Genomic DNA, 41,213 nt, shown 5'->3' with positions numbered 1-41,213 from the left:
TTCCGGAAACCCTGGCTGGACTCCACTTCGTCGTCTTCTCCATCCTCATGCTTGGAAATGCCACGTCTCTAATCCAAAGTTCATAACACGCTCTAACCGCTTCCAGTTGCAACGCCACCAGTCCAAGGTCGTTGTCGCGGTCGACCATCGGATCGCCAACGCCAGTGGGCCGCACCGGCTCGCCATACAGCGACGTGCCGAACAACACATCCCGAAACCCTGGCTGGACTCCACTTCGTCGTCTTCTCCATCCTCATGCTTGGAAATGCCACGTCTCTAATCCAAAGTTCATAACACGCTCTAACCGCTTCCAGTTGCAACGCCACCAGTCCAAGGTCGTTGTCGCGGTCGACCATCGGATCGCCAACGCCAGTGGGCCGCACCGGCTCGCCATACAGCGACGTGCCGAACAACACATCCCAAAACGCGAACACCTGGCCGAAGTTGCAGTTGTGCAGGTTCGGTCGCTGCGGATCCACGCGCATGTGGTGCAGGCGGTGGAACGGCGGATCGACCAGAATCTTGTTCATGACCGGACCGAAGCCGAAACGCACGTTGGCATGCGAATAATTCTGCACCAGTTCCCCGAGCAGCATCAACCAGGCAAATTCATCGGCCTGGATGCCGAACACAATGCCCACCGCAGCCAGCACGAACGACTGCAACATCCCATCCAGATAATTACTGCGATCATTGCTCCAGCAACTGAGCTGACGCTGGCTGTGGTGCATGCTGTGCATCGCCCACCACCATGGAATCCAGTGCTGGACCCGATGCATCCAGTAATAAGTGAAGTCGTAGGCCAGGTAGTACAGCGCAAACAACGCCAGCGGATGCCGGTCCAGCCACGGCCAGGCGTAACGCAGACCCCATTGCGGTGCGGACTCGGCACTGGCATCGGCACCGCCCAGCGCATTGAACAGTGGGGTCAGGATCAGGAACGAGAACAACGGAAACACTCCGACCAACATCACCCAGGTGTAGTGGAAGTCGATGCGCGCCAGGCGCCGGTGTTCCCAACGCTCGGCCGGCCACAGGCTCTCCAACGGCCGGAACAACACGCCGATGATGCTCAGTTGCAAGAAGGCGATCAGCAGCGACGCGGCGATATCGCGCGGATTATCGCTCAGGCCGGTGAGGTGCAGCGCGGCCAGTAACGGCGCCACCCCACGGTCGGCAAGCACATCGACCAACGTGGACCAGACATGGACAACGGACGCAACCATAGCGAAAGGAAACATGCAGACAACACCATGGCCGAACTGTGGCCTGACAACGTCTCAGCTTGTAAGTACGATCTTTCGCAAAGCTTTCCGCTCCCAACCGCGGCGCATCTCCCCGCCATCGGCGTGCATGCGGCGGTGCTTTTACAAAGCGCAGCGCCGTGTCGAACGCAGCGATGATTGGAAAGGCCGCGACAAACCATCTGCATCGCGCCTGCACGGCCATGCAGGCAGCGAGATCACCCAGAGCACGCTGCGCGACAGCCACCGCAAACAACGCAAAACAGCCATCCGCAACGGGCGAACATGCGCTGTCGGCATGGTGACGAGTTCATCTACTTGGATGATCGTTACTGGCAAGCACTTAGCGCGCAGCGCCATCGCGTTGGCCTGCGCAATCCGCGCAAGCCCTGCCGCGGCGTACTGGCTGGACAATGCGACATCCAGCGGGTCGAAGCCACGCGCCTGCAGCCCCTGCCCTTGCATCACCGCCAACCAACTGGTTTTGCTGAAAAGCGCATCGGCCTCACGCAAGACTCGGCCCGAGTGTGCGAAGAAGCATAAGGGTTCGGCCAGGGTTTCCGGTATCGGCATCGCTCGCGTCTGGTACGCGCCAGGCCGCGCATTTACGTCCTGGCTTTTCGAAACTCCACAAAGAGATGAATAATTAAACCTGCCAATATGGACAAAGCAGCGAATGCAATTATCAAACCAAGAACAAGATGCACGCCACCACCACGACTAATCGTAAGCCAAGCAATGATCACAAACATTGCAGGAATGGCCAACATATAGAAAAATATTCGCAGATCCCTTGACTTATTCATAATATTAACTCGCGATTTATTTAAATAATAAAGCAAAGGCGGAATGACACCCGCCTTTGCTTTGTTTTTGCTTATTGATGCACCAACTCGTATAAGCCGTGACCAATCAATCCAACTCCGGCAACCGCGACCACTACGCCGCCCCCAATAATAAGGCCATCAGCGAGAGCCGATTCTACAAGCAAACCACCTCCCGCCGCTGTAACACCACCGCGAGTCAGGCCAATTCCGTTCAAAACATCCAGGATACCACCCCCACCAGAGACAGCATTTACTTCTGCCATCGTCAATACTTGCATCTCAATTTCCTTATCCCTAGATGGTCCATGAGTTATTTTGACTGCACTGGAATCGGCAACTGCCAATTTTCATATCAACAGCATTTTCTGGAAAATCCGACCGACTTTTCTGTTTTAACACAAGCATTTGAAAAATTGATTGCACCCGCAAGAGCGAACGTAGAGAACCGCCCTCGCTCATGCCGCCGCCAGCCTCGCCACACGCCGCCGCGCACCGCCCATGCCGACATCGGCCACACATCTCCCGCAGCAGAAACACAGACACGCACGCATCATGTCGATCAGTATGTGACCCGGATCGAAGCCCCGAAACGGCGGTCGTTGAGCTGGTACTGCAACGGCGCCGCTGGCGTGCCGATGTAGGTTTGATTCATGCGATCGGTCAGATTCACCGCATCGAACGACAACGCCACATGCTTGTTCACGTCGAAACTGAGCGAGGCGTCCAACGAAGCATACGGTTTCTGGAACTGCGGAATGCCGTTTGCGCCGCTGCCATACGTGGTATCCAGATACGCACCGCGCCAACTCCAGGCCAGGCGTGCGGTCAAGCGGCCTTTTTCGTAGAGCGCCACCGCGTTGTAACTGTGTTTGGACAATTTCTCCAACGGCACCCGAGTCGGGATGTTGGAGCCAGGCGTGGCGAAGGGATTGGAAACGCTGCTGTCCACGTAGGTGTAATTGAACTGGAAGCCTAAACCACTCAGCCAGCCGGGCAGAAAATCGTAGAACTGCTGGTAACCGAATTCGGCACCACGGATCGCGCCGTCGCCGGTGTTGAGCGTCGTGCCGATGTCGTAATCCAGGCCATTGTAGTTGCGCACCACCGTGCCGCTAGCCAGAAAACCATCCACGCGCTTGTAGAACACGCCGGCGGTGAGCGAGCCGGTGGGAGCGAAATACCACTCCAGCGTCGCATCGTAGTTATCCGAGTGGATCGGATTGAGAAACGGGTTACCAGAAGAACCACTGGGCCGACCGGTCACTGGATTCACCTGCCCCGGCGCACCCAGCGACACATTGGTCGACATCTGGTCGAAATTAGGCCGCGCGATCGCTTGCGAATACGCCAGCCGTGCTTGCAGCGTATCGCTCAGGTGCGCGCGCACGTTGAAGCTGGGCAGCACATCGTGATAACTGCGGCGCACCGAGAGCGGCGTCATCGTGCCATCGTCCATGAACAGCGCGCCATCGGAACCGGTCGTCGTCTTGACCAGACGCACGCCGGCATTACCGTCCACACGTAGACCGGCGATCTCGGCCTCGTAGTCGGCATTGACATAGCCGGCCCAGGTCTTTTCGGTCTGATGGTTGAGATTGTCTGGCCGGAACACCGTCTGCGGTGCGAAGCCGAACAATGCCTCGGTCCGCGCCGTGCGATCGAACAAGCCGTTACCGTTGGCGAATTCCGGGTACAAAACACCGCCGGTCAGCGTGTTGCCATCGAAGAAGTGCGACGACGGGCCGCGCCGCACCAACTCCGGATGCAGTGCGACGTTCGGGTAAACCAGATTCGCCGCACAATCGCGATCAGCCCCGCTGACGCCCAGGCAGGCCGCATTCCAGGTGCCGCGTAGATCGATGCCGGTATCGGCGTAGCGCACGCCAGCGGTGAGCTTGGTGAAGAAGCCACCTTCGGTGAAATATTCCAGATCCGATTGCAGCGCGAGCTGATCGGCGTCGTTACGCTGCAGCGCGTCGGCGATATAGCTGAAACCGTAATTGCGTGGATCGCTGAGCATGGCCGGATTGCGCACATTGAAGCGCGGCCTGGGGCCATTGAGATTGAAATCGACAATCGACTGATGCGGGCCGGTGGTGCCGTCCTCGTCGCCACGGTCGTACAGGGAGACGACGAAGCCATTGCGATCGGCATCGTAGAACGTATCCAGATACTGCGCATCGAAGGTCATCGCCAGCTTTTCGCTGGCATTCCAGCGCAGATTGAGGCTGTAGTTGGTGTTTGCCGAGGTCAGGTCCTGATCGAAACGCGCCGACTCGAAGACCTGATTCTCCAGCGCACCGGAGGTGGCATAACCTTGGTTGTTGAAGGTGAATGCGGCTCCGGGCAAAGGCGAGGTCGCGTTGCGTCGGTTACTCGCATAAAAATACTTGCCTTGTCGAAAAAAATCGTACTGCGTGTGCAGAAACTGCCCTGTCACCAGCACACTATCAGAGGGTTTCCATTGCAACGCCGCCGCCGCGCCCAAGCGTTTGCGATCCCCCCCATCGTCGTATATCTGGAACCCGTAAGGAATCTGCGCATTATCCGGCGCGCCGGCGATGGCGCCCGGCTGCACCGGGCCGAACGGACCGGACAAAATGCCGTCCTGGCGGTAGCTGGATCGCCCCGCACCGACATTGAACAGCACTCCGACTTCGCCAAGGTCGGTCTGGAAGCGGTCGCTGTACAGACCGGAAGCCGACGCTCCAGTCTTGTCCGCGCGATCATAATAGTTGCCCTTGAGTGTCGCGCTCAGCACGCGACCCGGGGCATCGAACGGCAGCCGTGTGCGCAGATTCACCACGCCGCCCACGCCCCCTTCGATGATGTTGGCAGGCGGGCTTTTGTAGACGTCGATACCGGACAGCAACTCCGGCGGAATGGCTTCCAGATCCAGGGTGCGCCCGCCGCTGGCGGAGAACGTATCGCGGCCATCTAGAAAGTTACGCACCTGGGTCAAGCCACGCACGGTGACGGCCGGCTGCGTGCGATGGTCGAAGTCGGTCGCGCCTTCGCCGTAACGGCGCTGGATCTGCACACCGGTGATGCGCTGCAAGGCTTCCACCGTGTTCGCATCCGGTAGCTTGCCGATATCCTGCGCCTGCACCGAATCGACAATCTGTGTGGCGTCCTGCTTGATCGCCTGCGCCGAACGCAGGCTTTCGCGCACGCCGGTCACGACCAGACCATCGAGGGTTTTGACATCCGCCGTCGGCGCGGTCGCCGCAGCCTGCTCCGGATGCTCGGCCACAGTTGGCGGCGCGGCCTGCGCCCACGCCAACATCGGGGTCAACAAGGCCAGACCCAGGGCGCTGGCAAGCGGATGCCTGCGGCTGGTCAGTGGACGATTCGGCATTCGCACGCTCTCCGGAACTAGCGGAATTGATCTTCGAATCGATGCTGACACGACAAGCGCAGAACGGCACACGAAAAAAGCAGCCATGCATCGGCCTTCATGGCATTCGCAACGGCCATCGTTGCAACAGCAGCACTGACTCCCTGCCGCCGATCTTTATATGATCGTTAAAAGAACGCACGTCGCATCGCAACAATGCCAACGACAGCACAGTACGTGGCGCACGTGCAGGATCGCGCTATCGGACCGTCCACGCTCGCCGCCGTGGCGCGCACAGGTGCCATCGGCAAGCCACGACCCGCTCCGGCAACGCGGTCGATGCCGGAGCGGTTGGCCTCACGCTTTAGCGAATAGCAGGTGCCCACCTTCGGCATCGACCTTGATGGTGTCACCACTGAGAAACTGACCGGACAGGATCTGCTGCGCCAGTGGGTTCTCCAGTTGCGCCTGAATCGCACGCTTGAGCGGACGCGCGCCGTACACCGGGTCGAAGCCGACGTTGCCGAGCAGTTCCAATGCGCGCTCGCCGAGTTCGATCTTCAAGCCACGCTCGGCCAGGCGCTTTTCAAGGCCATGCAGCTGGATGCGCGCGATCGCCTTGATCTGCGCTTTGTCCAACGGATGGAACACCACGATATCGTCCAGCCGATTGATGAACTCGGGACGGAAATGCGCCTGCACCACGCCCATCACCGCCGCCTTCATTTGCGTATAGGCCTCGGCGCTATCGTCGCTGCTGAGTTCTTGAATCTGATGCGAGCCCAGGTTGGAGGTCATCACGATGACGGTGTTGCGGAAGTCCACGGTGCGCCCTTGCCCATCGGTGAGGCGGCCATCGTCGAGCACCTGCAACAGGATGTTGAACACATCGCTGTGCGCCTTCTCCACCTCATCGAGCAGAATGAGCGAATACGGCCGGCGCCGTACCGATTCGGTGAGATAACCCCCTTCCTCGTAGCCGACGTAGCCCGGAGGCGCGCCGATCAGCCGCGCCACCGAATGTTTCTCCATGAACTCGCTCATGTCGATGCGGATCATCGCGTCACTGCTATCGAACAGAAACTCGGCCAGCGCCTTGCACAATTCGGTCTTGCCGACGCCGGTCGGCCCCAGAAACAGGAACGAGCCACTCGGGCGATTCGGATCGGACAAGCCGGCACGCGAGCGGCGCACCGCATCGGATACCACCTTGATCGCTTCATGCTGACCAACCACGCGTTGATGCAGTTCGTCTTCCATGCGCAACAATTTGTCGCGCTCGCCCTCCAGCATCTTGTTGACCGGAATGCCGGTCCAACGCGACACCACTTCGGCGATTTCCTCGGCGGTGACGCGATCCTGCACCAGCTTGAATTCATGCTGCTCGGCCTCGTTGGCCGCCGCGAGCTGCTTCTCCAGGTTCGGCAGCAGGCCGTACTGGATCTCGCTCATCTTGGCGTAATCCTGACGCCGCTGCGCCGCTTCCAGTTCCACCCGCGCCTGCTCGATCTGCTCCTTGATTTTGGTCGCGCCCTGCAAAGCAGCCTTCTCCGATTTCCACACCTCGTCCAGGTCGTAGAACTCGCGCTCAAGCTTGTCGATGTCGGTTTCCAGATCGGACAGACGCTGCCGCGAGGCATCATCCTTCTCTTTCTTCAGCATCTCGCGCTGGATTTTCAACTGGATCAAACGCCGCTCCAGGCGATCCAGCTCCTCCGGCTTGGAGTCGATCTCCATGCGAATGCGGCTGGCCGCCTCGTCCATCAAATCGATGGCCTTGTCCGGCAACTGACGGTCGGTGATGTAGCGGTTGGACAACGTGGCCGCGGCGACGATGGCCGGGTCGGTGATCTCCACGCCGTGATGTAGCGCATAGCGCTCCTTGAGCCCGCGCAGGATGGCGATGGTGTCCTCCACCGTGGGCTCGCCGACGAACACCTTCTGGAAGCGCCGTTCCAGCGCGGCATCCTTCTCGATGTACTTGCGGTACTCGTCCAGCGTGGTGGCGCCGATGCAGTGCAGTTCGCCGCGCGCCAGCGCCGGCTTGAGCATATTGCCCGCGTCCATCGCGCCATCGGCCTTGCCGGCGCCGACCATTGTGTGCAACTCGTCGATAAACAGGATGATCTGGCCTTCGTTTTTGGACAGATCGTTGAGCACGCCCTTGAGCCGCTCCTCGAACTCGCCACGGAATTTGGCACCAGCAATCAGCGCGCCCATGTCCAGCGACAGCACGCGCTTGCCGCGCAATCCCTCCGGCACTTCACCGTTGACGATGCGCTGCGCCAGGCCCTCGACAATGGCGGTCTTGCCGACGCCCGGTTCACCGATCAACACGGGATTATTCTTGGTGCGCCGCTGCAGCACCTGCACGGTGCGGCGGATTTCCTCATCGCGGCCGATCACCGGATCGAGCTTGCCGCTCTCGGCGCGCGCGGTGAGGTCGATGGTGTATTTCTCCAGCGCCTGACGTTGGTCTTCGGCGTTTTCCGATTGCACGGTCTCCCCGCCACGCAAGGTGTCGATGGCCGCTTCAAGTTTCTTCTTGTCGGCACCAGCGGCGCGCAACGCCAGACCCAATGCACCGGCATCGTCGACGGCGGCGAGCACGAACCATTCGCTGGCGATGAACTGATCGTTGTGCTGCTGTGCCAGTTTGTCGGTTTGGTTGAGCAAGCGACTGAGGTCGTTGCCCATCGACAGATTCCCGGGCTGGCCGCTGACCTTGGGCAGCTTTTCCAGCGCCTCGCCCAAGCGCTCGCGTAGCGCGGGTACATTGACGCCGGCCTGCGCCAGCAGCGGTCGGGTGCTGCCGCCGGTCTGATCGAGCAACGCCGTGAACACATGCACCGGCTCGATGATGGTGTGGTCGCGGCCGACGGCCAGCGATTGCGCGTCGGCCAGCGCCTGCTGGAAACGCGAGGTGAGCTTGTCCATCCGCATGGGGAAATCCTCTGACTAGGGCCGGCCATGCCGGCATGCCTCATCAGATGCGGTTGACTACACCGGTTTCAAGCCCAGGTCTGTCCACCTGTACAAAGCACGCAACGGCGGGCATCCCCTCTGACATGCGCCGTTCAGTCCAGCGGCACGAGGCCCGCTGATGCCTGCCGCGACAGCAGCATCTCGAACTGCAATTCGGACACATGCGCCTTGCCATCCAGTCGTAACCACCCCTTAGCGGGATCCGGAAGCACTTCGGTAACCGATAGCCAAGCCGATTGGCTCGCGAGTCGCTCCATCAGGCTCAGGCAGAACGGATTAGCGACATCGACCCACAGCGGCTTGCGGCTGGCATCAAGCAGATTGCGATCAAGTCCCGCAGCGGAAATCATGCAACGACGCACGAAAAAGCGCTGTGGCAATCCGTGCACCTCGCACTGCGTCAGTACCTGGACCAGGCGCTTGCGCCCTGACACGGCAAACCATGCGCGACGCAGGTAATCGGCGCGTACCCACCAGCATGCGCGGCGGACGACAACATGGCCAACCGACATGCGCGGAATGCAATGGATCTCGACCGTGTCGGGCCACTGCGTGGGCTGGGACGCTGGACGCATCAGGCAATAGGGCTGGCTCAGCACGCTGAAAGCATAGGCGCCCCCCCAGGTTGGGCTGGGCAAAGTGCCCCCCAGGTAGAACGGCTGCAGTTCGCGTCCTTCCCGGTCGCAGAGCACCAGTTCGCCGCGCTGCGGATCGTCGTGCAGGCGTAGATCCTGTAGCTCCAACACACCCGCTCCCATCACGGGTTCTCCCGGAAGACGCAGTACACGCTGGGTCAGCCGTGGGTGCGACTGCAGATCGTTACAGTCACCAGCCACCGGAAAATCCACCGGCTCGCGCGTGCCAGCCACGCATTGCAACCATTGCGCCAGCGATCGACGCAGCCGCGCCTGCTCGGGCGCCGCCCCCTCGGCGAACCGCGCCGCCAGCCAACCCGCGTTCTCGAAGACCTTGTTGACCACCAATCCGGGCTGCGCACCATGACTGCCAGGGATCACCTGGGCTTGCAGTGTGACGGCCAGACGCGCCCCCGGCGCTGCCGCCTCCATCCTGTCCTGGACCTGCCTGGCACCATACTCCGGTCGCGGGATCAGTTGCTCGCTGGCATCGAGCATGAAATCCAGCAACGCATCCAGGCGGCCACCTTCGCCATGGCGCGCGATGAATAGCTGCCGCAGCTTCCGGTACGCGGGCGACACGCCAATCTGCCCGGCAAGAAAGGCAGCGACATCCTGTAGTGCCCGGTGGCCACCAGAGGCAGACGAATCGGACGCAGGTCGCGACCAGGCATCCTCAACCACGAGATTGTGCAAAGCATCGGACTTGCCCGCGCCCAACAAGGTCAGCAGCTGCTGCTCCAACGCAGCGACCGCATCTGCACGCACCTGCCCTGCCTGTCCCGGCACATGCTGCACGTTGACAATCAGCTGCGACAACAGATCGGCCGCTTGGGTGAGCAACGGATCGTCGCTGGAACGTAGCAAGGCCAGAAGCGTATGCTCGGGCGCTGGATCGAATGCATCAAAGAGCGGGCCGGCGATCAGCAGCCCGCGCGCGAGCAACTGGCTCAGCAACTCAACGGCGCGGGATGTCTGCACCCCCGCAGTCTCCAGGTGCGCCAGCCAATCGCGCGCCGGTAAGCATCGGGCTTGGAAGAGCGCCTCGCGCAACGACGGATGTAGGTGAAAATGCAAGCGTTGCTGTTGTCGCCATGGACGCCCAAGCAACACGATGAAGCGACCGCATATGGCCTGGTAGCGCGCCTGTCCTGCTTGCCGCAGAGTCGGGTTGGGATATATCTCACATGGCAATCGCCCAGTCGCCACCGCCAGTGCGTACAGTCGGGCCACCACGCCACGATTGAGGCGGGTGCGTGCCTGCAACGGCAACGCCGGCACATGTAGCGTCGGCGCAATACCATTGGAGATATCCAGCGTCGTGGTTGCCATGAAGGTCGAAAACGGACTGGTCTTGACCGTCGCACGCATTGCGTAGCCCAACAACGAGCGCTCGAAATTATCCGGCTCAGGTTTTTCCGGAATAACCTTCTCCCGTGCGGCATGAGCACTGACGCCAGGCGCGGCCATGTCGATGCCGTGCAACAAGCAGGGAAACGCGAGCAGTTGGCGTAAGTCGATGCGCATACGCTGCATCGCCTCCATGAATTCGGCGTCGGCCTGACGCTGTCGTACTGCATATGCATCCTGCGCATGGCACCAATGCCGTAAGCGCTCCACTGCCCCAGCCTGCAAATCGGCATAGACACGCTGCAGCAGGTCTTCGCGCATACTGAGCGAACGTTGCCCATGGATATCCCGCCGCAACTGCAAAACACTGCGGCGATACGCCTTGTCCTCCGGTGCAATACGCGACACCAGCGCATGCAGATCGTCGAGCAATCGTGTGGCGACAGGCAACAACCTACGCGCGTCGGCGTCCAGTTGCTTCTGGACATCCAAGCAATCGGACAATCGCAATCGATCCAGATGCGCGAACGGCAGCGTTGCCCAACGCAACAGCGCACAAGGAAAGACCGCCGTGGTCGGCGCCACCGACCACGGCGGTTCCCGCTCCGCAGTTGAGAGTTCGCCGGCAATCGGTGCCGCGGGTTCAATCCTGTCCAACTCCATGCATCCCCCATCGCCCGTTGTCGTATGTGCCGCACCGCAACAGGCACCGTTAGAAAATCCACCAGGCGAACAACACCGTCGATACCGCCAGGTGCAAGGCCGCACAGAGACGGTAACGACGAGCGGCATCCAGGCCATCGGCCATGGTCATTGCCAACGGACGCAAGGCGTTGCGCCGCGCCCATTCGTCGTCGAACAACGCCTCCGCACAGTGGCTGCCATCACTGGACGTCAGCAGGCAGGTATCAAAAAATACAAACAGCAGGCAGGCCATTAGCAAGGTATGCAGGACCGGCACCCAGACCGAATCGCGCAAGGGTAATATCAACAAACCGGCCACGACACCAGCGGCGACCAGGTTGACGAACGGCCCGGCCGCCGGAACGACGAAGCGCTTCCAGCGGCTGACCAACAGATAGGTCTGGTGAGTCTCGACATACGGCCCTGGAATCGCGCCGGCATGCAGCATGATGCCGGCCTTACCAGGACTGATGCCCACGATGCGGCATGCCACGGCATGACTCAGTTCGTGCAGTGGCACCACACACAGGACGAACAGCGCCACCCCGGCCCAATGCAGGTGCTCGATCATCGCGCGCAAGCGCGGGAGTTCGCCACTACAGGCCAGAACGCCGATGGCGGCAATCGCCGCCAGCGCCATCGTCAGCGCCAGTGCAATTCGCGTCCACGACGGAAGCAGCGCGATCAACGGCCAGGCGATCCAGCGGGCGACAGGGTCGGTCGGCAGCAGGGGAAATCGCAGGCGCCTGCGTGGTCGCGGCGGCAACACGGTCGCATCCTGCAGGACACCCGACTGGCTCAGCGATTGCAAAAAATCGTGCAGCTTGCGATCCACATCGGGGGCGACCGGGTATCCCTGCGCCAGGATGGCCCGCAACTGCGTGAAAGATACCCCGCTCTGCAACGAGGGGATCAACGCGACCGCAGCGGGACTGACCCGGACCGTCCTCCCGCTCCGCCCCGCCACCAACAACAGGCTTTCGCGACGACGCACCACCTGTACGTCTGCGGCCAACACGTACGTCCCCAAAAGCGACGGCTCAGACATCGGCGGCATATCCCAGCGACGCGGCGAACAGCGGGCAATCACGGTAGCGATCGATGCCGAGCAACTGGCCGACGCCCTCCTCTGCCACACCGCCCCACAGACTCCCGACGAGACTCCAACTCTGCGCACAGAGTTGCGCTTTACCGAGGACCGAGCCGGCGCGCGCAACCGCCTCGCGGTAACCGCGTGGACCATGATCGAGAAGCGCCCTTTCCAAATCGCAAGTCACGAACAGGGTCAACGGTGCCTCGGCATAACCATGCTGCTGCATCGTGCTCAGTATCCGTGCACGGTCGACCGCTGCACCGACCTGCACCAACATGCCGTCCTTCGCGCAATAGATGCCACGCGGGAAATCCGGCCCGTCCATCATGCAGATCACCCAAAGCGACAACGATATCGGCAATGCATTGGCTGCTTCGCGGCATACGTTGGCGGCCATCGCCACCGCCGCGATCGAGCGCGCTGCGCTGAAAGCCACAGCGCGCACGGCGAACGTACGATGCGAGCGTCGCGCACGCACCAAGGTGTCCAGTGGCTGCGCCACATGCGGCGCCACTTCTGGTTCGCTGGGGACTGCGGCGGAAAGACGCGCAGGTCCAAGACGTGCGCACAGTTCGATTAGGAGATCCGGCGACTGGTAGTGATGCGCAAGTGGATCGACCGGCTCACCTGAGCACCTGATCGCACCGATACCCAGTGCGAAGGTCAGCATGCGACGATTTCCCGACTGCGGAAGATTGAGAAAGTGTGCTGCGACTTTATCCCGCAACTCTGGATATTCGGCCACCGGGACACCCGCCGATGCCGCGAGTTCATGGATGAGCTGACACGCTACGCCACCATCAAGCGCGCCGATTCTGAAGGAAAATTCGTCGTATTTTTCCCGCGTTTTTCCCATGTCACTGGTACCGAACAGGACCACCGGCGGCAACGCCGCCTGCTCGACGCCCAATGCGCCGCACAGAAGCGCGTCCTCGACAATTCCAATCCGCTCCAGACAGTGCTCATAGCCAAAGTAGTGGTAAACGCCGGACTCCAGGCCAGAAAGACGACGAATCACCACGAAGACATCGCAGGAACCGAGCCCGCCACCGCTGGCGGCCAACCGCCGCCGCCCATCTGCAAGCGCCTGGTATCCAGCGGCGTAACGCAACATCTGTGCCAGCAACTCCCGATCGGCGCGCCCGGTGGGGGGCGATGGCGGTGCTTGGGTCCAACTGGGCATGAAAGACGCGTCGTCGCCCTCAGGCAATGGCAGCACGGGAACGCCGTAACGCGGCTGCGGCCGTTTGCGGGTCAGATCCAGGTTGCTGGCGGCATAATGCACTTGATGATCGCGCGGCGAGCGTAACGCCTTGCACGTCATCACGTGGGCCGAATGATGCACGATCCACACCCGTGCATCGGGATGCGTCGGCGCCAGGCGTGCGGACTCCAGGCCGCAATGTGGACACCCAGGTAGCCGGGGCAAGGTCCGCTTCTCATAGGACGCGCCCTGACCTGTGGTCCGGTGTACCTTGCAGGCGTTGTACAGTTTGGTCGAGCCGAGCCGCGACAGCAACGTACTGGCTTGCAACGCGATCACCCCGGCCCAGAATTCCTCCTGATGGCCCGCATCGCCCTCCGGTGCGGGGTGCAAGGTGCGCAAGCATCGGTAACAACCGGACTGCCCCGGGATAATATACGGGCCGATTTCCACTGCATCGGCCCCTGCATGCGCATGCAGCGCGGGAACGTCTGCGGCATGCGCCACATCGAACCACGCCGTCATGTCGGTATCGTCGGCGCCGAAACAGGCCACGAGCAGGTCGTAGCCACTGACGTGCAGCGCCGACGGTGCCTCCAGCACGTCCAACTGGGCGAAACCGTAGCCGCTCAGTCCCGTCATGATATGGCGTCCGGCGCGGTTACCCACCACGGCGACGCGCGCGCGCGCGAGGCGCTGCAAGACTGCGTGACGCGAAGGATTCACACGGGTCACATCACAGTAGCGTCCAGCAAACGATGCCAACGGCTGCAGCGCGGCATCCGTTTCCTCGACGCCACCATCCTCCAACAGCCCCCTGCTATAGAGCAGCACGATCGCATCGGTCAACGATTTGGGTGGCAGCTTGGGAAAGGCCGCGGCTAGATCGTCGAGCGAGCGGGTGCCATCCAACAGCGGAAACAATTGTGGCAGGAAGGTGCGTGCCGAGCGCCCAGAGATCACCTGCAGATCGCGAACACCATCGAACAGCAATGCATTCTGTCCGTAGGCCAGCGTCACCAACTCCGGGATCATCCGTGGGCGCTGCGGCAGCGAGAACTCGGGATCGGCGATGAAGCTAGTACCGAGGCTGGAGGCTTCGATCGTGAGGATCGACCGGGAATTCATGCGAGCAGCTCCTTCAACTCTTCGGCCAGGGTCGAAAGGTAACGCCGTGTCGGATCTTCATCACGGATCTCCGGTCGGCAGCGAGGGCAATCGTGCAAGGCGACAATCTCGCTTTCCAGGACATTACCGCTGAGCACGTCGACCTGGCGGAACGGCAGCCGTACATCGGCGCTCGCTTCCAACCCGACGCGCAACGACGCCACCGCGATAGCCACCATCGCCGGCGTGTAGCCAGCCGGCCCCAGTCGCGGATCGAGCGCATAGGCTTGCCGCAGCACGCGCTGGCGATCACTTTCGCGGCGATGCGCATCGGTACGCGCGCGATAACAGTGATAGCAACCGCGACCACTGCCGGGCACAATCACATGACTGCAAGCCAACGTGACGCCACTCACTTCCACGAACGACCAGCTCACCTGTGCAGCGTGGACGAGCGTGTCCACGCGCTGGCACTGCGCAATGCATGGCCGCCACATCGCCGCCGCGACATGGCCTGCGCTGTAGATGGCAGCATGCAGTTCGTCGGCATCGGCGTACAGCGAAATCTGGCGCAGGCAGGGCTGCCATTCGCATAGGCGGTTTGCCACGGCCCGACCGAAATCACCCGCATACAACACGACGTTGGACATGATGACTCCGGTCAGGCAAAGGGTTGGGGATAGGGATTGATCTCGCGCTCGGTCAACACGCCGTAGCCAGCATCACGTGGGTACTGGTATAGGCGTGGATGCCCAAGAAATCTTGCACGATGGATCGAGCTCATCGGCATCAAACCGGGAATGACCACACGCACGACGCGGACACCCAACTGACGCAGTTCGCGCGTCGTCAAATCCACGGCAATCACGTCGGTTCCCAACTTACGCAAACGCCCGACGAGGAATTGCAGCCGTGCCCCGTCGCCGCTTGGCAACCCCTTGCCGATCTCGTCCAGCGGCACCTGCGCCGATGTATTCAACAGGAACTCGAACGCCTCGGCCCGCGCAGGCACCCCCATGTAGGCCGCACCGTCCTCAAGCGCGACGAAATCGTTGATGTCGACAGGATGGGTATAACCGCGCTCGAATACCGTACGCGCCGGACCTGCCTCGCGAATCGTCTTGGCGTATGCGGCAGCGGCATCGAAATCGGTGGCGCAATTGACGTACTGCGACAACAACGGGTGGCCCGGCAAGGTCTGCACCGCATAGATGCACGGCACACCGATGTCCGTGGTCGCGTCGAAGCCATGATGCTGCAAGGGGCTGCGTCGCAGCCGTTCCAGATTGGGCGCCAGGATCGCCGGGGCGATCTTTGGAACCTCGATCCGCGGTAGTGGGAGTCGCGCCAGCCACGTGAGTGCGATCGCATCACGCTCGATCACCTCGCAAATTGCCGCATTCAACGCCGCAGCCAACGTCATGTGCGCGGCGACTCCGGTGGAGATCATCTGCCAGAAGCTTTCCTCCCGCGTCGGACGAAAATACAGATGCGTCATGACCGCTGGCACGAAACGTTCGCATCCGTCCACCAACGACCAGCCACGGACCCAACGGATCGCGCGGGACTTGTCGGCCTGGACCAAAGGACAGCGCGGATCGGCATATTCACGCGCCGAGCAGCGCGGCACCGTGTCCAGATCTATGGCCGCGTGGCCAAGCTCGTTTCCGCTGGCGACCACGAACTCATTTTCGGCATAGGCGAACGTAGCGTAACGCTCGGCACCCTCCATGACCGCGCGTAACCAGGCCAACTCTGGATCGACATCGGCGCCGGACCCGCCGATCGATTCACCAGAGGCGTCCTCGCCACTGGCGGCACGGACGTGCGGAAACACGGCGGTCAGATTGCCCAGGCTGGAATTGGCCATCTCGAAGTCCGGGGCCGTATCTTCGCCGCCCACCCGGAACACGCCTCCCAGAACGCCACCATCGGGCACGAGCAATTGGCTGACCGGATACTTGGCGTGGAGGTAGTCTTGGTCCAATGGCAAGACAATATTCACGCCAAGGCGCCCTGCATCGCCTCGGTATCGACGGCGAGCAACGTCGCCAGATACGCTTCCTCCAGCGTCGCGATGCCCAGACGGTTCATCATCAGGTGCGAGAAGTTCAGGCTGAGCACATCGGCCTGCGCATCGGTCGCAGCGCCGAGCCCACGATAGGCCGCAGCGGCGCTTTTCAGCGCTTGCCGCCATCGCTGCAAGACGATCTGCGCGGGCACAGGCAGGGTATCGTCAGCGGCGACAATGGCATAACCGCTGTCGAGTAGTTCCCGGCCCTTGTTGCGGAACCGGCGCTGCCAGTCCTCGGCAGCAGGACTGCGCCCCCCCAACCAGTACAGCCCATATTGATCCCAGTAATCAGCATGCCCCTGTACCGGGAACGCCCGCTCGCACGCCAGCATCAGACAAGGGGCCAGCGTCTTGCGCGAATACAGTCCACGGGCCTCGTCATCAAGGATCACACCGGCCAGTTGGGAGGATGCGTGGAAGACCTGCTCGGCAATTGTCACCCCCTGCTTGCCACCGTATTTGTCGACCTCAGGCAGGTATGTCTCCTGTTCGACCCGTAAACGCGTATCGGACACGACCGGTTCGGCCACGGCATCCATGTAATCGGGCAGCCTCACCATCGGCATATAGGCACTGGGAGTGAAGGCATACAGGTGATCGAGTAAGTCGGTACACATCTGCCGCACGTACACGTTCCTCACCATCGCCGCTTCGCTCGCCCCCTGGTAACGCAGGCGCAGATGGAATCCACCTTCGTCCACATAACGGATGAAGAACCAGCGCTCGACGTCTGACGCAGCCTGCAACTTCCTGCAAAGCTCTGCGACGACAGCATCCGCACGCGCGGCCTGAGTGCCGAAATACAATTTGAGATAGCCCCATTCTTGCTGCATGGACATCGTGTTTACCCCAGTTCGCTCTATGGACATCGTGTTTACCCCAGTTCGCTCTTCGGTAAGGACGCGGTGCTACCAACCAAGCGCCACCGCGATACGACGGCCCGATCGTTATCGAATCGGAACGTACGCATGGCAACGGCGATCGCCACCACGGAAAATCCCAAGATTGCCAGTACATCCAACCAGATCGGCCAGACCCCTGACTCGCCGGTGATGACCTGACGGTAGAGATCGCTGAGATAGCTCACGGGAATGGCGCAGGCGATTGCGTACTGCAACGTCGAGTCGCGCGCGTCGAGGAAGACATTGCCGCCCATCAGCATCACGAAGTTGCAAATGAGGATCAGCGCGGTACCGGACTGCGGATTGGTCGCCAACCCGGCAATGGCGTATCCGATGCCGACCATCAGCACGATGCCCATGAGCGAGATACCCAAGACCATGCTCCATTGCGTCAGCCCAAGTTCGAGCACGAACGAACCGACGCTCAAGATCAGTACGATCTGGATCAGCGCGATCACCACGCGAACCGCGAGCTGCCCGATCAGGATATCGGCCACCGACAGCGGCGTCAGCGATAGATAGCGCAATGTTCCGCGGTCGCGCGCTTGCAGCAATGGCACCGCAGTGGCGAACAGGCCCATCTGCACCAGCGCAAGCACCAGCAAACCGGGGAAGGTGAAGCTGAACTGCGATCGGACCGCAACATCCGGCGCCTGCAAGGCGTAGGAGAACGCTTGCACTGCAGAGGAGCGCTCGCTACGCATTCGGTCGCGAACCGACTCCAGCAGTATCCGTGCGAACGCCTCGTAGCGTGGACCGACAAGCACTTTAATGTCGCCGGCGTTTTGCTCGAAGCGTGCATCGTCGATGCGCAGCACCATCTGCACCTGCCCATCCGTCAACGCGGGCAGGGCGCGTGCCGGAGACAGCGACACCACCTCAAGCCCAGGACTGGCGGCCAACCGTTGCACGAACGCCTGATTCTGCTCACTGCGCTGCGTTTCCACGACACCGATCTTGAAGCGTAGCGTCGGGTTGGCCATTTGCGTCACGATGATCGCCACCACGAAGATCGCCGGAAAAATGATATTGAGAAACAGCGTGCCGAAATCCCGATGGAACTCGCGTGCCTGTATGCCAGCCAATGCGGTGATGCGCCTGATCCTTGCATTCATTCCCGAATCCTCCGTCCCGTCAGTTTCAGGAACACGTCTTCCAGGCTCTGCGCGGAAACGCGTAGATCCTCAATCGCCATCGTGCCACCACGCTGCAGTTCCAGGATCGCCGACAGACTTTCGGTCATGACCTGGCCGCGTACCGTCACGTGGGACAAGCCATCGCTCCCCGGTGCCGCGCAGTGCGCCTCGATGCCGTCCTCCTGCTCCAGCATACGCACCCGCTCGGGTCGATCGGTGAGGAACTCGATCCGTTTCTGCGGACAGTGCTGCGCGACCAACTCGCGCGGCCGTCCTGTGGCGATGACCTGGCCGTGATCGATGATGAGCACGCGGTCGCACAAGCGTTCTGCCTCCTCCATTTGGTGGGTCGTCACCAGAATGGAAGCCGAGCGCTCCCGACGTTGCCGATCCAGCAGATCCCAGACCGCACACCGCGCCTGCGGGTCCAACTGCGAGGTAGGTTCGTCGAGGAACATCACCGCCGGATCGCCGATCAGCGCCATCGCCACGACGACGCGCTGCTGTTGCCCACCGGACAACGTGCGATACAGTGCATTGCGTTTTTCCGAAAGGCCCAGCGCCTCGATCAACGCGGAGGCATCGCGTGAGCGCGCAGACAACGCACTTTTGAACGCCAATAATTCGCTGACCTTGAGCAATGGCGGCAGCACGCTGTTCTGCATCGAGATCCCCAGCGCTGGCTTGATTTTCGCCATGCCTTCGGCAGTACCCACGTCGTGACCCAGAACGCTTACGCTGCCCGCATCGGGCATCACCAGCCCTTCGAGGATCGAGGCCAGGGTGGTCTTGCCGGCCCCATTGGGACCCAGCACACCGACAATCTCGCCCAGCTCGATGCGCAGGTCGACCCCCATCAGCGCCTGAACATATTGCGCGTCACGGCCATAGCCTTTGTAGAGCCCGCTCGCCAGCACAGCCGGCGCAGCACCGGCAGCACCGGCAACGTGGACTGGCGCACATTCCACCACGGCCACCGTCATCCCCGCTCTCCCGCCGTTGCGGATCGCGCGCCTTGGGTTTTCACCGCGACGGAACGCTCACGACCGAACGCAACGTCGACGCTCATGTTTGGCAGGATCCGTGGATCGCGCTCGATCAACTCCACGATCACCTCCACCGAGGCGGTCTCGCGCTCGGCCACCGGCATGATCGTGGAGACCCTGCCCGACAGCCGCATCTGCGGATACGCACGCGGGATCAATACGACCGGCTGGCCGATATGAATCCTGCCAACCTGTTTTTCATTGATCTTAGCCCGCACCTCGATCGAACTAATGTCCACCAGGGTACAAATGCCGGTGCGGGTGAAGCCGCCGCCCGCTGAAATCGGCGAGACGATCTCACCGACCTGTGCCGAACGCTCCGTGACCAGACCATCGAACGGCGCGACGACATCCATGTTGCGCAGATGTTGCCGCTGCACCGACAACTGCCGATCCGCCACCAGTACGTCGCCCTCGGCCGCACTGTGCAACGCCGCCAAACGCTTCACCTCGAACGAGGCGGCCTTGTAAGTGTCTTCGCTGACGTAACGGTCGGCTACCAGTTGCCGCATGCGGCGGAAACGGTCCTCGGCCGCCTGCCATTCGATATCGCGCTGCCGGGAAACCCGACGCGACGCCTCGACCTGCGCTTCGGCGAGTCGGATTTGTTGGTCGATGTCGTGGGGATTGAGTCGTGCAAGCACCTGGCCGAGCTTGACCATACTGCCCTCCTTGACCAGCACCTCGACCAAACGGCCAGTGGTTTCGGAAGACACCGTCGCGCTGCGAACGGCGACCGCGTAGCCGGTCGCGTCCAGCACGTCCTCCGAAATCGCCGGCCTTGTCGACAGCGCTTGCGGTGCGACGCCACCGCGCTGGTGGGCAGGCATGTGCGCCACGACATCCACCGCATGTCGATGAACAACCTCACCCAGGCAGAAACCCATCGCCAACAGCGCGCCGGCTGCCGCGACAGCGCGCAACGACATCTTCCAGCGCGACCGCCTTACCTCAGCCGGCAGAGGATCGCTAACAGACAGTGACGTGTCCGGTGCGGCGAGCGCTCTGGCCATCAATTCACGACGCAATGCATGCATGGGGACTGACCTCGGACGATGGCAATACTTAGAGCGGCTAACAAAACTACTGCGTCGCCGCCGGACGGGCGCGGGCAGTGCTCGGAATCCTCATGTACCTCTGTACACTGCGGTTCCTGCGCGCTGTCCGCGCCCACCCGACAGCGACTCGCGACGTTTTGTTAGTCACTCTTAGCACGCGCCCTTGACCGGTACCGGGCTCGACATGAACACCAACCAGATAAATCCTGCCGCGAACAACGCGGTGATCACACCGAGTCCCCAAGTCAGTTCGGGCATCACCCCAGCATTGGCCGCGCGCAGCAAACTAAACGCGCAGACGCTGAAACGGGCGCGGGCAGTGCTCGGAATCCTCATGTACCTCTGTACACTGCGGTTCCTGCGCGCTGTCCGCGCCCACCCGACAGCGACTCGCGACGTTTTGTTAGTCACTCTTAGCACGCGCCCTTGACCGGTACCGGGCTCGACATGAACACCAACCAGATAAATCCTGCCGCGAACAACGCGGTGATCACACCGAGTCCCCAAGTCAGTTCGGGCATCACCCCAGCATTGGCCGCGCGCAGCAAACTAAACGCGCAGACGCTGAAGAACAGCATATTGCCCATGCCTGCAGGACGGCCATAGATGCCACTGATACTGCGACGCTGCATCCAGTTGACGACGCCAAGCGCAAGCAGGGCGCCGGCCAGTAGCTGCAATACCACCGCGCTTTGCGGCACGCCGACCATACCAAGTCTGACCGCCACCTCCGCAGGCGCGAAATTTAGCACGCCGCCCAGGACGATGAGGAAAACCGCACTTGCTGTCACGATCAGGGTTGGCACTTTCGTTTCTCCAGTGATGTAACGGGATGTCAAACAGCCGCCGCATGGACGGCCAGATATTCGGCGAAAACTTCCTCTCTCCATTGCTGTACCGAGCCGATGCCCAAGCCATTCACATACGCGTCGAACGACCCCAGGACTTTACCGTGTACCGCCTGATACCATTCCATGACTGCATCGGCGTCGCCGACGTCGCCGGAATCGAGTTGGCCGATCTGCAGCGCGGACATCTGCGTCCATTTGTGCGATACACGATCGGCGATATCCTGATACACCGCATCCAGCTTCAAGGCATCGGCCAGGCGCGCGTCCACCGCATGGAGGTAGCGATGGCGCAACTGGCCTTTCATTGCCTCCAATCGCGCCAGGCGTAAACATTCTTCACGCGACAGGCGCTGGCGCTGCAGCCAGTCGGCAAGCGCAGCCGACGTACCCAAGCCACGTTTGGCACGGAACGCGGTCAACGCGACACGGTCTTCAGGCGGCGGGAGTCGCAGCCGCCTGCACTCTGCCTCGACTAAACCGAGCAGCAGCGCACTGTCGACCAGCCGTTCGCGTCCGGGCTCGAAGAGCCTGACATGGTTGCGAAGCCGTTCGAAACTCGCCGCACCGGCTTGTGCGGACACTAAACTGCAATAGCATTCGACCGCCTCCCAGTACACCGTGTGCTGGAACTGGAAATCCACTTGGGTGGCTGGCGCATCCGCAGGCCGCTCGAGCAGCGCTTGCAATGCGGCGAGCGCATCGTCGCGCTTTTGATCGGGAGAGACATCCTGCAGCCAACGCGCCAGCGCCTGCCACACGTCGGGCGCCACCCCCAACCCGACCGCATCCTCCAATACCGCACTCCAACTGCGTTCCGGGTAAAAACGCCGTTTCGACGACTCGACCAGCGCAGCGCACGCTGCCTCATCCAGCAGGCCGACGTCGTATGCTGCAGCCAATCCCTGACGAATGTTGATCATCGCGGTGGATGTGACCCGATAATTGTCCTCGCCGCTACCATGCGCCACCGCGACTTCGTCGTCGTCCACCAGCGTCCCGTCGGCAAACTGGCGAAAGGCGACCCCGACACCGATCATGCCGAACGTGTGCAGTTCAGCCGCACGCAGCGCGCCCATGCTAGCGGCGCCGTACACAGCGACGCCTTGATGCAGGGCATACAAAATTTCCTTGTGCCATACCGCCGGCACACGCTCGAAGATACCGTCGATGAGGGCGATCACCCGCGCACCTTCGCTGACTGCGCGATACAGATCGCCCATCCGCGCCGGTGGGCGGAAATCGGCCTGGACGATCCGCCGCGCCTGTTCCAGCGGAAGGCTCGGCCCAAGAAACACCACGGCCGGATTCATGTCCGCGCGCCCATCATGCGCTGCGCTCGCACACCAGGACGGTAGAACGGGGTGTGGTAAGGCTCGAGTTCGGGCACCACGACTTTCACCACCGGCACACCGATGTCCTCACAGGTCAGATCGACAGCCACCACTTGGCGAATACCGACTCGACGCAACTGCTCCAGCAAGATGATCACGTCATTCTGCACGTAAGTGCACGAGACAGCCGATGACACCAAAAACGGCAGCGTTCCCGGAGGATTCGTCAACGCGTTGATCATCCACAGGTGATCGTCTCGATTCCCACCGCGCACATAATCGGCCTGGAAGATATCGTCGCGACTGCCCGAAATCGCGGTCAGACGGCTTTGGATCGCCTCGTGGATGGCACGCGACAACGCCACTACTGGATCCAGATGCGTGCCCGCGCCGAAATACGCCGGAATCGGCCGCCAATCCGGCGACGCCGGATCTTCAAGGATGACGCAATTGAAGGTAGGGGTACCGACGTCGCTGGTAATATCCCAGGCACCGACGACGATGCCCTTGTCCGCGAGAATATCAATAATCGCGCGCAGCGTAGGATCATTCACGGACCGCAGATCCAACTGTCGCTGCTTGCGCTGGTCTTCGTCGTACAGGCGCCACAACGACATCGCATCGCGTTCGATCACTTCGCACAGGGCATGACACAGCGCTTCGGCAAGGTGATTACCGGAAGACAGACCGTTCGTACTTTCCAGGAATACGGGCGTGCTCCCAGCCTGGCGGACCAGATTCATCGATACGAGTTCGTAGGGAATCCAGCAGGCGCTGTCGGCGGACAGATCCCACCCCTGCACCCAGGCGATGGCGCGTGCAGGATCGAATGTCGCGTCGGAGCGGATTGGCGCATGCGTCATCGACAGGACATGCTGCCCCCCTCCCATCTCCTCGACCGTGCCGATGCGTACCGGCAACTGTAGATGCTCGGCATGCCAGAGTTCGAGCGACTCCATCAGCGCCGACACCATCGCAGCCTCCAAGGTCTCGCCTTTGCCCTGCGAGGTCGCCAACGAACGCGCGTTGGGGCGGATCGCTACGCAAACCGGTAACCCGATACGATCCAGGCCCGTCACATTGGCCAGCCGGGTGATACCCAGGCGCGGCATGTGCCGTCGGTTCAGGCGTAGCGTCTCGGCGGGATCGCGGAGCCGATGCGTGCCCTGAAAGTAGTGCTTGGCGTTGCGCTGCTGTAAGGCTTCTTTGATCGGATGCATGGGACCGGGCCTATCTGCGTTCGGCCAGCGCGGTGGCGGTGTTAAGCTTGAGGACGGTCCAAGCCGGATAGAGGCTGCCGGCGATACCGATCAACGTCGCCAGCACAGCCGCCTGGACCAGGCTCTGGGCGGTGACGGAAAACGAGAAAGCCACTTGGCTGTAGTTGCTGGAGTGCAGGAAAGTCGACGTCTGGACACCATCGAACACCGCGTAGGCAAGCAATGCGCCGAGCGCACCGCCAAGGCACGTCAACAGGACGCTCTCGGCCACTAAGGCGGCGAAGATCGCGCCATCGGTGAATCCAAGCGCCTTGAGTGTGCCAATTTCCCGGATCCGCGCATTGACCGAGGCGTAACTGGTCCCCAACGCGGCGAAAGCCGCCCCGAGCGCCATCAGCAAGCTGACGCCGTAGCACAACACGTACAGGAATGTCCGTAATGCATGCGACTGGTCGGCCAGATACTGGGCATGATCGATCGCACGCAATTGCAAACGCGGATCGTCGCGCAACTGACGACTGAAGCGATCCAGCGACATCCCACGGACCAGTCTCAAATGCAATACCTGCACAGCGCTGCCACGCTCCATCGCAGCCGCCAATGTCGGTGCATCAGTCCATATCTCAGACTCGGTGAGCCCACTGTCGGCGGTGAAACGCCCCACCACCGTCCACTGCGCGCCAGCGATGTCGACGACATCGCCAATGTCCCCTTGTCGCAACCGACCGGATGCGCGTGCCCCGACGATCAGTTCGCGACGTCCCGCCTGCGGCAGGCGGCCCTCTACGAGCTTGATGCCGCTAAGCACGTAACCCGCCGGATCGACACCGCGCACGGCCATGTTCAACGGCTGCCCATGCCGCGAATCGAACTTGGCGGTGGTGAATAATTCGGCGGAAAACGCCGGCGCGCCATCGGCCAGCGTGGCGATGCCCGGCATGCGCCTGACCAAGCCAGCGGCGTCGCCGGAAATGGTACTGGCGACCTCCGCAGTGGCCCCGTCCATCATCACCAGCACGCTCTCGTCACCAGCGCCGGTCTGCATGACCTGGAGGTAACCCTCGGCAATGGACAGCACGCCCACCAGCATGGCCACGCCCCCGGCGGCGCCCACCACCGTGGTGCCGGCGCGGATCGCGTGGCGGCTCATGCTCACCAGACCGATCCGTAGCAGCACGACCGCTTGATGCCCCCATGTCGTCATGCCGCACGCCCCAGATCGCGGGCCGTACTCATACCCATGACCATCCGCACCGGAACGGCAGTGGTCAACAGCGTGACGGCGACGATCGCGGCAATCATCCACAACACGTCATGCCAGGCGAAGCGGATGGAAGACAACGTGACGCTATAGGCGGCGATCTTCGGCAGGGTGACATACAGCACAGCGAACCCAACCAGCGCGCCGACGGCGACGACCATGAACGACTCCAGCACGACACTCGCCGCCAAACGTGCATTACTTGCACCTAACGCCTTGATTGTCGCCATCTCGCCACTCCGTTCGCTGACGGAGTGGATCAGGCCATTGGCAGTCACCAGAATCAGAGTGAAAAACACAGCGACCACTGCCACGCGAACGATCATGCCGAAATCGCCAACCTGGCGGATCAACTCCTGCGCGAACATCGCTTCGGTGGCGGTGTGGGTCTCACGGCCAGAGTTGGCGAACAGCGCGTCGATGGCATGCGCCACCTGTTCGGCGTGCGACGGATCGCGCACACGCACGTTGTACCACCCCACCGTGCCCTTGCCGTTGGCCCGCACGTCGTCCACATACCCATAGTGCATCAACAACGAATTGGTATTACCGGAGGCATCGCTGGAATCGTAGATGGCCGCAACACGGAATGTCCAGTTGGTGCCCCCACCTTTGCGCGGATACAGATAGGAGAAGATTGGCACCATGTCGCCTACCTTCCAGTGATAGCGCTCAGCCAAGGTGCGTCCGACCGCGATGCTGGTGCGATCATCGAGCCAGCGCCGTCGATCCTGGGAATTGTGGATGCGCATCTCTGGCACCAGCCGCATGAAGCTTTCCGGCTCGGTCGCAATGGCCATCAGGCCGTTGGCAGGCTCCTGATAAAACCCGCCGAAGAACAGGTTACGACTGATTGCCTCGACGCCTTCGACTTCGGCAATCCGTTGCTCGTCGGCCAACGGCAACGGCTGCATGATACTCACCGCATTCGCCACCACCAGACGCTCTGCCTTGTCAAACGTGACACCGACGTTGAACACGCGGTTCAACGAGAGCAATAGACCAAAGAAAAAGAACGCGACGACGACGGTCAACAGCGTGATCGCCAGAATGGACTTCCAACGGAACAAATTGGCCAACAGCAATCGCCCCGTCATGACGACGCTCCGACAACACGCCCCTTGTCGATGCGCACAATGCGATCGGCATGACGAGCGACGTCACTGTCGTGGGTCACCATCACGATGGTCTTGCCGTATTCGGCGTTGAACACGCGAAGCAGTTCGATGACCTCCATGGCATTCTCGCGGTCCAGATCGCCGGTTGGCTCGTCGCAAAGCAGCAGCGAGGGGTTGGTTACGATTGCCCGCGCGATCGCCACGCGTTGCTGCTCACCACCGGACATCTCGCGCGGCCGCTGCTTGAGCAGATCCTGCAAACCGACCATTTGCAATGCCGCCGCCGCCCGCTGCTGGCGCTGACGACGACCAACACCTTGCAGGGCAAGCGGCAACGCGACGTTGTCGAGCGCATCGAGCACCGCGATCAAATTGTAGAACTGGAAGACAAAACCGACATGACGCGAGCGCCAGCGTGCCAACGCCCTGCTCGACAAGTGACCAATGCGGCTGCCTTGCACAGCGATGTCACCGCGCGTTGGCCGATCCAGCCCCCCCATCAGGTTCAGCAGGGTGGTCTTACCCGAACCCGACGGTCCCATGATCGCGACGAACTCGCCATCCAACACCGCCATGTCGGTCGGGGCCAGCGCCTCGATACTGCGCCGCCCGCTGCGGTGCAACCGGGTGACACCGCGCAATACCACGAATGGCGCCGGCTCAGGCGCAGGAGTCGGGGCCTGAAGTACTTCGACATCCGAAATGATCGCTGCAATATCCATATGAAGCCTCAATAAATAACCGTGGCGGGGGCGACGTCGCGCGCCCATGCCGCAATGCCTCCCTCCAGGCTGTAAACCTGGCTGAAGCCATGCGTCAGCAAACACCGCGCAGCCGTCATTGAGCGCACGCCAGATTTGCAGTAACAAACGACCGGAATGGCACGATCAAGCAGATGCATGGACTCCTCGAGTTCGTCCAACGGCATCAGGAGAGCACCGTCCAGATGCACGATCTCGAATTCGTTCGCACTGCGGACATCGATCAACTGTATCGAATTTGACGACTGCAGCAGCCCAGCAAGCCGCTGCGCCTGGAGCAGCTCTGGAGCCGAGCTTTCGTTGGATTCGACCACCGTCGCGGATACGCCACAGAACGTGGCGTAATCGATGAGGTGACGCTGCGTCGGAGCATCGCCGCAGATCGGACAATCAGGATCGCGGGCGATGTTCAACTCACGAAAACGCATTTCCGTCGCATCGAATTGCAACAACCGCCCCTCCATCGTCCGACCAACGCCGGTGATCAGCTTGATAACTTCGGCCGCCTGCATCGTGCCCATGATGCCGGGCAATACACCGAATACACCGCCCTCGGCACACGAGGGGGAAAATCCTGGTGGCGGTGGCTCCGGGTACAGGCATCGGTAGCAAGGGCCACCGGCATGATTAAACACCGACAACATGCCTTCGAAACGGAAAATAGAGGCGTAAACGTTAGGTTTTCCAGCTAACACGCAGGCATCGTTGACGAGGTAACGCGTCGGAAAATTATCGGTGCCGTCGACCACTACGTCGTACTGACGGATCAACTCCAGGGCGTTTTCAGCATTGAGCCGAGTTTCGTGATGGACAACATGCACATGCGGATTCAGATCCGCCAACCGTGCGGCTGCGGCTACGCCCTTGCTCATGCCTACGCTGCTCAAGCCGTAAAGTACTTGACGCTGGAGGTTACTGACCTCGACTTGGTCGAATTCGACAATGCCGATGGCGCCCACGCCCGAGGCAGCCAGATAAAGTGCGGCCGGCGATCCCAGACCACCAACGCCAACCAGTAGCACACGAGCACCCTTGAGACGCCGCTGACCATGGCAGCCGATTTCGGGAATCATCAAGTGGCGGCTGTAATGGCGAATTTCTTCGCGTTCTAGTTCAGCACCCAGCCGGGGGGTATGCTCGCCGTGCATCTCAGCCTCCCGCGATCGCAGGAACCAGCACGATGACGTCGCTGCTGACCAAAGGCGTGCCCTGCCCTTGGCGCATCCTGATATCCGACGCATTCACGAAAACATTGATGAAGCGACGCAAGCTACCATCGGCAGCAAACAACTGCGGCAGCAACGAAGGGTACGCTCGCACCGCTGCACGCAGCGCCTGTCCGACATCGTCGGCTTCCACTTCTACAAACGCCTGTTGACCAGTGAAGCGTCGCATCGCCGTGGGAACCATCACTTTGACGATGGACCTGCCGGAGGCAGTTTCAACGTTCTCGATACGCTGTTGGTACATACCAATCCCTGCCTGATTAACGAGGCGCAGCATCGAAGTAACCGCCATGCCAGGCATGACGGTTACTTCCTCATACTTCCTAGGTCTTACATTAAGAGGAACCGCTACTGACGATCGAACCAATCGAACTGGCACCACAGACCGCGCACAGCACAGTAGAAGCACAGTCAGACAACAGTTGATTTTGCTGAGGTAATTCCTCGGCAAAAAGATCAAGCGAAGAAACCTCGTTCGACATATCGAAATGATGATTCACTTTCAAAACTCCATTTTCAAGGATCACGCTTATGGATGTGATCCAACTCCCCATCCACCGACTACTTCATTAGAAGCAGCAGACTTCAGACCAAACCCCTACAATGCCAGGATGGCGTATTTGGACATATCCATAGCGAAGAAGATACCGCCACATGGAGAAAACGCGCACAGGCGTACACACAAACACGATTGCGACCGAAGCTTATAATGGAAAAATAACAATCTAATATAACAATTACTACAAGGAAACTGAATTTCCCTGAATAGACATCAGTCAAAAATCAAACACAATCTCCAAGTCGAATCCTGTTCGAGAGAACAGATTTTTACGGTATCGAATCATCAATTCCATTGATCATAATTTTTCACAAAAATAGGGAGGAATGTCAATGTTTTCACGCAAAAATCTCGTAGACAACTTCCGCAACAGCGCTGAGCCCGAGCCTGGCAGACATGCAACCAAGCAACTGTTGTAGCGACATGAATCGCACCAAGGAGATTGCATGCAGTTTTGTCATCGCTTTGGGCGATCGCGCGGTATTGCTTGAGATGCGCTAAAAAATTCTCGATCAAATGACGTACCTTGTTACAGATCGCGGTCTATATAGTTCCGCTGAAATCTGTCGCTCACTGTCTGACACGACAGCCTGAAGCAGGTGATAAGGCACACCTCAAGCCTGCGTCAATCCCGCACGCAACGCTCGCAATTGCGCCTTCACTGCTGCGGCCTGCGTCGGCCCCAGCCGCAGCAACGCCTTTTGCCCGACCGAGAGCGATTCCAAGGCCGGATCGACGAAGCGGAACTTGCCATGCACCGGATCGCTCACCACCGCCAACGGCGCCGATGGCAGCGGGGTCTGCAGCAAATGGTCGATCACCTGCACCAAGCGGTCGTTGAAATATCCGTGCGGATACCCCAGCTCCACATAGGCCTGCTGGAACAGCGGATAGAAACGCCGATACGCCGCCACTAGCGCCTTGGGATCGGCATGGGTGAAGGCTTGCACATAGAGCGCATAGCGCTGCGCGTTGGCTTCAGTGATGACCTGCGCGCCACTGGCCTCTTTGCTCACTTGCAATGTGCCGGGGACCGCGGTGAGCGCCAGTGCACGCGTGGTGACGCGGCGCTGGGTCAGGTTGTCGACCATTGTCACCAGGCGCTGGATCAGATGATCGCGCAACAGCAACGCCAGTGGAGAATCACCACCGGCCAGCTTGGTCAGTTCCGCCCAGGCGGCGGCATCACTCTCAGCCAAGGATGGAATCGCCGCATCGGCCGCATCCGCGGCGGCGGCATCGATGGGATGCTGGATCGGCGGGGGTGGCGGCGCAGCCGCTGCGGCTGGCGCAGATGGCGCCGCAGCCGCGACGGGAGCACTGGTCGGCGGTGGCGACGCCGGTGCCACACGCTGCAGTAATCCGCTCAGCGCGTCGCGAAACAACCACGCAGCGGCGGCAGCCACCAGCACCGCGACCAAAATCCAAGGCCAAATGGAAGGACGTGGCGGCATGGCAGGACGCGGCGGCATGGAATCGGGCTCCGTTGATAGAACTCAAGTCTGACAGCGACAGCGGCCAGCGGGTTCCGACGCGACATGGCCGCTGTTCAGCATCCAACGGGATGCACATGCCACGACGATTGCAGAGACCTCGCATATTCCCGCACGCAACCCACCGCGTGCGGGCGCAATCACGCTCAATCCACCACCCGCAGCGCACGCGGCCCTTGCAGCGACAACAGACCGAGCAACGCGGCCAGCAGCAGATAACCACCGGCGAACTGCCACGCCATCAACTGCGGCACGCCGTGCAACGTCCATGGCAGATAAATACCGCCGCGCGGATCCACCGAATGGATCAGGCCGAACAGGGTCAGCCCCGCCGCCACCAACAGGCACCCAGCGGCGCGACGCAAGCGCCCGTCCACCATCGCCGCCACCGTGGCGATCCACAGCATGGCGGTGATGATGAAACCGTTGCCCAGGGTCAGGATCACCGCCAATTCCGGCAAACCGTGGCCGTCCAGTGTGGTGGTCAACGTGGTCAGATGATCCGGCGCGATCCAACCCGGCGCCTTGATCGCCAGCAGATACGCCACCGACGGCAGAAACCCCAACACCATCGCGCCGGCATGGCGTTTCGGGGTGGCCTGGAATGCCTGGGTGGTGATGTCGATGGACACGTACACGATGATCGGTGCCAGCACTGCCAACGGCAGCCACTGCACCAGCCCGGCGACCAATCCCAACATGCCCCCCAGGCCAATGAAGATCCCGGTCAACAGCGTATAACCGCTGCGCGCGCCCATGTGCTTGTAGGCCGGCTGGCCGATGTAGGGAGTGGTCTGGGCGACTCCGCCGCAGACCCCGGCAACCAGGGTCGAACAGGCCTCGACCAGCAGAATATCGCGGGTGCGGTAATCATCACCGGCCGCGCGCGCGCTCTCGCTGACGTTGATGCCGCCAACCACCATCAACAAACCAAACGGCAACAGCAGCGGTAGCAGCGGCATCGTATCGGCCAGCCCGGCGAGGAAACCCAAACTCGGCCACGGCAACACCAGATGGGGCGCAAACCACTGCGGTGTCTGATGGCCCGGGATGCCCATCCCTGCCGCATTCAATCCGTAGTAAAGGCCCGTGCCCAGCACCAACGCCAGCGGCACCCCGGGCAGGCCAAACGGCAGGCGGCCCTTGGCGATCAACACGTACATCAACAGGCCCAACACCACCAGGCCGACCACGGGGGTGCGCAAGGTTTCCAGCAGCGGCAGGAAGCCCATCAGCACCAGCGCGATGCCGGCGATGGAACCGAGCAACGCCGCGCGCGGCAGCGCCCGCGTCACCGCTTCGCCGAAGAACGCGAGCACGGTCTTGAGCGCGCCCATCAGCACCAGCGCGGCCATGCCCAGACGCCACGTCGCCAGCGCCGCCGCCTGCGGGTCCAGCCCCTGCTGTTTGTAGCGCACGAACGCCGGGCCGAGTACCAACAGCGCCATGCCGATGCTGGTCGGCGCATCCAGGCCCAGCGGCATCGCGGTGACGTCGCTGCGCCCGCTGCGCGCGGCCAGCCGTCGCGCCATCACGGTGTACAGCAGATTGCCGATCAGCACCCCGAACGCGGTGCCAGGCATCATCCGCGTGTAGATCACCTCGACCGGGAACTGGAACATCCCGACCAGCGCCAGGGTGATGAAACCGAGGATCGACAGATTATCGACCACCAGGCCGAAGAAGCCATTGAGATCGCCCGCGACGAACCAACGTGGCCGCGTGACCGAGGACACCGACGCGAGGGTCATGGCAGACCGACCGCAGCAGTGACCGTGCGCGTTGAGCCGCACATTCGCTCAGCCGAACACGCAGCGCTGCGGCATGTCTGGCTCACAACCAGCCAGCCGGGCATCACGACCATCTGGCCGCTGTTCAGCATCCAACGGGATGCACATGCCACGACGATTGCAGAGACCTCGCATATTCCCGCACGCAACCCACCGCGTGCGGGCGCAATCACGCTCAATCCACCACCCGCAGCGCACGCGGCCCTTGCAGCGACAACAGACCGAGCAACGCGGCCAGCAGCAGATAACCACCGGCGAACTGCCACGCCATCAACTGCGGCACGCCGTGCAACGTCCATGGCAGATAAATACCGCCGCGCGGATCCACCGAATGGATCAGGCCGAACAGGGTCAGCCCCGCCGCCACCAACAGGCACCCAGCGGCGCGACGCAAGCGCCCGTCCACCATCGCCGCCACCGTGGCGATCCACAGCATGGCGGTGATGATGAAACCGTTGCCCAGGGTCAGGATCACCGCCAATTCCGGCAAACCGTGGCCGTCCAGTGTGGTGGTCAACGTGGTCAGATGATCCGGCGCGATCCAACCCGGCGCCTTGATCGCCAGCAGATACGCCACCGACGGCAGAAACCCCAACACCATCGCGCCGGCATGGCGTTTCGGGGTGGCCTGGAATGCCTGGGTGGTGATGTCGATGGACACGTACACGATGATCGGTGCCAGCACTGCCAACGGCAGCCACTGCACCAGCCCGGCGACCAATCCCAACATGCCCCCCAGGCCAATGAAGATCCCGGTCAACAGCGTATAACCGCTGCGCGCGCCCATGTGCTTGTAGGCCGGCTGGCCGATGTAGGGAGTGGTCTGGGCGACTCCGCCGCAGACCCCGGCAACCAGGGTCGAACAGGCCTCGACCAGCAGAATATCGCGGGTGCGGTAATCATCACCGGCCGCGCGCGCGCTCTCGCTGACGTTGATGCCGCCAACCACCATCAACAAACCAAACGGCAACAGCAGCGGTAGCAGCGGCATCGTATCGGCCAGCCCGGCGAGGAAACCCAAACTCGGCCACGGCAACACCAGATGGGGCGCAAACCACTGCGGTGTCTGATGGCCCGGGATGCCCATCCCTGCCGCATTCAATCCGTAGTAAAGGCCCGTGCCCAGCACCAACGCCAGCGGCACCCCGGGCAGGCCAAACGGCAGGCGGCCCTTGGCGATCAACACGTACATCAACAGGCCCAACACCACCAGGCCGACCACGGGGGTGCGCAAGGTTTCCAGCAGCGGCAGGAAGCCCATCAGCACCAGCGCGATGCCGGCGATGGAACCGAGCAACGCCGCGCGCGGCAGCGCCCGCGTCACCGCTTCGCCGAAGAACGCGAGCACGGTCTTGAGCGCGCCCATCAGCACCAGCGCGGCCATGCCCAGACGCCACGTCGCCAGCGCCGCCGCCTGCGGGTCCAGCCCCTGCTGTTTGTAGCGCACGAACGCCGGGCCGAGTACCAACAGCGCCATGCCGATGCTGGTCGGCGCATCCAGGCCCAGCGGCATCGCGGTGACGTCGCTGCGCCCGCTGCGCGCGGCCAGCCGTCGCGCCATCACGGTGTACAGCAGATTGCCGATCAGCACCCCGAACGCGGTGCCAGGCATCATCCGCGTGTAGATCACCTCGACCGGGAACTGGAACATCCCGACCAGCGCCAGGGTGATGAAACCGAGGATCGACAGATTATCGACCACCAGGCCGAAGAAGCCATTGAGATCGCCCGCGACGAACCAACGTGGCCGCGTGACCGAGGACACCGACGCGAGGGTCATGGCAGACCGACCGCAGCAGTGACCGTGCGCGTTGAGCCGCACATTCGCTCAGCCGAACACGCAGCGCTGCGGCATGTCTGGCTCACAACCAGCCAGCCGGGCATCACGACCATCAAAACGACACCTCCACCGCCTGCCGCGCCCACAACACCGACTGGTGTCCGGTGGCCTGCTTCCATGCCAGCCGGATCGCCTCGATATCGGCGCGGCGCTGTGGCGTATCTTCGTGCAGGATCACCAGCACCTTGGTGTTGAGCCGGTTTGGCTCTTTGGCGCCGCGAAACAACCACTGGCCGTAGGCATCGAACACGGTCAGGCCATCGGGGAAGCGCGGGGTGACCTCTTTATCCAGGAACGCGCGCCAGCGCGCCGCGCTGATCGGCTCGGCCTGCGGGCGATTGGCCGGACCTTGCTCCTCACCGACGCCGAAATACAACTCGCTGCGCACCCACCCCTTGGCCTGCGCCGGGCGGGCGGCATCGCCCTGCAACGCCGCGCTGACCGCACCCGGCGCAGCGGTGGAGGCCGAAGGCGCGACGCCAGTGCAGGCGGTCAGAGCAAGGAGGACAGCAAACAAGGGGGCACGGTGCAACATCGGCAGGATCTCGGTCGGAATGCAGGTAAGAAAACGCGATGGTAAGGCTTCGTCGCTGAAAAAACCCGTGGCGCCATATAGATCAAAGCATTGGAGGTGTCATCAGGCGTGCTGTGCTTGCAATTTTTCGCTGGAGCGCATTATGAATGCCGTGTCCGCTCATGCCTGTCATTTAGGAGATGATAAAATTCAATGGCATGATCACGCGCCGCTTCCGCGATATCGCCAGCGTCATGCCACTCGGGATCAAAGAACTCGCCGTTGCGCTCCAAGTGCTCATTTTCCGCACGCTCTGCTTCCGCATCAATGTTGGCAAACTGGGACAGGAGGCAGGACTTCGCTTGCTCGATGTAACACAGGTGTTCGGAGATACGAAAATTCTGTTCTGCGTCAATAAACTGAAAGGCACTCAATTCCCTACCGGTCATACTAGCCGACCTGCGATAGGCTCCTTATCCAGCCAGGCCACCAACGTGCAAATACCTAGCACATCCGCGCAGACGTCTTCCAGAGGCTCGCTTTCCAGACGAACTTGAAACGATAGCCAAGAATCCTCCTTCTTTTCCTTTAGTCCAATGTGTGGCTCGATTGCGCCGGCGCTCCACAACCAAACGTTTTTGACACGAAGCTTTTGCACGAGCGACGCAATGGGGGCCTTCGCATCTTTTTGTTTGGCCATTATTTCAAACGCATGGGCTGGCTTACCTTGAATGCCTTTGCAGGGCAATCCGGCTTCTAGGGAGATTAAGCCAGCATCCGCAAGTTGTTGAAGAACGGCCCTGCAAGCGATGAGGTCAAGATCGTCGGCCTTTAGCATTCCGTATTCCACCGCTTGCCGAAACGCAAAATCGAGATCCACAATAGCGCACGCCGGCAACCCCAACGCTTCTAAGATCTCCATGGATTTTCCTGTGTCTGACGCGCCACTCATAGGCACGACGGCCAGGGAAGATTGACCCAAGGTTTTACCAGTGATGACTTGAAAGAGCGTTGGCAATAGGCGTATCTCGGTCTTTCCCTCTGTCAACACCACCTTGTCGGCGAACAAGACTTGGGAAGAATTCGTGAGACTGAAGAGCTGATGGAGCTGATGAGTAGGATTCGCTACCAACTGCTCCACAACCGACTGCATGCGAGGACGCGCCTTGGTGCCTTCCAAATTTTTCTTGGTCATTAGCAAGGCGTTCTTCGCATCCTTTGCCAAGATCATCTGGGCCGAGTGGGTCGAAAAGACAACTTGGTAGCCAGCATTTGACAGCGCGCGCAATGCCTCGCGCACCTGCTCCAAAGCAAAGGGATGCATAAACAGCTCCGGTTCATCTACCAGAAGCAACGTCACACCGCCGGCAGCCCCCTCCCCACGCTTAAGATCAGCTAGGTGACGCACCATGGCCATCTGGATGGCACGTTGTGCCCCGTGACCGTAAGAGCCGAAAGCACGTCCCAGCCCCTCCCTCCCTTCATATACCTTGACCGTTCCGGCCTTTATAAGGTCGTTAAAGACGGGCACTGGGAAATCCAGCTTAATGCGGATACCAGGAAAAAGTTCCGAGATTTTGCGGTTGATCGATTCATCGATGCGGTCCAACTCTTCGAAACGGCCGCCGCCGTCAGCAGAAATCATTCCTAAAATAGCCGCCAAGTGAGGCCTCAGTTCTTCTCCGTGTTGCTCCTGGATGGCATCCAACATAGAGGCCAACAGTTTCCCGATCGTGGTAGTTGTCTTGGCCTTGCTGGCGTCCTCCTCTGCATTCTCCATAGCACCTATGCGGATAGGTTCAGGGAAAAGCGCGGAGATGGCGTTATCGATCCCCGTGGGATTGGGCTCCCAGTCGCCATTGTCAGGATTCATCACCATCAATTCGGTATCGCCTCCCGGCACTTTCTGTTCGCGACGAATCATGAGTACACCATCGCGAACATGTACTTCTATCTTCTTGCGATGCTTATGCTCCAGGACCTCCAGATCCGCTTCGGTGATGTCGCGCAGCTTTCCCACCACCTGCACGGGCTGAGCTGGGTCGTGGAAATCTTCCACGCCCAGCTTTGCCTTTCGCACCAGCCATTGGAGCGCGGTGAGGCAATTACTCTTCCCGCAGTTATTCAGACCGACCAGCGGTGTAAAATGGGTCAATTGGAGGCTGGCCTCAGCGCATGATCGAAAGTTCATGATATCCAAGTCCGAGATATAGACAGCCATTTCTTTGTCTCCGATTGTGGTCCAACCTATTTCGTAATTGCTGCCTTCAACTGCTCGGTAACGCTGTTGCCTTTCTCGTCCTTCATCTGGGCCATAATATAGATCCCTTTGCCCTTGCTCTTGACCGCCCAGAGCTCACCCACCATCCGTTTTTCCTTCTCTGCATCTGACGAATAACGGTCTCCGCCCTTGTATTCCACTACCAGCAAGCGTCCATCCTTCAGCCGGGCCACGAAGTCCGGGTAGGTGCGCTGCTTGGACGTTGGCATCCAGAACTGGCTCTTGTCCACCAAGTTGCGGACCCAGAACTCCACCTCGTCCAACTGATCAATCGCTTGCGCACACAGGAACTCCTCGCCCACCTTGCCCCCGACCGTCTTCCACTGAAGATCGCCCACAAAGGGGTAGTAGTGCTTGCGGAACCGGTAGGTGCCTCCCTGGTAGTAAGAATGCGCCGGATATTGGGTCATGTCCGCCGGGTAGGTGAACATCGCATCGGGCTCGTCACTAACCACAATCTCGGCGTCGGCCCCAAACAACGCTTGCTGGAAACCGTCCTTGAGCGCTTCGGCCTTGGCAATCTGCAACTGCTCCCCCAGCTTCCGGCGCAGGATGAACTGGCCGTTGAGCAACTGGGATAGCAAAAATCCTTGATCTTCAGACAGTCCAGTGATTGCTCGGCGCAGCCACTCCCGCAGCACCGCCTGTTTGACGCTGGGGTCGCGGATCTTCTGGTCCAACCAGCCCACCAAGTCTGCTTGTGTGCGATCCTTCGCAAAGCCAGGCAGGTAGGTTTTCACATCGTCATCGATCTTGGTGTAGCTCACCTTCGAATCGACCAGATCCACCTCAAAGGTCTGACTGTCAGCGTTGAACTTGAGACTGGAGAGGTCCGGGGGGTATGCAAGCAGGTCCCAGGTGAAGCCCGGGGGAGTAGCACCGCTCTCCACAAAATCCAGTTCGCCCTGCTCCATGACGCCGAGTCGGGGGACGCTGAACACCGCACCGTTCTGGCTCGGGGCTTTGACAGCCTTGGACGCGATCTGGTGGCGCTCGATGGTAGCCGTCGCTTCCTCGCGCTCCTTGGTTGGCACGACTTTGGTGATCGCTTCCACCGTGGCATCGTCAACCTCGCCCGTGATTTCAACCGATCCGCCCTTCCCCTCTTCGCTCGGAGTAAAGACCACGCTGGCCTGTTCCCGAGCAGGGATACCGGTAAGGTCCGGCTGCTTGCTCACGGTGATGGTGGTTTTCGGCGTGAAGGGGGCTGGATTGGCATTGCCACCCTGCAGCGGCAAGCCAGGCCCTGGGGTGAGATCCGGCAGCACTGCGCCGACGGCTTCCAACGGGTTGAACCCGATATCGATGAGCGATTTGGTGAGCTCTGCGGCCGCCAAGTTGAACGCCGGGGTGGTGACGTGCGCGTAGGCCTTGTTCATGGCCTCCTGCTTGCGACGGGTGGCATAGGGCATGCGCAGGACGCGGCCCAGCAGCTGTTGGATATCCTTGTCGCTTTTGACTTGGGCCACCGAGCAGAACACATAGGCGAAGGAGCAGTCCCACCCTTCCTTGAGCGCTTGCTTGGTGATGATGACCTCAATTGGGCAGTCCTTGGCGAACAGGTCCACGCCATCAATTTCGCGTTGGTCACCGGTTGAAATGGCAATGGCCTTCTCGGGCACCTTTTCGTTGTCGACAAGGTGCTTCTTGACCTCTTCAACCGTGGCCGTACCCCTGGCGTTCTCGGCCTGGATCAGGAGGATGGGACGAATGTAGTCCGGCTCACCGAGCGCGGTCTTTCCCAGCGCATTGCGACGGGCGACGGCGCTGCCGACCGCCATCTCCCACTGTCCAACGTGCTCCTTCAGCACTACCGGGAACTTGATCATGTCCGCTGCCTTGAGCTCAAAGGCGCTGACGCTGACCAGCACGTTACTCTTGCTGGCCTCGGGGGTGGCGGTCAGCTCCACCACCACCTTGGCGCCCAAGCGCTCGTAGACCTGATACGACAGCGGCGTGTTGGCGTTGTGGGCTTCGTCGGTTATGACCAGCGGGCCATGAAGCTTCAGCAGGTTGGCAAACGACGCGATGGCTTTGCCGGCCTTATTTTGCTCCAAGTAGGCGAAGTCGGAGACGCTTCCGGCAAAATGAGGCTCCAGATCTTCATGGTGCTCATAGACCTTTCGGCCTTCCTGGTTTTCCACGCGTAGTGCTGCAATGGTCGAAATCACTACGCATACCTTTGTGCCCAGATCCGCAGGACGGATGTGGGTGAAATCCTCCACGTCGAACACCGCTACCTTGCCACCAAATGCTTCATCAAGCTCCTGGCGGTAGGGATGGCGTGGGTTCTTGAAGGCCTCCAAGGTCTGGGTCTTGATCTGGGTGGTGGGCACCATCCACATGACCAATGGGAACTCGCGCTCCAGGTATGTGTCGCCTGCAGCCTGGATGATATGCGCGCCCATGACCGTTTTGCCGCCGCCTGTAGGGATGCGCAGACAAACGTAAGGCGAGAACTCCAAGCCGGGCATGGGCTTGTAGTGGGCGGCAAGACCAGCATCTACGTTCTTCTCGAACGCGGGCGCGGGACCAGTAAGCCGGGCGTCTTCCAAGAACTGGGCCAAACTGGACAGGGCCCGCTGCTGATACACCTTGAGGGAAAGAGCCATGCTTAGCGTGCCTTGATGTCGTAAGGGGTCTGCTTGAAGGTGATTTGAAGCTCCTCTAATCGCTCCTTGGGCAAGTCGCACGACTCGCCATAGATCACCTTGGGCCCATCGAAGGGCTGCAGGCCTTTCAACACTCGCTTGGTCAGCACATTGCCACCGGTCTTGCTCTCATCGCCCAAGATGCCGTTAAACAGTAGGTAGTAGCCGATTCCGTGATGCTCGCCTAGAAACACATACTTGGAGGCACGGGTTGAGCGCGCAGTGCCAGTCTCGGCGAACCATAGATGGGCTGCCAAATGCTCAAATTTAATGCTATCCCGAATGTGCCCGTTCTCATCAAAAACAGGTGCACCCAACTTGTAAAACCGGAAGCCCCCGCCCCCCTTCCATCCCGTTGTTTCAGAGATACCGCCCTGTTCACCATCCACAACCTTCTTCAGCCGTGGCTGACAATGAGATCTCGCATGCTCGCCCATCTCTATTCCGATCCAGCGACGTCCCATTTTTTGTGCAGCAGCAGCAGTCGTTCCAGAACCCAGGAAGCTATCCAGGACTAGGTCACCAGGCTCGGTGGATGCCTCAAGGAGCGTCTTGATCAGACCTTCCGGCTTTGGGAACGAAAACTTATCCTCTTGGCCAAAGAGCGCCACGCTCTCACTGGTTCCATGTTGCGTATAGGCACCAGTAATGATTGACTTTGGCTTCTGCCTCCTCTCTTCCCCGTCAGAGTCCTTTAGATACTGCTTGTAAGATACCGAGACTCTCCCTCCGGCGCTTTTAAATACTAGCTCGTCATTCGCGAGCGCCGCCAACGCACGCTCCTTAGACCACTGCCACTGCTTTTCTGGCCACACATCCCCATGCTCCGGATGAGGAATCGGGTAACGAAGATTGGGCCGTGCATCCATGCTTGTCGTCGCCAGAGGCTGAAGTCTGTATGGGCCACGCTGCGCCTCGTTCCGATCGGTAAGCTTGTAGTATCGCTTCGCCAGTTCAGGATCGGCAGGAAGGAACATTGCGGGCAGCTGCTCCAAATCTTTGGCATAGGCAAGAACGAACTCGTGCAACCCAACGACGTACTTCGCCTTAGCGCCACCACCATAGCTTTTTTGCCAGACGAACGTCGTTAGAAAATTTTTCCTCTGGAACACTTCATCCATGATGACTTTGAGGTAATGAGCCTCATTGTCATCGATAGCCACGTAGATAATTCCATCGTCCGTCAAAAATTCTCGAAGAAACTCCAGACGGGGATACATCATCGACAGCCATTGCGAATGAGCGAGGTTGTCGTCGTAGTGCTCCAAAATCGCCCCTCGCGTGTTGTAAGGCGGATCGATAAAAATACACTTCACCTGCCCGGCGTAGTAAGGCAACAGTGCTTTCAGCGCATCCAAATTGTCGCCCTCGATCAGCATGTTGGGGGAGTCAACCTCCCCATAGGACAAGCTGGCCACCGGCTCCAGGAGGCGGTAGGGCGTAAGGGAGGAACGGGTCAAGGAGTCAACCTCCCCATAGGACAAGCTGGCCACCGGCTCCAGGAGGCGGTAGGGCGTAAGGGAGGAACGGGTCAAGTCAGGAAGTTCAGTGCCGAGCACGGACACTTACAAGAAGGCCGATCCAGGCCATGAGGAGTGTTCATGTCAAAGCGTAGGAAGTTCAGTGCCGAGTTCA

The 41,213-nt window shown here is 60.7% G+C and carries 31 protein-coding genes, 2 other RNA genes and 1 pseudogene; 3 read left to right on the top strand and 31 right to left on the bottom strand.

Annotated elements, in window-relative coordinates; genetic code table 11:
* Window positions 1-92 precede the first annotated feature (92 nt).
* Both XANALMUS060_RS14820 and XANALMUS060_RS14815 read right to left on the bottom strand, forming a co-directional pair.
* A complete protein-coding gene (locus XANALMUS060_RS14820) occupies window positions 93-1,241 on the bottom strand; it encodes a sterol desaturase family protein (RefSeq protein WP_235430529.1) in 1,149 nt (382 codons plus the stop codon).
* 126 nt (window positions 1,242-1,367) lie between these two features.
* The gene (locus XANALMUS060_RS14815; protein WP_235430528.1) at window positions 1,368-1,817 is read right to left on the bottom strand and encodes a tryptophan 7-halogenase; all 450 of its coding nucleotides are present in this window, start codon (window positions 1,815-1,817) and stop codon (window positions 1,368-1,370) included.
* A 331-nt stretch (window positions 1,818-2,148) separates the two neighbouring features.
* Here XANALMUS060_RS14815 and XANALMUS060_RS20040 point away from each other — a divergent pair, with 331 nt between their 5' ends.
* Window positions 2,149-2,712 (top strand): hypothetical protein, encoded by a 564-nt coding sequence (locus XANALMUS060_RS20040; RefSeq protein ID WP_152640521.1) that lies wholly within the window; start codon window positions 2,149-2,151, stop codon window positions 2,710-2,712.
* Here the strand turns inward: XANALMUS060_RS20040 and XANALMUS060_RS14810 are convergent.
* From XANALMUS060_RS14810 to XANALMUS060_RS14755, 11 genes are all read right to left on the bottom strand, one after another.
* Complete coding sequence (locus XANALMUS060_RS14810; protein ID WP_045739092.1) at window positions 2,631-5,429, bottom strand: TonB-dependent receptor; 2,799 nt, start codon at window positions 5,427-5,429, stop codon at window positions 2,631-2,633. The two genes, XANALMUS060_RS20040 and XANALMUS060_RS14810, sit on opposite strands and share 82 nt — an antisense overlap.
* 336 nt (window positions 5,430-5,765) lie before the next feature.
* The gene (clpB, locus tag XANALMUS060_RS14800) at window positions 5,766-8,351 is read right to left on the bottom strand and encodes an ATP-dependent chaperone ClpB (RefSeq protein ID WP_045739090.1); all 2,586 of its coding nucleotides are present in this window, start codon (window positions 8,349-8,351) and stop codon (window positions 5,766-5,768) included.
* Window positions 8,352-8,485: 134 nt separating this feature from the next.
* Window positions 8,486-11,041, bottom strand: coding sequence for a hypothetical protein (locus XANALMUS060_RS14795; protein ID WP_045739089.1), 2,556 nt, complete (start codon window positions 11,039-11,041; stop codon window positions 8,486-8,488).
* 49 nt (window positions 11,042-11,090) lie between these two features.
* Window positions 11,091-12,110, bottom strand: a complete 1,020-nt coding sequence (locus tag XANALMUS060_RS14790) for a site-2 protease family protein (protein ID WP_152640520.1) — start codon at window positions 12,108-12,110, stop codon at window positions 11,091-11,093.
* On the bottom strand, window positions 12,103-14,487 hold the full coding sequence (locus XANALMUS060_RS14785; protein WP_045739087.1) for a hypothetical protein: 2,385 nt from the start codon (window positions 14,485-14,487) through the stop codon (window positions 12,103-12,105). The genes XANALMUS060_RS14790 and XANALMUS060_RS14785 overlap by 8 nt, the downstream gene beginning before the upstream one ends.
* A complete protein-coding gene (locus tag XANALMUS060_RS14780) occupies window positions 14,484-15,116 on the bottom strand; it encodes a hypothetical protein (protein WP_045739086.1) in 633 nt (210 codons plus the stop codon). The genes XANALMUS060_RS14785 and XANALMUS060_RS14780 overlap by 4 nt, the downstream gene beginning before the upstream one ends.
* Window positions 15,117-15,127: 11 nt before the next feature.
* Window positions 15,128-16,471 (bottom strand): YcaO-like family protein, encoded by a 1,344-nt coding sequence (locus tag XANALMUS060_RS14775; RefSeq protein ID WP_052688186.1) that lies wholly within the window; start codon window positions 16,469-16,471, stop codon window positions 15,128-15,130.
* Entirely contained in the window at window positions 16,468-17,379 is a 912-nt protein-coding gene (locus XANALMUS060_RS14770) for a thiopeptide-type bacteriocin biosynthesis protein (RefSeq protein WP_045739085.1), read from the bottom strand. The genes XANALMUS060_RS14775 and XANALMUS060_RS14770 overlap by 4 nt, the downstream gene beginning before the upstream one ends.
* A gap of 35 nt (window positions 17,380-17,414) precedes the next feature.
* The gene (locus XANALMUS060_RS14765) at window positions 17,415-18,557 is read right to left on the bottom strand and encodes an ABC transporter permease (RefSeq protein ID WP_045739084.1); all 1,143 of its coding nucleotides are present in this window, start codon (window positions 18,555-18,557) and stop codon (window positions 17,415-17,417) included.
* Window positions 18,554-19,561, bottom strand: a complete 1,008-nt coding sequence (locus XANALMUS060_RS14760; protein ID WP_045739083.1) for an ABC transporter ATP-binding protein — start codon at window positions 19,559-19,561, stop codon at window positions 18,554-18,556. Before XANALMUS060_RS14760 ends, XANALMUS060_RS14765 begins: the two co-directional genes overlap by 4 nt.
* Complete coding sequence (locus XANALMUS060_RS14755; RefSeq protein ID WP_052688185.1) at window positions 19,558-20,553, bottom strand: efflux RND transporter periplasmic adaptor subunit; 996 nt, start codon at window positions 20,551-20,553, stop codon at window positions 19,558-19,560. Before XANALMUS060_RS14755 ends, XANALMUS060_RS14760 begins: the two co-directional genes overlap by 4 nt.
* Window positions 20,554-20,753: 200 nt before the next feature.
* Here XANALMUS060_RS14755 and XANALMUS060_RS18880 point away from each other — a divergent pair.
* A non-coding RNA gene (locus tag XANALMUS060_RS18880) (sX9 sRNA) lies at window positions 20,754-20,828 on the top strand.
* Between the two features lie 4 nt (window positions 20,829-20,832).
* Here XANALMUS060_RS18880 and XANALMUS060_RS20035 read toward each other — a convergent pair.
* Window positions 20,833-21,018 carry a hypothetical protein gene (locus XANALMUS060_RS20035; RefSeq protein WP_152640519.1) on the bottom strand — a complete coding sequence of 62 codons (186 nt, stop codon included), beginning with the start codon at window positions 21,016-21,018 and terminating at the stop codon, window positions 20,833-20,835.
* Between XANALMUS060_RS20035 and XANALMUS060_RS18875 the strand changes: the two genes are divergently transcribed.
* A non-coding RNA gene (locus XANALMUS060_RS18875) (sX9 sRNA) lies at window positions 21,017-21,091 on the top strand. The two genes, XANALMUS060_RS20035 and XANALMUS060_RS18875, sit on opposite strands and share 2 nt — an antisense overlap.
* A 4-nt stretch (window positions 21,092-21,095) precedes the next feature.
* Here XANALMUS060_RS18875 and XANALMUS060_RS14750 read toward each other — a convergent pair.
* The 17 genes and pseudogenes from XANALMUS060_RS14750 to XANALMUS060_RS14675 form a co-directional block, all read right to left on the bottom strand.
* Window positions 21,096-21,488 (bottom strand): hypothetical protein, encoded by a 393-nt coding sequence (locus tag XANALMUS060_RS14750; RefSeq protein WP_045739082.1) that lies wholly within the window; start codon window positions 21,486-21,488, stop codon window positions 21,096-21,098.
* A 29-nt stretch (window positions 21,489-21,517) separates the two neighbouring features.
* Window positions 21,518-22,843: a TfuA-like protein gene (locus XANALMUS060_RS18870; RefSeq protein WP_082065157.1), complete on the bottom strand. Its 1,326-nt coding sequence runs from the start codon at window positions 22,841-22,843 to the stop codon at window positions 21,518-21,520.
* Entirely contained in the window at window positions 22,840-24,084 is a 1,245-nt protein-coding gene (locus tag XANALMUS060_RS14740; RefSeq protein WP_045739081.1) for a YcaO-like family protein, read from the bottom strand. The genes XANALMUS060_RS18870 and XANALMUS060_RS14740 overlap by 4 nt, the downstream gene beginning before the upstream one ends.
* 10 nt (window positions 24,085-24,094) lie before the next feature.
* A complete protein-coding gene (locus XANALMUS060_RS14735) occupies window positions 24,095-25,288 on the bottom strand; it encodes an ABC transporter permease (RefSeq protein ID WP_052688184.1) in 1,194 nt (397 codons plus the stop codon).
* On the bottom strand, window positions 25,285-26,442 hold the full coding sequence (locus XANALMUS060_RS14730; RefSeq protein ID WP_052688183.1) for an FtsX-like permease family protein: 1,158 nt from the start codon (window positions 26,440-26,442) through the stop codon (window positions 25,285-25,287). The genes XANALMUS060_RS14735 and XANALMUS060_RS14730 overlap by 4 nt, the downstream gene beginning before the upstream one ends.
* Entirely contained in the window at window positions 26,439-27,185 is a 747-nt protein-coding gene (locus XANALMUS060_RS14725) for an ABC transporter ATP-binding protein (RefSeq protein ID WP_082065156.1), read from the bottom strand. Before XANALMUS060_RS14725 ends, XANALMUS060_RS14730 begins: the two co-directional genes overlap by 4 nt.
* Window positions 27,186-27,193: 8 nt before the next feature.
* Entirely contained in the window at window positions 27,194-28,372 is a 1,179-nt protein-coding gene (moeB, locus tag XANALMUS060_RS14720) for a molybdopterin-synthase adenylyltransferase MoeB (RefSeq protein WP_045739080.1), read from the bottom strand.
* A gap of 1 nt (window position 28,373) precedes the next feature.
* Window positions 28,374-28,742 carry a MoaD/ThiS family protein gene (locus XANALMUS060_RS14715; protein ID WP_235430527.1) on the bottom strand — a complete coding sequence of 123 codons (369 nt, stop codon included), beginning with the start codon at window positions 28,740-28,742 and terminating at the stop codon, window positions 28,374-28,376.
* A gap of 690 nt (window positions 28,743-29,432) precedes the next feature.
* Window positions 29,433-29,537 (bottom strand): annotated as a pseudogene (locus XANALMUS060_RS21325) (IS5/IS1182 family transposase); the annotation flags it as partial.
* A gap of 86 nt (window positions 29,538-29,623) precedes the next feature.
* Entirely contained in the window at window positions 29,624-30,463 is an 840-nt protein-coding gene (locus XANALMUS060_RS14710) for a DUF3014 domain-containing protein (protein WP_045739096.1), read from the bottom strand.
* A 185-nt stretch (window positions 30,464-30,648) separates the two neighbouring features.
* Window positions 30,649-32,253, bottom strand: coding sequence for a hypothetical protein (locus XANALMUS060_RS14705; protein ID WP_045739078.1), 1,605 nt, complete (start codon window positions 32,251-32,253; stop codon window positions 30,649-30,651).
* Between the two features lie 214 nt (window positions 32,254-32,467).
* Entirely contained in the window at window positions 32,468-34,072 is a 1,605-nt protein-coding gene (locus XANALMUS060_RS14700; protein WP_045739078.1) for a hypothetical protein, read from the bottom strand.
* A 112-nt stretch (window positions 34,073-34,184) separates the two neighbouring features.
* Window positions 34,185-34,667, bottom strand: coding sequence for a DUF3574 domain-containing protein (locus tag XANALMUS060_RS14695; RefSeq protein WP_045728931.1), 483 nt, complete (start codon window positions 34,665-34,667; stop codon window positions 34,185-34,187).
* Between the two features lie 140 nt (window positions 34,668-34,807).
* A complete protein-coding gene (locus XANALMUS060_RS14690) occupies window positions 34,808-35,080 on the bottom strand; it encodes a hypothetical protein (protein ID WP_152640518.1) in 273 nt (90 codons plus the stop codon).
* An 11-nt stretch (window positions 35,081-35,091) separates the two neighbouring features.
* On the bottom strand, window positions 35,092-36,867 hold the full coding sequence (locus tag XANALMUS060_RS14685; protein ID WP_045739077.1) for an AAA family ATPase: 1,776 nt from the start codon (window positions 36,865-36,867) through the stop codon (window positions 35,092-35,094).
* Between the two features lie 26 nt (window positions 36,868-36,893).
* Complete coding sequence (locus XANALMUS060_RS14680; RefSeq protein WP_045739076.1) at window positions 36,894-39,539, bottom strand: DEAD/DEAH box helicase family protein; 2,646 nt, start codon at window positions 39,537-39,539, stop codon at window positions 36,894-36,896.
* A 2-nt stretch (window positions 39,540-39,541) separates the two neighbouring features.
* Entirely contained in the window at window positions 39,542-41,038 is a 1,497-nt protein-coding gene (locus XANALMUS060_RS14675) for a site-specific DNA-methyltransferase (RefSeq protein WP_235430525.1), read from the bottom strand.
* Between the last annotated feature and the right edge of the window lie 175 nt (window positions 41,039-41,213).

The organism is Xanthomonas sp. MUS 060, from assembly GCF_000963215.1.
Classification (GTDB): domain Bacteria; phylum Pseudomonadota; class Gammaproteobacteria; order Xanthomonadales; family Xanthomonadaceae; genus Xanthomonas_A.
Note: the sequence above shows the minus strand (reverse complement) of the source record. Positions and strands in the feature narration are given on the sequence as shown.

Bases quoted from the DNA above. Each gene is read 5' to 3' on its own strand.
- XANALMUS060_RS14725 (WP_082065156.1), bottom strand. From the start codon at position 27,185: ATGGATATTGCAGCGATCATTTCGGATGTCGAAGTACTTCAGGCCCCG.
- XANALMUS060_RS14685 (WP_045739077.1), bottom strand. From the start codon at position 36,867: ATGGCTGTCTATATCTCGGACTTGGATATCATGAACTTTCGATCATGC.
- XANALMUS060_RS14680 (WP_045739076.1), bottom strand. From the start codon at position 39,539: ATGGCTCTTTCCCTCAAGGTGTATCAGCAGCGGGCCCTGTCCAGTTTG.
- XANALMUS060_RS14765 (WP_045739084.1), bottom strand. From the start codon at position 18,557: ATGAATGCAAGGATCAGGCGCATCACCGCATTGGCTGGCATACAGGCA.
- XANALMUS060_RS14770 (WP_045739085.1), bottom strand. From the start codon at position 17,379: ATGTCCATGCAGCAAGAATGGGGCTATCTCAAATTGTATTTCGGCACT.
- XANALMUS060_RS14755 (WP_052688185.1), bottom strand. From the start codon at position 20,553: ATGTCGTTGCGCGCTGTCGCGGCAGCCGGCGCGCTGTTGGCGATGGGT.
- XANALMUS060_RS14705 (WP_045739078.1), bottom strand. From the start codon at position 32,253: ATGACCCTCGCGTCGGTGTCCTCGGTCACGCGGCCACGTTGGTTCGTC.
- moeB (WP_045739080.1), bottom strand. From the start codon at position 28,372: ATGCACGGCGAGCATACCCCCCGGCTGGGTGCTGAACTAGAACGCGAA.
- XANALMUS060_RS14790 (WP_152640520.1), bottom strand. From the start codon at position 12,110: ATGTCTGAGCCGTCGCTTTTGGGGACGTACGTGTTGGCCGCAGACGTA.
- XANALMUS060_RS14785 (WP_045739087.1), bottom strand. From the start codon at position 14,487: ATGAATTCCCGGTCGATCCTCACGATCGAAGCCTCCAGCCTCGGTACT.
- clpB (WP_045739090.1), bottom strand. From the start codon at position 8,351: ATGCGGATGGACAAGCTCACCTCGCGTTTCCAGCAGGCGCTGGCCGAC.
- XANALMUS060_RS14820 (WP_235430529.1), bottom strand. From the start codon at position 1,241: ATGTTTCCTTTCGCTATGGTTGCGTCCGTTGTCCATGTCTGGTCCACG.
- XANALMUS060_RS14740 (WP_045739081.1), bottom strand. From the start codon at position 24,084: ATGCATCCGATCAAAGAAGCCTTACAGCAGCGCAACGCCAAGCACTAC.
- XANALMUS060_RS14795 (WP_045739089.1), bottom strand. From the start codon at position 11,041: ATGGAGTTGGACAGGATTGAACCCGCGGCACCGATTGCCGGCGAACTC.
- XANALMUS060_RS14780 (WP_045739086.1), bottom strand. From the start codon at position 15,116: ATGTCCAACGTCGTGTTGTATGCGGGTGATTTCGGTCGGGCCGTGGCA.
- XANALMUS060_RS14715 (WP_235430527.1), bottom strand. From the start codon at position 28,742: ATGGCGGTTACTTCGATGCTGCGCCTCGTTAATCAGGCAGGGATTGGT.
- XANALMUS060_RS14815 (WP_235430528.1), bottom strand. From the start codon at position 1,817: ATGCCGATACCGGAAACCCTGGCCGAACCCTTATGCTTCTTCGCACAC.
- XANALMUS060_RS14810 (WP_045739092.1), bottom strand. From the start codon at position 5,429: ATGCCGAATCGTCCACTGACCAGCCGCAGGCATCCGCTTGCCAGCGCC.
- XANALMUS060_RS14695 (WP_045728931.1), bottom strand. From the start codon at position 34,667: ATGTTGCACCGTGCCCCCTTGTTTGCTGTCCTCCTTGCTCTGACCGCC.
- XANALMUS060_RS20035 (WP_152640519.1), bottom strand. From the start codon at position 21,018: ATGAGGATTCCGAGCACTGCCCGCGCCCGTTTCAGCGTCTGCGCGTTT.
- XANALMUS060_RS14730 (WP_052688183.1), bottom strand. From the start codon at position 26,442: ATGACGGGGCGATTGCTGTTGGCCAATTTGTTCCGTTGGAAGTCCATT.
- XANALMUS060_RS14735 (WP_052688184.1), bottom strand. From the start codon at position 25,288: ATGACGACATGGGGGCATCAAGCGGTCGTGCTGCTACGGATCGGTCTG.
- XANALMUS060_RS14700 (WP_045739078.1), bottom strand. From the start codon at position 34,072: ATGACCCTCGCGTCGGTGTCCTCGGTCACGCGGCCACGTTGGTTCGTC.
- XANALMUS060_RS14760 (WP_045739083.1), bottom strand. From the start codon at position 19,561: ATGACGGTGGCCGTGGTGGAATGTGCGCCAGTCCACGTTGCCGGTGCT.
- XANALMUS060_RS18870 (WP_082065157.1), bottom strand. From the start codon at position 22,843: ATGAATCCGGCCGTGGTGTTTCTTGGGCCGAGCCTTCCGCTGGAACAG.
- XANALMUS060_RS14710 (WP_045739096.1), bottom strand. From the start codon at position 30,463: ATGCCGCCACGTCCTTCCATTTGGCCTTGGATTTTGGTCGCGGTGCTG.